The sequence below is a fragment of the Owenweeksia hongkongensis DSM 17368 genome, assembly GCF_000236705.1.
Lineage (GTDB): Bacteria > Bacteroidota > Bacteroidia > Flavobacteriales > Schleiferiaceae > Owenweeksia > Owenweeksia hongkongensis.
In genome coordinates this window covers 1499460-1557130 of sequence record NC_016599.1, presented here as the reverse complement: position 1 = coordinate 1557130, position 57671 = coordinate 1499460, and the positions used below count along the sequence as shown (strand labels likewise).

Here is a 57671-nt window from a genome sequence, read left to right as displayed (position 1 = left end):
CGTGAACTCAGGTTGGGTGGGTGTTCCTGTATTTTGATAATAGTAATAGCTGTGACTTATTGTAGTGTCTTTTATGTGGGCGTAGCTATTGCTAACTATTAAATCCAGATTTCCATCACCATTAAGATCTACAAGTCTGGGCACAGATCTTTCACCCACATCAATCATATTTTCTTGAAGAAAGTCTTTTTGCTGAAAAACGAAGTTTGGGGAATTCGCGCTACCTGTATTTTTATAAAAGTGAAGGCTCTTTTTGTTGTTACTCAAATAGTTTGTTTCCAATGTGGGGCTTACCAGTAAATCGGGAAGTCCGTCAAAGTCTACATCTTCATAAAAAGCCGCGGGAGACGATGGAATATTTATAGGATGGGATGCAGGAAAGTGCACCATTTGTGAAGTCATGTGAGCATTATTTGCTGTACCTCCATTATAGAGGGCTGCCAATGATGGGAAGGCATTATTTCCCAAAATCAAATCCATCACCTGATCGTTATCCAAATCAATGGGCAGTATGGTGGTGCTTCCATCCATTGTTTTTTTCTTGTGTGGAATACATGAATTTAAAGTTACACCAGGTGAGGCTCCACCTTCAACAAAGTGCCCCCAGCAAGTTTCTTCTTCTTCAAAATCTAACTCACAAGGTGTTTGCCCTCTATGGTATTGCATTTCGATGCTATAATTCGCATAAGTAAGAATGTCTAAAGCGCCATCATTGTCAATATCGGCTATACCGGGTAGGTTGGCAGAGTTAACGTAAAGCCTCATTCTACCTTGCCGGTAATCTGATTCTATTCTGTTGCCATTATTTGCTTTAGAAAAACTGAGACTAGTACTGGTAGAGGTGTTTTTCCAAACATACACATCGCTGTTTAACCCAAGAAAAATATCTTTTTTTCCATCGCAATTATAATCTCGAAAAAGTGCCCAATGATTTTGAGGATCAAGAGGTGGCATTTTTAGCTCGTACTCTGGTGCATATTCATAGCGCGCGTTGCTACCGCTCCCCACGGTAATATAGGTGTGAAAATTTTTCCCTTCTTTATCAAATAACACTAGGTCATCAAGGCCATCTAGGTTGAGGTCGATTGTATTTACTTGAGCATTATTAATCCCACCAGTCCAAGCTAGTTTTATGTTTTTAGCATCATGAATTACCGGAATATCGTTTGATTTTTCAAAGCCATATAGATTACGCGGGCTTTGAGCGAAGAGAGAAGAACTGAGTGCAGTTAATAATATTAGAGAAGTTAGTTTTTTCAAACTGAGGAGATTTGAAATTAAAAAAGGGCAGAAAATATTTCCACCCTTTTCAACTTATCGTTTTATCACCTTGGCGGTTCGTAACTCTCCGTCTCCTTGAAGAATAAAGAGGTACATTCCGTCTGGTTGACTTTGCAGGTCAATCTTGGTTTCATCCGCTATTACTTGTTTATTCATGAGTAATTTCCCGCTAAGGGTAAACACACTTAGGTTTGCTTTGCTCATATTAGGTGTACTTATCGTAAAGCTCCCATTGCCCGGATTCGGGAATACATTGAGGTTGGCTACTCCAGTGGGCTTATGTTCTTCTATACCTACATCATATATTTTTCCTTCAAAATAATTGAGACCACCATTTATATTACCCATTATCATGTCTACAAACCCATCACCATTGAGATCTGCAAGGGCAGGGGCGGTGTATACGCCACTCATATAATTTTCGGTATTGGCAAAAGCTGGTGTCAAAATTATTTTAACATTAGGTCTTCTAGTGGTTGACGCAATGTAGGGTTGCGCACACCCGTTGCCTTGAAGTGATGGATCTACATAGTCTCCATACGCATTGGCATTGAAGCCTACATCAGTCATTTCTACTTTTATGTCCAGGCTATTTGGTTGTCCTCTAAAGCAAGTTTCAATTACAATGCTAGAAGCTCCATCCCATAAAAATGGGGTTGTAAAAGTAAAGGTACTCCATCCATTACTTGGTTGTTCTCTTATTTCTAGCACTTCAGTCAGCCCCGTTTGAAAATCATTGAGTACCGTATCAGAAGTGTTCTTCATCCTAATGTGAAAGTTTTCGATAATATTATTGGAGGAAGTAGTAACCTTAAATGCAATTGCATTAATGTAGCCAAATACCAACCCAGCTTGACGGAGCTCTGAACTTTTAACCAGGAATTGATTTCTACCATTTTTTCTTTTAATGCCAAATGGGGTTTCATCTGAGCCACTACTTTCCAAAGTGCCAGCCCCAATATTAGGCTGAAGTAGTGATGGCTTATTCATTACCTGACTTAGGCTATCAAACTGAAAAATACCAGCACTAAATGAACCTACTAAAAGATTATCCAGTCCATTTTTCTTAAACATATAAGGGATGCTATAGCCATAGGTATTGGCACCTTTAGTGGTAATTCCACCAAGTCTATTATCCTCAAGGGTAAAGTTTGGGCTGGATGTAGAGTTATTCGAGTAATAATAAATAGTGCCCACCTCGTTTCCTACAAATAAATCATAAGTTCCATTGCTGTCAAGGTCATATAAAAATGGTGCTGCATTATTCCCAACGTCAATACTTCCTATCCCCGCAGTAGCTAGGGTAAAATTTGGTGATGAAGGTGAGCTGTTGGTAAAATAATGAATCTTACCTGTTCGGTCTCCAACAAGTGCGTCCAAATCTCCATCATTATCCAAGTCGGCAAAAGTTGGGATGGTACCTAAGCCAATTCCATAGCTTGAAATATTCATGAAGTTTGTGTCGGTAAGAGAAAAAGCGGGTTGAGTAGCTGTTCCTACGTTTGTATAGAAATAGTACGTATGCACATTTGCTGTGTCTTTTAGCTTATAGCTAGAGTTACTTACAACCAAGTCCTGCAAGCCGTCTCCAGTTAAGTCAGCAAAGCGTGGCACGGTTCGTTCACCCATATCTATCATTTCATTTTGAATGAAATCTTCCTCTTGGAAAACAAAATTAGGAGTGCCTGTGCTACCTGTATTTTTGTAAAGGTAAAGGCTCTTTTTATTGATGCCGTCACTGGTAACAAGTGCTGGACTTGCCAATAAGTCGGGAATGTTGTCAAAGTCTACATCTTCATAAAACGCTCCTGGAAAGAAAGGAATTTGAACTGGGTTTTGAATAGGGTAAACGGTATCCTGAGAAACCATGTGTGCACTGTCCAGAGTTCCGCCATTGTGCACAGCTGTCATAGTTTGGAAAGTGATGTTTCCAAGAATAAGATCTTTTACCTGATCATTATCAAGATCAATAGGGAGGATCGTGCTACCGTCATGTAAAGTTTTCTTTTTACGAGGTGTACAAGCGTTTAAGTTTACTCCTCGCTTATACCCTGTTTCGGTAAAATGACCCCAGCAAGTTTCGGTATTAATAAAACTAAGCCCACATGGGGTTTGGCCTTGGTGAAACTCTACTTCAATGCCACCATTCACGTAAGTAAGCAAGTCGATGGCTCCATCATCATCTATATCTATTATGCCTGGTATGTTAGCGCTATTTACATATAGATTGCTGGTATGACCATTATAACTTGATTGAATGGCTTTTCCTCCATTTGCAGGTGAAAAGCTCAAGCTGCTGCCAGAAGTATTTTCCCACACATAAAAGTAACTTCCGATGCTGAAGAAAATATCTTTTTTTCCATCACAGTTATAATCCCTAAAAAGTGTCCATGAGGCACTAATATCTACTGGAGGAAGAATACTTTCGTACTGAGGAGCGTACTCGTAATGCGCTGAGGCACCTGAGCCAACGGCTAAGTAGGGAAGTAGATTTTTTCCTTGCCTATCAAAAATCACCAAATCAGAAGTACCATCCATGTCCAAATCAATGGTATTTATTTGTGCACTGTTGATACCTCCGGCCCAAGGATCTTTCAAATTAGAGCCGTTTTGAGTTACCGATATGTTATCAGTTTTAATAAAACCATAAAGATTGGGTGAGTTTTGTCCAAAGGCAAAAACACATAGTGCTGAAAACAAGAGTGTTGAGCTTAGTTTTTTCATAGATTTCGTATATAGCATCAAAAGTACACCATTAAATATTTCTGGCAAATGGCGATAAGTTAACGCACATTGTTATTTATTAGCTGAAATTCTATATTTGCCGACCATTTTTGAACCCAAACATACTTCCTAAGACGAATGCAAAATAAAGGAGTTATTAGATTATTCGCCATCGTATTTGCGCTGGCTTGCCTGTATCAACTTTCATTTACCTACATAGCAGGTAGCGTGGAAAAAGATGCTGAAGAGTACGCCAATGGCGACTATGAGAAGGAACAGCGCTATCTTGATTCTATGGGATCTGAGGAGGCTTATGATGTTCTTTTGGAACAGTTCACCTACCAACAAGTAAAGGAGCGTGAGATCAATTTAGGTCTTGACCTTCGTGGTGGAATGAACGTGATTTTAGAGGTTCAGGTAAGAGATATTCTTATCGAATTGGCAAATAATTCCAAAAATTCTCTCTTTAGACAAGCAATTGATAAGGCAACTGCAGCTGCTGTAAATAGCCAGCAAGATTATTTGTCAAACTTTTTTGATGCATTTGAAGAAGTAAAAGCTGAAACTAAAGCAGCTACTAAGCTTAGCGATCCTCAAGTTTTTGGTACAAAAGAGATGAACGATAAGCTTGGTTTTAACGCTGAAGATGAAGCGGTAAAAGAAGAGCTTAGAAGTGAAGTAAATGCGGCTGTAGAAAATGTTTACACTGTACTAAGAGCACGTATCGACCAATTTGGAGTGGTTCAGCCAAACATTCAGCGCCTTGAAAATGGTGGTAGAATATTGGTAGAGCTCCCAGGTGTGAAAGATCCGGATCGTGTAAAGAAATTGCTTCAGTCTACTGCTGAACTTGAATTCTGGAATCTATACGATACTTACGAAATGGCTCCTTTTATCAATGCCGTTATCGAAAAAGTAGGTACCGTAAAGGTGAAAGGTGCAGATAGCACTGATACTGAAACTGCTTCAAATGATATTCTAGATGAAATTCAATCTATTGACGACAGTAGCAATGTAGTTGCTGAAGGAGATAGCGCAACTGGCGAAGATGGTGTTGTAGAAAATGACAGCGCAATCGCTGGTCAAACGTATAGCCCATTTTTACGTGTATTTGCTCCTAACTTGGATGAGCAAAATCGTTTTCAGCCAGGCCCAATTATCGGGTTTGTTGCTGTAAAGGATACTGCTAAAGTAAATGCTTACTTACGTGACCCTAAGATTAAAAGCTTATTGACAGGTGAGCAACGCTATACTAGATTCTTCTACACGGCTAAGTCTACTGATGGAAACTACCTTTATTTACTTGCAGCAAAAGGTAACCGCGAAGGTACACCTGCTCTTGCAGGCGATGTGGTAACTGATGCCCGTCAAGATTTTGACCAAGGAAACTCTGCTGTGGTAAGTATGAGTATGAATGCGGTTGGAGCTCGTGAATGGGCAAAAATTACCAAGGAAGCTTCTTCTCAAGAACCAAAGAAAAGTGTAGCGGTAGTTTTGGATAACTATGTATACTCTTTCCCAACTGTTCAAGGTGAGATTCCAACAGGAAACACACAAATTACTGGTAACTTTACAGTACAAGAAGCACAGGATTTAGCTAACAAGCTAAAAGCTGGTAAACTTCCTGTTGCTGCAAAAATTATTCAAGCAGATATCGTAGGACCATCATTAGGTCAGGAAGCAATTAGCGCAGGACTTTGGTCTTTCGTGGTAGCTTTGGGTATCGTTATGTTGTACATGATTTTCTATTACAGCGGTGCTGGTATTGCTTCAGACCTTGCACTTATCGTAAACATGTTCTTCATCTTCGGAATATTAGCTTCGCTAGGTGCAGTGCTTACACTTCCTGGTATAGCTGGTATTGTACTTACCATTGGTATGGCGGTAGATGCCAACGTACTTATCTACGAAAGAATTCGTGAAGAGCTTGCTCAGGGTAAAGGTTTGAAGTTGGCTATAAAGGATGGTTACGGTAATGCATACAGCTCTATTATTGATGCAAACGTTACTACTTTCCTAACGGGTGTTATTCTTTACCTTTTCGGAACAGGCCCTATTAGAGGATTTGCTACTACTTTGATTATTGGTATTCTTACTTCCCTTTTCTGTGCAATCTTTATCACTCGTTTGATTTTTGAAGCTCGCTTGGATAAGAAGAAGTCGATTGCATTCTCAACAGGAATGACGGCAAACGCTTTCAAGAAGTTCAAAATTGATTTCTTGTCAAAAAGAAAGATTGCTTACGCATTCAGTGCTATCATCATCATCGCTGGTATTGGTTCTTTGGCTACCAGAGGTCTTAACTACGGTGTTGATTTTGTAGGAGGTCGTTCATACCAGGTTCGTTTTGACCAGCCTGTGAGCTCTGTAGATGTTTCGAGTAAATTGGCTACCGTATTTGTTGATGAAGACGGTACGGCAGTAGCTCCTGAAGTAAAAACTATTGGAGGCGACAATCAAGTGGTGATTACTACCAAGTATAAGATTGACGAAACTGGAACAGAGATTAATGACGAGATTAAAGACAAATTGTATGAAGGCTTAAAAGGTTTTTATGCTGAAACTCCAAATAAAGAGTCTTTCTCTAGTGAAGCTACGGGAAGTGGTGATATAGGGATTGTTTCTGAGCGTCAAGTGGGACCCACCATTGCTGATGATATCAAAACTTCAGCTTTCTGGGCAATCTTGTTCTCTCTAGTAGTAATCTTTATTTACATCCTTATCAGATTTAGTAAGTGGCAGTTTAGCCTTGGTGCTGTTTCCGCAGCTTTCCATGATGTACTTATCGTACTGTCAGTATTCTCTATTCTTTATGGATTCTTGCCTTTCTCACTAGAAATTGATCAGGCATTTATTGCGGCAGTACTTACCGTAATTGGTTACTCGCTGAATGATACCGTGGTAGTATTTGACCGTATTCGTGAATACCTGGCCACGCATAGTAAGAAAAAAGATATGAACCTTGTGGTAAATGACGCTTTGAACAGCACGCTTAGTCGTACTATCAATACCTCGTTAACTACCTTCTTCGTATTGCTTGTAATCTTCCTTTTTGGTGGTGAAGCAATCCGCGGATTTATGTTTGCACTATTGATTGGTGTTGTTGTAGGTACTTATTCTTCGCTATTCATTGCTACTCCATTGATGATGGATACTAGCAAGAAACGTTTAGCAGAAGAAGCTGCCAGCAAAAAACGTCCGGTAGAGCAACCTGCTAGCTAGGTAATACAAGCTTTTATAAAATCTATAAACCCTGCCTTTGTGCAGGGTTTTTTTGTTATACTTTTGACGCAGAATTTCAAAATGTAGAGATGAGCGGAGTATTGTTATTTTTCAATATTGGAGGGGGCGAAATCTTCTTTATTCTACTTGTGGTAGTTATGCTTTTTGGGGCAGATAAGATTCCTGAAATCGCCCGAGGACTTGGTAAAGGTATTCGTGATGTGCGCAATGCGGCCAATGACATAAAGCACGAAATAAATAATAGTGCAGGCGCTGCCGATAGCGATCTCAAGAAATTTAAGGATAAGGTAGAGAAGGAGAAAAAGGAGATCGAGGAAATTACCGGATCTGTTAAAAGAACTTTCAAAGGCTAATCTACTTTATGTCATACCTATATTTATTCGGAGGTATTTTACTTTTACTTTTTGGTGGTGATTGGCTGGTGCGTGGAGCAGTAGATTTAGCGCTGAGGCTTAAAATTTCCATTTTAGTAGTCGGAATGACGGTGGTTTCTTTTGCTACTTCCGCTCCTGAGCTTTTGGTGAGCCTTGATGCTGCTATGGAGGGGTATTCAGATTTATCTTTCGGTAATGTAATTGGTAGCAACATTGCCAATATCGCACTTATTTTGGGTCTTACCTCAATGGTTTTTCCAATGACGGTAAAGCAACGCACCTACCGTGTCGACTATTGGATAATGATGTTCGTTACCCTTATTTTATTTCTTTTCCTGTTTTTTGATAATGTGCTCACTACATGGGAGGCTGCAGTGTTGGTGCTTATACTTATTGTATATAATGTATATCAAATCTGGGCTTCAAGGCGAATAAATAAGCAAGATGAATCCGATAGTGAAACTTCAGAAGAGATTTCTGGGAAGCTTAAAAGTCCATGGTGGATGGTTTTTTATCTGGTTATAGGAGTTGCTGCCCTCAAGTTTGGCTCAGAGTTTTTGATTACCGGAGCTATGGATTTAGCACGCCAATGGGGGGTGAGCGAGCGTATTATTGCCGTAACTATAGTTTCTGTTGGTACTAGTTTACCTGAATTGGCAGCCAGTATGGTGGCTTCTTTCAAAGGAGAGCAAGAGCTTTCACTTGGTAATTTAGTTGGCTCCAATATATTTAACATTCTCGCGGTACTTGGTATTACTGGTCTGGTGATTGATTTGCCCGTTAAAAGTGATGCACTCATAACTTTTGATTTTCCTTATCTATTCGGAATTTCACTATTGCTTTATCCCTTCATTCGCATTATTTCCAAAGGAAAGATAGAGCGATGGGAAGGATTTGTAATGCTCCTCGCTTACTGTTTATATATTTATTTAGTTTTTTAGGTAATTTTCTGTTAGACCCCCTGTTTTTATAGGGGGTGGCTAAAATATTTTCGCTCTTTTTCAAAATTAACCCCCTCATTTTGTAGATTTGCGGCTTTAAAATCATAAAAAAGAGATTAGCTATGCCTTTTATCAGATTTGAAGCCCTTAAGACTACAATGCATCGCCAGCCGATTGAAGTAGATCCACCTTACACACGTATCTCCGATATTTTTGGAGAGCATGTTTTTAATAAAAAAGCTATGCAGGAGTTTATGACCCCTGAAGCTTATAAGAGTGTTATGGACGCCATGATTCATGGTAAAAAGATTGACAGAAACATAGCTGATCAAGTAGCTGTGGGAATGAAGTCATGGGCACTTTCAAAAAACGCTACACACTATACCCACTGGTTTCAGCCACTTACTGGTTCTACTGCCGAAAAGCATGATTCCTTTTTTCAGCCAAATGGCGATGGCGGTGGTATCGAAAAATTTACCGGAAACTTATTAGTACAGCAAGAGCCAGATGCATCTAGTTTTCCAAACGGAGGTATCAGAAATACTTTTGAAGCTAGAGGTTATACCGCTTGGGATCCTACTAGCCCGGCATTTATTATGGGGAAAACTTTGTGTATTCCTACAGTATTTGTGGCTTACACCGGTGAGGCATTAGATAATAAAGCTCCATTATTGCGCGCTCTTCAATCTATTGACCAAATAGCTACTGAGGTGTGCCAATATTTTGATAAAAATGTAAAAAAGGTAAATGCAACCCTTGGTTGGGAGCAAGAATACTTCCTTGTAGACAAAGCATTATATAATGCTCGTCCTGATTTGAAGATGACAGGTCGTACATTGTTGGGACATTCTGCGGCCAAAGGTCAGCAGTTGGATGATCACTATTTTGGAGCTATTCCTGATAGAGTTAGGTTTTTTATGCGTGAGCTTGAATATGAAGCACATAGATTAGGAATACCTGCAACTACTCGTCATAACGAGGTGGCACCAATGCAGTACGAGTTGGCACCAATGTTTGAAGAAGCAAACGTTTCTGTAGATCACAACTCATTGTTGATGGATTTGATGGATCGTGTAGCTGCAAGACACAACTTTAAAGTTCTACTTCACGAAAAGCCGTATGCTGGTGTAAACGGAAGTGGAAAACACAATAACTGGTCATTGAGCACTGATACTGGTGTTAACCTTTTAGCTCCAGGCAAAACGCCAAAGAGCAATATTCAGTTCCTTACCTTCTTTGTAAACACTATCAAGGCGGTTCATGATCATGCTGATCTTCTTCGCGCGGCTATTGCTTCTGCTGGAAATGATCACCGTTTGGGAGCAAATGAGGCGCCTCCTGCAATTATTTCTGTATTTATTGGCGAGCAACTTACCCGTACGCTTGATGCTATTGAGCAGCTTGAAAAAGGTAAGCTAAGCCCTGAGCAAAAAACAGATCTTAAGCTGAATGTAGTTGGAAAGATTCCGGATGTATTGCTTGATAATACTGATAGAAACAGAACATCTCCATTTGCCTTTACAGGTAATAAGTTTGAGTTTAGAGCTGTAGGCTCTGCTTCAAACTGTGCCCAGCCAATGACTATTATGAATAGCATTATGGCTACCCAGCTTCGTAAGTTTAAAGCTACTGTTGATGGTCTTATCAAAGGAGGTATGAAGAAAGATGAGGCTATCTTTAATGTATTGAGAGATTACATTTCAGAAAGTAAGTCAATTCGTTTTGAAGGTGATGGTTATGGTGATGCTTGGGTAAAAGAAGCTGAAAAGCGTGGTCTTAATAATGTTAAAACGACTCCCGAAGCTTTAGATTTTTATGTAACCCCAGAAGCTATCAAGCTTTTTGAAGAAAATGGTGTGATGAATAAAGTGGAGGTAGAAGCCCGCCATGAGATCATGCTTGAAGAGTACCAGAAGAAGATTCAAATTGAGTCAAGAGTATTGGGGGATATTGCGGGTAATCACATTGTGCCAACTGCAATCAACTACCAGAATCGTCTATTGAGCAATGTAAAAGGGCTTAAGCAGGTACTTGATGAGAAATCGTTTAACAAAGTAGCTAAGGAGCAATTACATATGATTGAGGAGATTAGTAGTCGTATTTCTGTGATTATTTCTGAAAAAGAAGCTATGATAGAGACGCGTAAAAAATGCAATGCTCTTGAAGGTGCTCGTGAGCGTGCCGTTGCTTATAGAAATGAAGTGTTCCCATTCTTAAACACCATTCGCTATGAATGTGATAAATTAGAGCTATTGATTGACGATGAACTTTGGCCTATGCCTAAATATAGAGAGCTTATCTTTTCATAATTAGCGTTTTATAAGATTTGTATTACAAGCTGCCTGATTTATCAGGCAGCTTTTTTATTTTTGAAACATACCGTTACACTGCGTTGGTGTTCATTTTTCAATATGTGAAAACAGCCTTTTACGTTTGGAATAAATGTTTACTTTAGCGCATTACTGCATTAAAAAAATTATTACTTCCTATGAGAATACCTTACTTAGGTGTATTACTAGTCGTATTTAGTATAAGTGTATTTCCTGCTTTTGGTCAAGAGAATACAGATGATACCGAGCCAAAAGAAAAACTCCATAAAGATGTAGAAAAAGCATACGATGCATATGATGCGCAAGAATATACGCTTGCCATCGAGTTGCTAAAAACTGCGCTTGGAGAAGTAAGAGGTAGAGATGATAAGTCTACGGTACTATTTAAAATAGCTGAGTCTTACAGAAATATCAACGATTATAAGAATGCTGAAAACTATTACCTGAAGGCCGTAAAGCTTGGGTATAAGGATCCTATTGCTCAGCTGCATTATGCAGATATGCTAAAAGCACAAGGGGAGTATGAAGAGGCAATTGTAGCATACCAAGATTTTAAGCAGGAAAATCCTACTGATAGAAGAGCGGAGATAGGAATTGAGTCTACTAAAAAAGCCATAGAATGGATGGATAGCCCAAGCCGCTATCAGGTAGATTTGATGAAAGACTTGAATAGCACTGGGTATGATTTTTCACCATCTTATGCAGGAAAACGTGCTGATGACAATGAGATAATTTTTACTTCCACACGTGAAGAGTCGGTTGGTAAAAAGGAAGACGGCTGGACGGGCGGTAGCTTCATGGATATTTACGTAAGTAGTGCAGAAAGAAAAGAGAAGGGGAGAAGAGGAAGAGGAGCTTCAACTGATGAAGATGAATTGGTGAGCCCTGCTTCTTTAAAATGGTCTACCCCAAAATTACTGGATGAAGAAATTGTAAACACAAAAAGTCACGAAGGATCTGCTGTATTTGATTCACGTAGAAAAGAACTTTACCTAACACGTTGCTTAGTAGAAAAGGATAAAAAGTTTGGTTGTGGAATTTACATTTCAGAAAAGCTTGGTGTTAACTGGAAAGAGCCAGAGCAAGTTATTATTGGAACTGATACTTCGGCTAATGTTGGTCAGCCAGCACTATCTCCTGACGATAGTAGGTTGTATTTTGTTTCGGATGAATTCAACACCAAGGGAGTCCATGATATATTTATGACCACTTTTGATCGTAGAGCAAAAATCTGGAAAACCCCAACCAACTTAGGTTCAAAAGTAAACACCGATCGTGAGGAGTATTATCCTTTTATTAGTGGAGATGGTCAATATTTATACTGGGCTTCTAACGGATTGCCAGGAATGGGTGGTCTGGATATCTTCAGAATTAAATTAGGCGAAGATGGCATGCCGGCACCGAATGCAGAAGCTGAGAATTTGGAGTACCCAATAAACACCAGTTTTGATGATTTCGGCTTAGTATTTCAGGGAACAAAGGATGAAGTTGGTTTCTTAAGCAGTAATCGTAAAGGTTCTAAGAATGACGACATCTATGGTGTGGTAAAAACTCCATTGGTATTTGAGCTGGAAGGGGTTGTTACTAGTTCTAAAACCGGATTACCAATTCCTCAGGCTACTGTAAAATTGGATGGATCTAACGGTACTAGCGTTGTGGTAAATGCTGATAAAGATGGATACTACATTTTTGATAAAGATAAAATTGATGCTGACGTTCAGTATACATTAACTTTTGAAAAAGCTAAGTTCCTTACGAATACAGGGAACACAACAACTATTGGAGTTGATTTATCTGCTTTTGAGTATATCCCATCGGCAAATCAATTTTTACATAAGCTACAAGTAAATAAAGCCTTGGATCCAATCGAAGAGCCAATTGTTTTACCGAATGTATTCTTTGACTTGGCAAAATGGGATCTTCGTCCAGAAGCTCGCGCTGCATTGGATAGCGTGGTACCAATTATGAAGAACAACCCAACAATTGTTATCGAACTTCGTTCGCACACGGATTATCGTGGTGATAATAAGAGTAATGATGTACTTTCTCAGCATCGTGCAGATACCTGCGTTAGCTACCTAGTATCAAAAGGTATAGCAGCTGATAGAATGGTAGCTCGCGGTATGGGAGAAACGGAGCCATTTAATATTCAAGAAGGTTATAAAGGATATGGAGCTGGTCAGCTGGAAGAAGGAAATAGATTGACGGAAGCTTATATCAAAAGGTTGCCACCGGAGAAGCAGGAAGTTGCTAACCAAGTAAACCGTAGAACTGACTTTAAAGTACTTCGCGATGATTACGTACCAGCAGCTGGCCCTGTTGATCAGGATGCTGTTGATCCAAAGGATATTATTGCTGATAAGAATAGTGGTGTAAATAATGCCCTCCTGGTGATATTTACATCATAAAAGGTCGCGAGAGCTTTGGTGTTGTTGCCAAAAAGAATAAGATTAACATTGTGGAACTTAAGAAGCTAAACGGTGGGTTGAGAGGTGTTCGTCCTTTTGAAGGCCTTCAGCTAAAAGTCACCCCTGATGGGAACTACGAAGCTTGGGATGCTAACCACTATCAAGTGGATAGAGCTAATCAGTCTATTAAGGATATTGCCAAAAAACTGGATTTGGATGACAAAGTTTTGGAAGACTTAAATCCAGAGATTGACAAGAAAAATGTTCCTGCAGGATACTATCTTAAAATTAAGTAGATCAATAATATAAAATTGGCGCCCCGTAGAATGCAATTTCTGCGGGGCGCTTTCTATTTTTGCAAAATGAATTCAGGTAACCGATACAGCGGCAGGGGAGTATCTGCCCAAAAGGAAGATGTGCACAAGGCTATCTCCAAGCTCGATAAAGGATTGTTTCCAAAGGCATTCTGCAAAATCATTCCCGATTACCTTACGGGAAGTGAGGAGCACTGTGTGGTGATGCATGCTGATGGGGCTGGGACTAAGTCTTCGCTAGCGTACATGTACTGGAAGGAAACCGGTGACCTGAGCGTGTGGAAAGGCATTGCCCAAGATGCCCTGGTGATGAACCTGGATGACTTACTTTGTGTGGGTACTACCGAAAGCCCGATTCTTCTTTCATCTACTATTGGGAGAAATAAGAACCTGATCCCAGGTGAAGTTATTTCTGCAATCATTAATGGTACACAGGAGTTAATTGATGAAATGGCCAAGTGGGGCATGGACATCGTGCTTACCGGTGGCGAAACTGCCGATGTTGGTGATTTGGTTAGGACCATTATTGTGGATAGCACCGTGACTGCTCGTATGAAGCGCAGTGATGTAATTGATAACGCCAACATTAAGCCTGGAAACGTAATAGTTGGATTGGCTTCTTTTGGACAAGCCACTTACGAAACTGAGTACAATGGAGGGATGGGAAGCAATGGCTTGACTTCTGCTCGTCATGATGTATTTATGAAGGAGTTGGCAACAAAATACCCTGAATCTTACGATGCTTTGGTACCTGAAGAATTAGTGTATTCAGGAAATAAAAAATTAACTGAAGCTGTGGATGGTGTGCCATTAGATGCTGGTAAACTGGTTCTTTCGCCAACACGAACCTACGCTCCGGTTATTAAGAAAATATTAGAATCTCATCGCAGTAAAATTGACGGATTGGTGCATTGCAGTGGTGGTGCTCAAACCAAAGTTTTACATTTTGTAGATGGCGTTCATGTGGTAAAAGACAACATGTTTGAGGTGCCTCCATTGTTTGACTTGATTCAAAAATCATCTGGTGCAGATTGGAAAGAAATGTATCAGGTATTCAATATGGGACACCGTATGGAAGTGTACTGTGATGAATCAGTAGCTCAGGAAATTATTGCGATTTCAGAAAGCTTCAATATACCTGCGCAGATTGTGGGTAGAGTAGAAGCGCATGATGGTAAGAAACTTACCATTACTAGCGATAAGGGCCAATTTATTTACTAAAAGAAGAAAGAAGATGCAGGATAAGCTGGATGCTATACAGCAGCGCTATCATGAGGTGAATGATTTAATCATTCAGCCAGATGTGATTGCCGACCAGAAGCGCTATGTGACGCTTACACGTGAATACAAGGATTTGAAACCTTTGGTAGAAGCACGTGAAAAGTACATGCAGCTTAAGGATAATATTGCCGAAGCTAAAGAAATTCTTCATTCGGACGATACCGAGATGAAGGAAATGGCTAAGATGGAACTTGAATCTGCTGTTCCTGAATTAGAAGAGCTGGAAGCAGAAATTCGTATAATGCTTATTCCTAAAGATCCTGAAGATGCTAAGAATGCTACCTTGGAAATACGAGGTGGAGCAGGAGGTGATGAAGCGGCTATTTTTGCCGGAGACCTTTATGATATGTACACTCGCTATATACAAAGTAAAGGCTGGAAAGCCGAGGTGCTTGACGTGAGTGAAGGAACCATGGGCGGCTACAAGGAAGTGGTGATTGAGGTTACCGGAGAAGATGTTTATGGAACTTTAAAATTTGAATCAGGAGTGCATCGCGTTCAGCGCGTTCCACAAACTGAAACCCAGGGTCGTGTGCATACTTCGGCAGCAACTGTGGCAGTATTGCCTGAGGCAGAAGATGTGGATGTAGAGCTGAATCCTGCTGATGTTGAAATGCAAACTTCGCGCTCGGGTGGTGCTGGTGGACAAAACGTAAACAAGGTAGAAACAAAGGTGCAGCTTACACACAAGCCTTCAGGAATCGTGGTAGTGTGCCAGATAGAGCGCTCTCAGCTTGCCAACCGTGAGCGAGCCATGCAAATGCTTAGAACCAAGCTTTATGAGCAGGAATTAGCAAAGCACAATGCAGCTATTTCCAGCAAAAGAAAGAGTATGGTTTCAACGGGTGACCGTTCTGCTAAAATTAGAACCTATAACTACCCACAGGGTAGGGTGACGGATCACCGTATCAATTATACCGTTTACAATCTTGATGATGTGATGAACGGAAATATTCAAAACTTTATTGACGAATTGCAATTGGCAGAAAATGCTGAGCGCATGAAGGAAGGTTCAGAATCATAAGAAATGAACAGAAAGCAGCTAGTAGAGCAAATTCGAAAGAAAAAGTCAGTGCTATGCGTAGGACTGGATACTGATATTGAAAAAATTCCTTCTTTCCTTTTGGAAAAGGAAGACCCGGTATTTGAATTCAATAAAGCCATAATTGATGCTACTCACAAATATACAGTAGCTTACAAGCCAAATATTGCTTTTTACGAGGCACTTGGCGTAAAAGGATGGCAAAGTTTGGAGAAAACCATCAATTATTTGAATGAAAATTATCCTGAGGTTTTTACCATTGCTGATGCAAAACGCGGTGATATTGGGAATACTTCGGCTCGCTATGCAAAGGCTTTTTTCGAAGAACTTAGTTTTGACTCTATCACTGTAGCTCCGTATATGGGTAGTGATTCTGTAAAGCCTTTTACAGGTTTTAAAAATAAGTGGGTGATTCTTTTAGCCCTAACTTCTAACCCAGGTGCATTCGATTTTCAAACTCAAAACCGAGGAAATAGCGATGAAATGCTTTTTGAAAAAGTATTGGAAGAAAGCAAAAAGTGGGGCGACAAAGAAGATATGATGTATGTAGTAGGTGCTACTAAAGCAGACTACATGCGTAAGGTGAGGAATGTTGTTCCCGAAAACTTTTTGCTTGTGCCCGGTGTTGGCGCTCAAGGTGGCAGCCTTAGTGAGGTTATGGAAAATGGTTTGGGAAAAGAACCTAATTTATTAATCAATTCATCAAGAGGTGTCATTTATGCCTCCAATGAAGAGGATTTTGCTGAAATAGCGGGAAAAAAGGCAAAAGCTCTTCAGCAGGAAATGGCTCCTTACATTAAGTAATAGTTAAATTCTAACCCCTTGGTAAATAGGGGTTTTACGATAATACGCATAAGCGGAGCTCAAAAGGCTCCGCTTTTTTTGTGCTCATTTTTAACATAGATGATTTTTGAATCGTACAGTTTTTCGTGGAGTCCAAGTATTTGTGAATCAATGCATGCCATACTGATAGTTAGTGGATTAAAGTGCCTTTTTTTCACTCTCTCAATCCATACATCTGTAATTTTTTGGCTTATTGTTTTGAACATCAATCACTTATTCTAGCATATTATTTTCCGACTATCATTGTTAAGCAATTTGAGGATAGGCTTAATATTCTTGAAGAGGCAAGTCGCTTGAAACACGATTTTGAAAATAGGTTAACTTGACATGAAAACAACTCTACACTATTATTACTCACTACTCTGTTAGTTAGCACTTTATAATTCCACCCTTAGGGGTGGAATTTTAGTTTAATAGAGGCGGTATTGTATGGATTTACTCAATGTTCAGGTATAACGTAAACGATTAGAAAACATAAAAATTAGTCATATTAAATTTTACTAACGCAATGAAACAGAAATCTACTCAATTAGTTACATTTCTTCTTTTTACTCTTATTGGGGTTAGTTTTTCTACTAATGCTCAAATTACAACACCAGATAGTGTTTGTGCGGGTACACAAGATAAAGTTTACGGAATCTCTTCTGCAAATGCCAATAGCACCTTTACCTGGTATATTGATGCAGCCGCAGGTGGTACAATTGATAATTCAGTGACCACTAGCAACAATGAAATAGAAATCGACTGGGGTATGACGCCAGGGACATACACCGTATACGCGGTAGAAACAACAGAGTTCGGCTGTATAGGAGATTCGGTTCAGTTAACTGTTATCGTTAATGATTTGCCCTCTGCTACTGTGGTGTCCGATTCAGTATGTGAAGGCTTTGATCCAACGCTAACTTTTGCTGTTACCGGTGAATTTCCGGTGACCATTGACTTTACTGATGGCACAAATAATTACAGTACCGTAGCCACAGCTTCACCTCATGTGTATACCATGACGGGGGCCGGTTATACCACAAGTCAAACCTTAGATATTACATCTGTAGTAGATGATAATACATGTAGCGAAGTTACTCCGGTGACTGGTATCAATGTTATTATTCATCCTGCGGCCAATACCGGTCAGATTTACCACTACTAACAAGTTACTCAACATTGAAAATGTTAGGGTTATCCACCCTGACATTTTCTGCTATTTATTCATTTTAATTTTTTGTCATGAAAAAAAAGTTACTCCTACTTACACTTTTTGCGGTTCCCTTACTCAATACTCTAAAAGCACAGGTTACTCAAAATTTTAATCACAATAGCACTGCTACTGCAAATGCCTCCTGCTGGGATTTGTCTAATGGAGTTGCTATTAGAGGATCGGGTAGTGACGCTATCAATACGGGGGTAGATGAACCTTATCTAAGGACAAATAACCTTAACAATCAGACTTATAGTTTAAAAACTCCATTCGTAAAATTCAACGGAACTGGAATAATTGCATTTAATCATAAGCTTCATAATACCAATATGGGTACAGTTCGTGAGCTTCAAGTCAAAATTTTAGATCAATCTGGAAATACGGTTAATACTCCTTTTACTTATGATTATGTAGCTGCGGCCACACCAACCACTACTCAAGCCGAGGCCGTAACGGTTGCTTGGAGTGGAATTTATCAGGTAGAGTTTGAATGGACCGGATCAGGTGGGGCAGCTCGTGGTGTTATTGATGATATTAGCATTCACGGTAGTTATGCTTCTGATTCTAGCTTGAATAATAATGGCGTGTGTCCGGCAATGAGCATTCCTACAGATACCATTTGTAGCAGCTATGCTGACCAAGAGTATAAAATATATAACCCAGTATCTGGTAGCAACTATTCTTGGTTTATTTCTAACCCAGCTGCCGGAACCATTGATAATAGTATTACCGCAGATAACAGTACTATTCAAATAGATTGGTCAGGAACGAGTGGTCTATATACTCTTAATGTGTACGAAACCAGCAGCACTGGTTGTATCGGTGATACGGTACAAATGGACGTTATTGTTGATACACTTCCTACAGTAGATGTTATAATAAATCCGGTATGTGCTGGCAGTGCTCCAACGGCAACATTCACATTTACAGGAACAGCTCCTTGGGTAGTTAGTTATACTGATGGAACCACTACCTATACGGACACTGTAGCGTCAAGCCCTTTTGTGAAAACCTTACCAGCGTACGTAAGCAGTCAAACGCTTACCGTACTTTCATTAGATCAAAATACAGCTTGTAGTGCTGATCCAGCAAGCTTACCATCAGTACCTATTGTAATAAATCCAAAACCATCTACAGGTTTGATTTTTCATCAATAATTAGTACTTGAAAAACGCTGCTAACATATTACTCACCCTGATGCTTTTGGGCTTTACAGGCCTAAGAGCACAGGTAGTAGTTGACACAATATGTACTACAGCAGGGCCATCCAATCTTGCTGTTCCGTTTCAAGCTGGCGTTATTTATAGTTGGCAAATTACAGGTGGAACTATTCTTTCTAAACCTGATTCAAATGATATTCTTGTTGATTGGAACCCTACTCCGGGGTTCTTTCCTATTTCCGTAACGGCAATTCCGCTCAATGGAGACTGTCACGATACCACATTCGCTCAAATTTATATAATAGCTCCGGTCAAAGCTAGTGTGGCTGGTCCGCAAGAGGTTTGTAGAGGAACGGAGGTTATTTTGAGTACTGCACTTACCTCCGGTGTAATATGGCAGGGTGGTAAAAAGGACAAGGAAATAAGGTTTATTGCACATCAGGATACCACAGTTTATTTGGTGGCCGACAATTATCCTTGTGATCCAGATACTACATTTCATTTTATAAAAGTGGTCGATCCCCCACAGACTTCTATCAGCTCACTTGAAGACACCCTGCAAGTAGGCACCATATTGGATTTATACTATACTGGCGCCTCGGGCGTAGGCGTAGATTGGTATTTGGATGAAAATAAACAGGGCTCAGGCACATACGCGCGTTATCAGTTTGATGAAGAAGGCGATCATGTGGTAACTCAAGTAGTGTCCGATGGTACGTGTACAGATACTCTTTACAGGTATGTTTATGTTAAGAAAATCTTCAAATTATTTATTCCTAATGCATTCACGCCTGATGGAGATGGAATTAACGATGTGTTCCTTTTTAAGGGAGTAGGCATCGCTAGATTCCAAGCTAATGTATACAACCGCTGGGGCGAAATGGTATACAGCTGGGATGAGAGTAGTGGATCAGATGGTTGGGACGGCACTCAAAATGGAAAACCTGTTCCTACGGGAGTGTACACCTATAAGATAGTGGTAGAAGATGTAGGCGGTACTCAAGTTGATGAACAAGGGTCATTTAATCTATTGCGATAGGTATGACGAGTTTGCGACTACATATAGTTTTTTTGATAGTGGCGGCTTGTATAGGCTTCAGCTCTTTTGGGCAGTTTTCCGAAAACTTCAACAGTAATACTGTAACTCAGTTGGAAGCTGATTGCTGGGATTTTGACCAATCCTCGATATCTAATTCATCTCACATCAATACAGGAACTGATGCACCGCACGGGCATGCAGACTCCTATGCATTAGTTATTTTTGGTACTGCACCTGCAATTACAACACCTTTCTATTATTTTGATGGATCCACAGATATTACGTTTACACATGAGCATGATGGATATACTTTCTTTGCATCAGGGAGGATGAGAGTCTATTTGGTAGATCCACTTGGAGGCGAGACACAGATTTACTCTCGTAACGGAGAGTTTGGAACAAGAACAGAGAACTTAACTACTACAGAAGTTGGTTATTACCGGATTCGATGGAGATGGTGGGCATCTGGAGTGGCTGCAAGTTTAGATGCCGAACTTGATGATTTTTCAACTACTGCTACCGTAGCACCAGATGTGGTAGAAACAGGTATTGTATGCGAGGGAGAAACGGCAACTCATACTCCCAGTACAGCAGTTACAGACGGTGCTCCCCACAACTTCGAGTATTCTTGGTCTTGGGTAGGAACAGCTGGAGGCACTATTACTCCAGAACTGGATAATAATAGAAGAGCTTCTGTGGAGTGGACTGTAGGTCCAGGTAATTACAGATTACAAGCTCAAGAAACCTACCTGGGTGGTTGCGTAGGAAGGAAAACATTTATAGACGTCACAGTTCTTGAACAACCAGACTTTGCGGTTAGCTTTGATACTGTTTGCAAAGAACAACAATCTACGATGTCTTTTGATGGGCTGGTGGGTACAGCTCCATTTACAATAACATACAACGATGGTGGAGGCTCACAAATATATACCACTACAGGAGATGCAGGTAGCATATTATTATCTGCAGATGCATTGCAAGTAGATATTACTGATGTAGTTGATGATAATGGTTGCCATGCAGATCCTACACTATTGATTGCATACCCAATCTACTATCACCCTAAGCCTTCCACTGGTCTTATTTATCACCAGTAGAAGTGTAGTTGTCCCGTATTTTATCCAAAATAGTACTTAAAGTCTCAGCTTCTTCTTCTGATATACCATTTAGGTGATTATCTAAATCCTGAGAATTTTCATCTAAACGAGATAAAAGGTCAAGACCATTTTCGGTGATGTTGATATCTACCAAACGCTTGTCAGCTTTGCACGTTCCCTTTTTTACCAATTCCTTTTTTACCAATCGGTCTACTATGCGCGAAGTATCGCTCATTTTATCGAGCATACGCTCTCTAATCTGAAGGGTGCTTAGAGGCTCAGGGTGGCTGCCCCTTAAAATGCGAAGAACATTAAATTGCTGAGGGGTAAGGTCATCATTAGATAAAAAAGCTCGCAACTTTTCTGATAGCCAATTGCTCGTATAAAAAAGATTTATAGCTGCCTTTTGGCGCTCACTTGTAAATTTACTCTGTTTTATTTCTTCAGATATTCCCATGCTCATTCAAATCAGTTGTCCAGAATAGTTAGCAAAAATAGTGTTTAATGCTAAGTTAATTTTTCGTTTACACTGAAGCGCTTATAGATAGAATTTAACTAACACAAAAATTAGTAGCTTGTGTTCTAAAAGTGCAAATTCATATCTGATTTACATTTCCTTTGCACAAAATTTAATAGAGCATTTTTATGGAAGGACACTGGCTTCATACCAATGGACGAACACTGATTGCAATTGGAATTATTATAATCACAACTATTGTGATTGCGGTAGTCTTTAGAAAAATTGGCGACAGGCTCATAAAGAGACTTTCACAACGCGAAGATTTTGATCCAACTAATTTCCGCTTCCTTCAGCATATAATCACGGCAGTTTTGGTGATAGTGGGTATAGCCATGGTTATTTTCATGATCCCAAGTATGAAACATGTTGCTAAAACATTACTTACTGGAGCCGGTATTTTGGCAGTGGTAGTCGGTTTTGCTTCTCAGGCAGCATTATCAAATATAATTTCCGGTGTTTTTATTGTCATTTTCAAACCGTACCGCATCAATGATATTGTAACTATTCGTGATACCATGTCAGGCGTAATTGAGGATATTAGTTTACGTCATACAGTAATTCGTAATTACGAAAACAGGAGAATAGTTATTCCTAATTCGGTAATCAGCAACGAGGTGATTGTGAATGCCAATTATGAAGATGATAAGGTGTGTAAATGGATAGAGTGGGGCATTAGCTACACGGCAGATATCGATCATGCAAGAAGGGTGGTGCAAGAAATAGTGGAAGCACACCCTAACTTTTTGGATCATCGTACTCCTGAGGAAATTGCCAATGGAGAACCCAAGGTGCGTGTGAAGGTGCTGCGATTAGGTCAATATTCAATTGATATGCGGGCCTGGGCATGGGCCGAAACTTCAGCAAAAGGGTTTAATCTCAATGCAGATTGCCTGGAGGAAATTAAAAAGCGCTTTGATCGCGAAGGAATTGAGATTCCTTATCCTTATCAAAATTTGATAATCAAAGATTCGAACTCAAAACAGGAAAAATGAAAGGTGTATTCATAGGTGTCTTACTGCTGTTTGTAGCGTTTGCACAAGCCCAGGATTATGTAATTGTGCTCCACGGAGGTGCTGGAAACGGCATTAAAAAAGAAAATATAAATACCGAGGAACAAGAAGCCTATGAATTGAAAATGAGCGAAGCTCTGTTTGCAGGAGCGAAGGTTTTGGATACTGGCGGTGCGGCTCACCTTGCCGTTGTGGAGGTTATTAAAGTTTTAGAAGATTCTCCATTATTTAATGCGGGCAAAGGCGCTGTATTTACCTATGATGAAAGAAATGAAATGGATGCCTCCATTATGGATGGCAATACATTAAATGCAGGAGCAGTTGCTGGAATCGGAACCGTGAAAAACCCTATTACTGCGGCTTTGGCGGTAATGCAGAATTCACCACATGTAATCCTTAGCGGAAAAGGAGCAGAGGATTTTGCTAAGCTTCAAGGCTGTGAAATAGTAAGTGAGGATTACTTTAAAACAGAAAAAAGGCTGAAGAGCCTGGAGCGCTATAAAAAAGCTCATGGGTCAACTTCTACCAATTGGGAAGACAGTAAAATGGGAACGGTAGGCTGTGCTGTTTTAGATAAAAATGGCAATCTCGCAGCAGGCACTTCCACAGGAGGAATGACAGGTAAGCGATATGGACGCATTGGAGATTCACCAATAATAGGTGCCGGAACGCATGCTGATAATAACACTTGCGCACTGAGCTGCACTGGCCATGGTGAATATTTTATTCGTTATGCCGTGGCGCATGATGTGAGTGCTCGTATGGAATATGGCAATGAAAGTTTTCAAAATGCCGCATCAGCTGTAATTCACAAAGTACTAAAGCCAGCAGGTGGTGATGGCGGACTTATTGGTGTAGATAAGGATGGAAATGTGGTGATGGAATTTAACACCAGTGGAATGTTTAGGGCTTACCTTAAAGAAGGTCAGGAGGCGGTGGTGGAAATGTTTTAGTATCGCTTGGCTAAAAATCGTAAGTTTAATAAAAATCAGTTGTGATGAATGTCAAAGAGAAGATAATGGAGAGGGTCAATGCCATTGATAATCCTGAAATATTAACTGAAATATTAGAGTTGATTTCTGCTGAAACAGAAGCGGAGAGCCCTTACAAACTCAACCCTTACGAACAGAAAAGTATAAATGAGGGCATGGCGGATGTGAATGAAGGTAGAACGTATAGTCAACAAGAAGCGGATAACTTGATTTCAAAATGGCTACTCGAGAAGTCAGGTGGACACTAAGGTCAATTAAGGATAAAATGCTCATTTATGAGTATTGGTTGCAGAGGAATCAATCAGATGCTTATCCTCGCAAGCTTGAACGGTTGTTTAATAAATCAATGTCAATAACGGCAAAATTCCCACTTGCAGGTAAACCAACAGAGCTTGAGAATATTAGGTGTCGATTAGTGAAAGACTACAAAATATTCTATCGAATTAATGACAAAACTATTGAGGTGCTCACTGTTTGGGATTCAAGACAAAACCCAAAGGAGCTACGAATTTAAGTGACAAGGACTAACGCAACATGACCGAAGAATTTCTACACTACCTATGGCGCTTTCGCAAGTTTCAGCAGCTTGCGCTGAATACGGAAAACGGTGAGCCGGTATCTATAATCCAAACGGGAATTCACAATCACGATTCGGGACCTGATTTTAGCGAAGCCAAAATTCAAATTGGTGAACAGCTGTGGGCGGGAAATGTGGAAATTCATGTATCCTCTTCTGACTGGAATAAGCACGGCCACACTGGCGATAATGCTTATGACAATGTAATCCTTCATGTGGTGTATGAAGATGATAAACCTGTGCTTGATAAAAACTGGCAGCCTATTCCCACTTTAGTTTTAAAAGGGCTTTTTGACGAACAACTTTATTGGAATTATGAGCGCTTAGTGCAGGGACAGGAGGTGATTCCATGTGCGGCACAGTTTCCTGCTGTAGATGATATGATAAAGGAAAGTATGCTGGAGCGTGCTTTGGTGGAGCGTTTGGAAATGAAGGCAAATGCTATTCAGGATTTATGGGAGCAGAACAATCGCAACTGGAATGAAACATTTTACCAATGGATGGCCCGTGGTTTTGGGCTTAAAGTAAATGCCGAACCGATGTTGATGCTTGCTCGAGCGCTTCCTCAAAGTATTTTGGCAAAGCATAAAGATCACCTTTTTCAGCTTGAAGCTTTGCTATTTGGAACCGCTGGTATGCTTAATGATTCTGAAGAAGATTACGCCAAGGAGCTGAACAAGGAATTTCAGTTTTTGAAATCAAAATATGGTTTAGAAGAGATGGATGTTTCCATTTGGAAGTTTGCTCGGCTTCGTCCACCATCTTTTCCCACGGTTCGAATTGGCCAGTTTGCCGCGCTCATTCACCGTAGTGAAAACTTGTTTTCAAAAGTATTAGGCATTGGGAGCCTAAAGGTTTTAGAACAACTACTCAGTGATTCACCATCTATTTATTGGCGCGAGCATTATCGCTTTGGTAGCGAACACAATCGTACCAAAGCGGGCATGGGGAAAGCCTTTCAGGAGACTTTAGTTATAAATGTTGTGGTTCCCTTTCTATTTATTTATGGCAAAATGAAAGAGGAGAATTTCTACTGCCAGCGCGCAATGGATTTACTTGACCAAATGGGAGGTGAAGACAATAAGATTACGAGAATCTATAAAAACCTTGGTCTGGAAATGGAAACCGCTTTTCGCTCACAAGCGGCCATTCAACTAAATCAGCACTATTGCAGCTTGAAAAAATGTTTAAATTGCAGCATTGGAATACATTTGATTCGCTGATGATAGATATAAATGAAATAAGGGATTACTGCGAGCGTAGAGGTTTTGAAGTATGTTCACGAATGGGGGAGCGTATGGGAATTGCCCCGGGAGTGGTTCGCATGTATTTTATTTACACTTCATTTTTGGCCTTCGGTTCACCACTTATCATCTATTTAATCTTAGCTTTTTGGATTAAACTGAAGGATTATACCCGTGATTCCCGCCATTCTGTTTTAGACCTTTAGCACCTCAGGTCTATGAGTTTATTCTCAAGATTCACCATATTCAGAAATTTATATTTTGCCTTAGCGGCATTGCTTGGTATACTTACCGTGGGTGTGGTGGGTTATCGGCTTATAGAGGATTATACTCTTCTCGAATCTTTTTACATGACGGTAATTACATTGAGTACCGTTGGATTCAAAGAGGTGAGGCCTTTGTCAGAGGAAGGTCAAGTATTTACAGCACTTTTGATTATTAGCAGTTTTGGTATTTTCGCTTATGCCATCAGCACCGTGACACGTTCTATCTTAAGTGGCGAGCTGGGTAGCTATTTCAAAGTATATAAATTGGAAAAGAAAATAGATAAATTAGAACAGCACGTGGTAGTGTGCGGCTTTGGCCGAAATGGGCGTAGGGCTGCTCGCAAGCTTGAGGCCTATGGTCAGGAGTTTGTGGTGATTGAAAACGATGAGCAAATCATCAATCGGTATCTCGTAAATTCCAAGACAATGTATTTGGTGGGGGATGCTACCCAAGAAGATATTTTGATAAAGGCTGGAATTGGCAAAGCAAAGTCTTTATTAAGCACTTTGAGTAAGGATGCTGACAATCTATATGTGGTAATCACGGCACGAGATTTAAACAGGAACATGTCGATTATAAGTAGAGCAGCAACCGAAAGTGCTGATAAAAAGCTAAAAGCCGTAGGGGCCAACTATGTTATAATGCCCGAAGGTGTGGGAGGTGGACACATGGCTACCTTGGTAATGTCGCCCAATATTGTTGAGTTTCTAGAATACCTTTCTATTGATGGAAGCTCGGCCATTAATTTGGAAGAAGTAGAAGTGAGCCAACTCACTGACCGACTGGATAGCATGCAGATAAAGGATTTGGCACTTCGTCAGCAAACGGGCTGTAATATCATTGGGCTAAAAACACCAGAAGGGGAATACATTATAAACCCGGGGGCAACAACTGAAATCACTCCAAATTCACGATTATTTGTGTTGGGTAAACCCGAAGAAATAAAACACCTTTACAAAATCCTTAACTCATGAATGAAAAGAAAATACTTGGCGTATGTGCTTGGCTAAGCGACCGTTTTGATATTGAAGTGAGCATGCTTCGTATCATTTTTGTAATTGCCACTGTTGTGGGAATTGGCTCGCCTATTTTGATTTACTTAATCCTGGCTTTGGTTAAGCCTGCTAACTATTAAACCACTTTTCACAAACTCGAATTTACCGTCATGAAGATACTTACTACTGGTTCCAATGGTCTGTTGGGACAAAAACTCGTTCACAAGCTTTCCAAAGATTCTGAAGTAGAATTGATAGCCACAGCTCGTGGCGAAAATCGTCTTTCAAACAAAGAAGGTTACAAATACCATTCATTGGATATTACCGATGAAAAGGCTGTAGCCGAAACCATTGTCAAGTACAAACCAGATTCTGTAATTCACACCGCAGCTATGACCAACGTGGATGCCTGCGAAGCTGATAAAGAAGGTTGTGATAAACTGAATGTAGATGCTACACAATACATTGTGGATGCCTGCAAGGCAAATAATGCTCACTTGGTGCACCTTTCCACAGATTTCATTTTTGATGGTAAGGACGGTCCTTACGATGAAGAAGCCAAACCAAACCCAATCAGTTATTACGGAGAGTCAAAGCTTAAGGCTGAAGAGATCGTTTTGGAAAGTGGCCAGAATGCTGCCATACTACGCACTGTGTTGGTTTACGGTATTGCCGAAGATATGAGCCGTTCCAATATTGCACTTTGGGCAAAAGGAGCGTTGCAAAAAGGCCAACAAATAAATGTAGTGGATGATCAATTTCGCTCACCAACCTTAGCTGAAGATTTGGCTGATGGTTGCATTTTAGCCGCTAAGCAAAAAGCCAAAGGCATTTATAATATCTCAGGAAAAGATCAATTGAGTGTTTTAGAAATAGTGCAGCAAGTAGCAGATTTCTGGAAGCTGGATAAAGATCTGATTAACCCAGTAAGTTCTACTACCCTAAGCCAACCGGCAAAGCGTCCACCAAAAACAGGTTTTATTTTGGATAAAGCCATTCGTGAGCTAGGCTACAAGCCGCATTCTTTTATGGAAGGTTTGGCGGTGCTTGATGAGCAGATGAAGTAGCGGTTTGTTATGATCTCAACTAATTCTTTAGTTTTCAAACGGTTTACTTCTGAAGAAGAGGCTAAGGAAGTGGCTTCGCTTTTGAAAAGAAATGATATCGAGATTCAACTGACTTTATCTGCACCAAATGTAGATCTCAGCTTTTCAGGAGATACTATTCAAAATCAGTATGAACTAAGAATATCATCTAATGATTTTGATAGAGCGCGTCTTCTGTTAGAAAAGGAGGCGGATGTGAATTTAGAGGGTATAGACGAGAATCACTACCTGTATGAATTTACAAATATTGAACTTCTAGAGATTTTAGAGAAACCTGATGAATGGAGTGAGTTCGATATGGTTTTGGCCAAAAAACTGCTTGTATCCAGAGGTGAAGAAATTAGTGATGATTATATAATAAACTTGAGAAAGAATCGAATTGAAAATTTGGCTAAGCCGGAAAAGGCTAGTACGGTTTGGATTGTGGTGGGTTACATTTCAGCCTTTCTGGGTGGTTTATTAGGAATGACAATTGGTTATTTTTTATGGAACCAAAAGAAAGTGCTACCTAACGGGGCTAAAGTATATACCTATAAAGAAAGCGATAGTAAACATGGAAAGCAGATGTTTTTGATTGGATGTTCGGTTTTGCTCTTGAGTGTGTTCTACTACATATATCAAATAGCTGCTTAAGATTTCAGTGCAGCACAAGCTTAGGTAGTTGCGCGGATTTTAAATCTGTGCCATCTGGTTATAAACCTTCGTTAACCAGTCTACCAACTTCCCATAGCACCACCACCTCCAAAGTCTCCACCCCCAAATCCGCCAAAACCATCGAAGCCAGAGAAGTCTGCGAAGCTCCCTGAGTCCATCGTTGAAAACAGTCCGATAGATGTGAAAAGATTGGAGTTAAACTGGGTGTTGGAAATTTGTAAGAAGGAAACTTGATGTAGAAGTTCGGAATTGGCTTCAAGCTTTTTTAAGTTGTCTTCTTCTAAGTGTAAAATATGACAAGCTAAACCTTCAATCTTTTTATTTAGGCTCTCGTGATCGTTTAGAATTAGATTATCAATTTGACTATTTAATTCGTCAATTTTGGAATCTATTAACTTCCGGTATTTGATCGCCTTTCCACTAGGAATAAGTTTGAAGTAGCAAAGGCCTTTCTTTTTTAAGTCTTTGTTGACCAACTTGTCAAAGGAGGATTTATCTAATTCATTTTTAACATACCGCCTGATAGCAAAAAATCTCAGCTCTTCTTTGTCTTTAAACAACTTGAGAAAGAAGTTTTCGGCATTGCTCGGGTTTTCGTAGTCACTGAATTTTTCCCCGCGGCCAATAAAAATTCGAGGTCTAGGTTTTCCAAGGCGGAGATCAATAACTATTGATCTCCTGGATATATTGAGAATTTGCCTTAAGCAAAGATCTTGGAGTGTAAGTTTCAGCATCTCAGCTTCACTACCTGCAATTAAATTAGAAAGGTAGTAATGCTCTGCAGGAGAAATGGAATGTATTCCAGTTGAAGGCAATAGAGAGTGTTGAGCTTATTATTTCTTCTTATTCTTATCCTGAAAATCAAGAGAACGTACACCAAGGGCTTTCAAAAACTGCTTAGCTTTTATTTTAATGTTTTCCTTGGTAGAGGTCATTACCTTTTTGCTCAGTTTATCATCCGGGCGCGAAAGGAATTTAGAATCACGGTATTTAAAACCTTCACCAATTTCGGTGTAGAAATAGGTGTAAAAAGATTTTCTGGATTCACCATCCGGGCAATTCACTTTAGTAACCCCATGAGGAGAATTGTCATCTGTATAAAAAATGATGGCTCTGTTTAGTTTTGGAGCAATCTTGTGGTGCATGGTTTTCATTTCCTTATCCCACAGCTCCAGGTGCCCGCCCCATTCTTCCTGCCAGTTTTTGTTTAGGTAAATTAATAGGTTTACTCTACGCCATAGTCCGGCCTCAGGGTTCATGTTTACATCTACATGCACATCCACATAGCTGTTGTTTCCACCTTGGTGCACACCACTACCCAAAGAGTCACGGGTGGTGATGAGTCCTTCAATTCCTGTGAGCTCGCGTAGCCATTTGTAAAAATCTTCGCTACCTACTACTTCGCGTAATTCGCTAAAGGAAGAATCCCAGCGTTCAAAGTGGTAATCTTCAGATTTATCTTCGTTCAGGCTTTTACGCTTTACGTTTAGCGAGTCTAAAGAAGGAAAATTGGCATGGAGTTTCTCCGCAAGGTCTTGTGATAAAAAATTATCGAGAACCAAATGCTTACAAGGAGTTCCATTTTCATATTGCTCCTTTAGCTTGGCTCTTCCATCTTCGGAAGTATATTCAGGGTTGATGTATTTTATGTCCATCGTTTTCATTTCGTTACAAGCCTCAAATCTAAGCTTATTTAGAATTAATACGAATAGAAAGAAGCAAGATTTGGGCCGTGATTAATGTTTTTCAAAATAAAACCCTTCGATACTTTTCATTATTGCTCTGACATAATGAAAAACTCAGGGTGACATTTCGGTGATATAATGTCAGGCTGAGTGGCGCGACCCCCGAAGGCTTTCTGGGGAGCGGTGTATCGAAGCCGGGGTTTTGGATGACATTGGCTTTCAAAATCGTCAATCCCAAATCGTCAATCCCAAATAATCCTTACTTCCTCAACATCTTATAAAGCAAGCCAGGCACGAAAGTGTGCAAAGGCACCGCCAATAATTCCTTATTACCTATATAGCTGTGAAACGAATCCTTTGGTAAAACCTTCAGCAGTTTTTTAGCGAAAACATCTGTTGGCATTCCATTTTCTTGAGCAGGGCTATTCTTCTCCATTTTGCTGCCATCGGGTTTTAGGGAATTTATGGTCACATTAGTTTTTATAAAACCAGGACTCACTACTTGTATTTTTATAGGAGTATTGTGAAGTTCCTCTTTTAAGCTTTCGTAATAAAGGTTTACAGCAGCTTTACTGGCAGAGTAGGCCGCAAGGTTGGCTTGCCCAAATTTTCCGGCAATAGAGCTGATAGTAAGAATTTGCCCTTTGTTGGCTTTAAGCATTTTTGGTAAAATAGCCTTGGTGATAGCCACGTGTCCAAAATAATTAGTCTCAAAAACTTTGCGTTCTACCTCGTCACTGGTTTCTATCACCGAGCCAAATTGACCAATGCCTCCATTATTTATAAGGATATCCACTCCGTCAAAAGCTTTCCATGCAGTATCCACCCATTGTTGGGCTTCTTTATTATTTAATAAGTCTAATGGTAAAATTTGAATGGAATCCGGGTTCGAACACTCGCTTTTTACGCGTTCGAGCTCGCTTGCCCTACGCGCTGATAGTATTAATTGACATCCTTTGCTGGAAAGTGCTTTTGCCGTAGCTTCGCCTATTCCGGAGGAAGCTCCTGTAACCCAAATAGTTTTACCTTTGAAGTAAGACATAAAATATCTGTTTTATAGTGTTGTGAATTTTAAATATACTCTTATATTTGCAGCCCGAAAATAGGAAACGCACAGTAAAGATATATTAAGATGAAAAGGACTTATCAACCATCTAACAGAAAGAGAAGAAACAAACACGGTTTCCGTGAAAGAATGTCATCAGCTAGCGGCCGTAAGGTTTTAGCATTGCGCAGAGCTAAAGGTCGCAAGAGACTAACAGTTTCTGATGTAGGTAATCATAAAGCCTAATTTTGTCTTTTGAAAGTATAATACTTCAAGGTGTTGCCGTTGGTAACACCTTTTTTTTGCCTTGTTAATAAATTTTTACAAATCTTGACATTTAAAAGAATCACGATTTATGCCTAAGGATAATTCAATAAAATCAGTTTTAATAATCGGTAGTGGTCCCATCGTAATCGGACAAGCTTGTGAGTTTGATTATGCGGGTTCTCAGGCTTCGCGCTCACTACGCGATGAGGGTATTGAAGTAACTCTTATCAATTCCAATCCAGCTACTATTATGACCGATAAGGTGGTAGCGGATAACGTTTATTTGCTTCCGCTGGAAGTAGAGTCTATTGAAAAAATATTAGCTGAACATCCACAAATTGATGCGGTACTTCCTACCATGGGTGGGCAAACGGCACTAAACTTATGTATTGAGGCTGACAAGTCAGGAGTTTGGGAAGAGAATAATGTGCGCATCATCGGAGTAGATATTGATGCCATTAATATCACCGAAGATCGCGAGGAGTTTAAAGAATTGATGGGGAAAATTGGTGTGCCAATGGCTCCTCAAAAAACAGCTACTTCTTACCTCAAAGGAAAGGAGATTGCTCAAGAGTTTGGTTTCCCACTTTGTATTCGTCCTTCATTTACCTTGGGTGGTTCGGGTGCAACTTTCGTTTTTACTAAAGAAGAATTTGAAACATCACTTTCTCGCGGACTGGAGGCTTCTCCTATCCATGAGGTGATGATAGATAAAGCCCTTTTGGGTTGGAAAGAATATGAGTTGGAATTGCTTCGCGATGCCAATGACAATGTGATTATCATCTGTTCTATTGAAAACATGGATCCGATGGGAATCCACACCGGAGACTCTATTACTGTGGCTCCAGCCATGACACTTTCGGACACTACCTTCCAAAAAATGCGTGATATGGCCATCCACATGATGCGCTCTATCGGAACATTTGCCGGAGGTTGTAACGTTCAATTCGCGGTAAGCGATGATGAAAAAGAAGACATCGTAGCCATTGAGATTAACCCTCGTGTGTCGCGCTCTTCAGCCTTGGCAAGTAAAGCTACCGGATACCCGATTGCAAAGATTGCTGCCAAATTGGCGATAGGATATCACCTGGATGAATTGATGAACCAGATTACTAAAACCACTACGGCTTACTTTGAGCCAACTTTGGATTATGTAATCGTAAAAATTCCACGCTGGAACTTTGACAAATTTGAAGGTGCTGATCGTAGATTGGGACTACAAATGAAGTCGGTAGGAGAGGTAATGGGAATTGGTCGTTCCTTCCAGGAAGCACTTTCTAAAGCTGCACAATCATTAGAGATTAAGCGTAACGGACTTGGTGCTGATGGTAAAGGATATACCGATCAGGATGATGTTTTGGAAATGCTTGAAAAAGCCAGCTGGAACCGCGTATTCGTAATTTACGATGCCATCCAGTTAGGTATTCCACTTAGAAAGATTCAAGAGATTACCCGCATCGATATGTGGTTCCTTAAGCAAATTGAGGAGCTTGTTCGCTTGCAGGAAGAAATTGAAAAATATACACTTGACGATCTTCCTCGTGAGCTATTGATGGATGCAAAAATTAAAGGTTTTGCTGACCGTCAAATTGCTCACATGACACGCAAGCTGGAAAGCGAAGTGCATGATAAGCGTATTGAAATGGGCATCAATCGTGTGTGGAAAATTGTAGATACATGTGCTGCAGAATTCCCAGCGCAAACGCCATATTACTACTCTACATTCGAGAATGAAACACAGGACGAGAATGGCAAGGTTTATACTGAAAACGAAGCGATAGCTTCTGACAAGCCTAAAATTATTGTGTTAGGTTCAGGGCCAAACCGTATCGGTCAGGGTATTGAGTTTGACTACTGCTGTGTGCATGGTGTGCTTGCTGCCAAAGAGTGCGGTTATGAAACTATCATGATAAACTGTAACCCTGAAACTGTGTCAACAGATTTTGACACGGCTGACAGATTGTACTTTGAGCCAGTTTTCTGGGAACATATTTATGACATCATTTTGAACGAAAAACCAGAAGGTGTTATCGTTCAGTTGGGTGGACAAACAGCCTTGAAGTTGGCTGAAAAACTAGATAGATTTGGTATTCCAATTATCGGAACCGACTATCAATCGCTTGACTTAGCGGAAGATAGAGGTCGTTTTTCAGAATTACTGAAAGCAAATGATATTCCTTACCCACGCTTTGGTGTAATCACCAATGCTGATGAAGCACGTACTCTTGCGGAAGAACTTGGCTTCCCAATTTTGGTAAGACCATCATACGTGCTTGGTGGGCAGGGCATGAAGATTGTTATCAACCACGAAGAACTGGAACACCATGTGGTGAATCTATTTAAGAGTATTCCAGGAAACCGCGTTCTTTTAGACCATTATCTTGACGGAGCCATTGAGGCTGAAGCCGATGCGATTTGCGATGGTGAGAATGTGTACATTATTGGGATAATGGAACACATTGAGCCTTGCGGTGTACACTCGGGTGATAGTAATGCCACATTGCCTCCATTTAATCTTGGTGACTTGGTGATGCAGCAAATTGAAGATCATACTGTGAAAATTGCGAAAGCTTTGAAAACGGTTGGTTTGATCAATATTCAGTTTGCAGTAAAAGATGATAAAGTATTCATCATTGAAGCAAACCCAAGAGCATCCCGTACGGTACCATTTATTGCGAAAGCATACGATGAGCCTTATGTGAACTATGCGACCAAGGTTATGTTAGGAAAAAATAAAGTAACTGACTTTGACTTCAACCCAAAGAGAAAAGGTTGGGCTATAAAGCAACCAGTGTTTTCATTCAATAAGTTCCCTAATGTGAATAAGAACTTGGGGCCTGAAATGAAATCAACTGGGGAAGCCATTTACTTTATAGATAGTTTGAGAGATCCGGTATTTAAAAAGATATACTCTGAGCGTAATTTATATTTAAGTAAGTAGTGGGACTAGTAAGATTTGTAATTTTTGCTCTTTTCTTTTACCTAATTTATTTTTTGGTAAAGTTCATTTTTGTGAAACCCTTTAAGCAAGGGTATGCCAATGGTGGTAATAATGGTAAAAAAGGCAACAGCCCTTTCGGAAGAAATGAAGAAGGGAAAGTGACCATATCATTCAATCCTTATAAAAAGAAGAAGGATGACCACCAAATAGGTGAATATGTGGACTACGAAGAGGTAAAGGATTAAGGCAAAATTTCCTTAATAAATATGAAGCAGCCAAATGCTATAGCTTATTGCTATAGTTGTTGGCTGCTTTTTTATTTTTAAATGTTTGAGGTGATGAACTTGTTCAATCTTTCCGATATTCGTGCACTTACAAAAACTCCCTGATTTTATTTAATGAAAATCGTAACCATAGTTGGCGCGCGCCCTCAGTTTATTAAGGCAGCTGCTTTTAGCCGAAAGCTTTCTGAACTTACAGATTGGGAAGAAATTCTTGTGCATACAGGCCAACACTATGATTCCAACATGAGTGAAGTTTTCTTTGAGGAAATGAAAATTCCAAAACCTTCTTATCATTTCGAAATTCATGGTATGGACAGAGGTGAGATGTTGGAGAAGATGCAAGCTGCTATTGATGGAGTCATTCAGAAGGAGCAACCAGATTGGGTGCTAGTTTATGGAGATACCAACTCAACTTTGGCAGGAGCACGTGCCGCAAAAAAGCATGGAATAAAATTGGCCCATGTGGAAGCTGGTTTACGTAGTTATAACCTTGAAATGCCCGAAGAACACAACCGTGTGGAGACTGATCAGTTGAGTGACGTTTTGTTTGTTCCCTCTCAAAATGCTATTGATAACCTGAAAAAGGAAGGACTTGAAAAAGGGAGAGAAATAGTAAACGTGGGGGACATTATGTTTGATGCAGTGAAATTTTATGCTTCAAATAACGCTTACGAGAATGAAAGCCAACCGTATGCTTTGCTTACGCTCCACCGTGCAGAAAACACGGATAATCAAACTGTTCTTAGAAGGCTCCTGAGCACTGTGAATAAAATTAATGAGCAACTTCCTGTTGTTTGGCCAATGCACCCGCGAACTAAAGCAAAGTTGAGGGAGCTTGAAATTCCTGTTGAGGCGAAGGTTATTGACCCGGTCGGATATTTACAAATGTTGCCTTTGATTCAAAATTCGAAGCTCGTGCTCACGGATTCCGGAGGTCTGCAAAAAGAAGCTTTTTACCTAAATAAATTTTGCATTACACTTCGCAAGGAAACTGAGTGGACAGAACTTGTGGATTTGGGTGTAAACCGAATTTGTGGAAGTGATGAGGATAAAGTGTTGGAGGCATTCCAATATTTTACGGAGACTCCATTTACTATAAAGGCAAACCCTTACGGGGAAGGAGATACAGCGGAGAAAATTATCGATTCCCTCCGCCTATATTCCGTTTAGTTTTTTACAATTTTAACTTGTCGCGAAGCCCCGTTAAGGTTTAGATCTAATAAGTATACGCCCTTAGCAAGTGAGCTCAAATCAAGAGTTACTTGCTCTTTATTTTCGGTTACTCCTCTTTCTACAAGTAACTTGCCATTCAGGTCATAAAGCGAGATGATAGTTCCTGACTTTATTTCTGCTGGTAGTTCTATTTGTAAAAAATCATCAGCAGGATTAGGGAAAACCTTGATGCTTTCAAGTAAGCTTAGTTCGCCAATACTAAAGGGCATCATATTAATCTCTTCACAATATTTATCTTCTTTTCCACAAGTGTCGGTAATAGTTAAACAAACATTATATACCCACGCTCTGGAGTATACTATCAGCGGATTTTTCATGGTACTGAGACTTCCATCACCAAAATCCCAAAAATAGGATTGAGAGTCTGTAGATTTATCATGAAACTGAACGGCTAAGCTTTGCCCTACATGTTGGTATGTGTAATCAGCAATACCTTTTACCGGGCAGATAGTAATGTTCTGACACAGGGTATCAGTATAGCAATCATTACTTACAATAAGGCAAACTGTATAGGTTCCATACTGTAAATAGGTATGGGTAGGGTTAGGGTTTGTGCTCAAGTTGCCATCTCCAAAATCCCAAAGAATGGAGTTTGCATTTTGAGCATTTGAAGTGAGCCATATGGTATTTAAAGTGTCGCTGTAGCTAAATTTGGCAATAGCCGTATCCAGGCAAACTCCAATAGTTTTGCAGGTAGTAGTAGAGGTACAGATATCCATCACCGTTTGGCAAACCGTGTAATAGCCAGGTGCAGCATAGGTATGAGTGGGGTTAGCAGCAGTATCAGTGTTACCATCACCGAAGTCCCAAATAATACTTGTTGCATTCACCGAGGAATCGATAAAACTGACATTGAGAGCAGAAGTGGTTTGACCAAAAGCTGCGGTGAGTGTATCGTTACAAACCGTAATGGTTTGACAGAGTGTGTCAATTCGGCAAGAATCGGTAACATAAAGACACACATTGTAATTACCTGCCACAGTGTAAGTGTGATTGGCAATACTTCCATTGCCCGAGTTACCATCTCCAAAATCCCATTGAAAACTATAGCCATTTGAAATGGAAGTATCATTGAAAGTAACTGCTGTTCCCTGCATACTTGTATAAAAACCAAGTTTGGCGGTGTCGGGGCAGATTTCTATAGAATCGGTAATAAAAGTGGACTTACAGAAATTGTCAAATACTTTTAAGGTAACCTCATATTTCCCGGCCTGCGAATAATGATGCACAGGATTAGTTTGAGTACTGGTCTGACCATCTCCAAAATTCCATTCATAGCTGCTTATGGAGCCGTTCGAAAGATTGCTAAAATGAGCTGTCAAAAAGCTGGTGGAATCTGAATAATCTGGAGAAACTAAAGAGTCAAGTGAGCAAGTAAGTTCACCAATATTGTAAAAGGCATTAACTGGTACATTGCTTAGAGTACAAACATTATTGCTAGGCCAAAATATTTTAAGGGTATCAATCACGGTATCTTGCCCAAGCCCAAAGTGGATTTCGAAAGGTTCTTGAGAACGTCTTCCACTACCTGCACCCATATATCGCATTTGCTTCCCGCTGGCCGTAATGATTTCTATCCTAGATCCAATAGCGGCTCTGTTGCTTGCGCTCCCATGAAGGGCAAGCTTTAAGAAGTTGTTTGAATTTCTGTTGTTGAGAAATATAGAAATGGGTGATGATGATCGATTAGAGTTGATAATGTCTAAGAAACCATCATTGTTCAAGTCGGCTACATTACAGCCTTCAGTGCTATATGTTTCTGCATAAACGGGACCAGACGTTACATCACTAAAGGTTTCATTTCCATTATTCATATAAATAATGTTATTGTTTGCTGAAGATCCAGGTATTGATAAGTACATATCCAGATAGCCATCATTATCTAAATCGGCCCATACGCTACCACCAGTTTTAGCGTTGGATGTTACTAACGGACCGGTAGTTATTTTGGTAAAAGTTCCGTCACCATTGTTCTTATATAAAAGGTTAGTTAGTTGATATCTCCCTACAAAAAGGTCAATCCAACCATCATTGTTGAAATCACCCCAAGAAGCTGTATTGCAAGACCCACCCTCTTTTGTGATAATTGAGCTAGTATCATTTTTAAAGACTCCTCCACCATGGTTTTTTAAAAGAAAATTCTTTCCGTTGGTTTCGTTATTTGCCATAAAAATGTCGGGGTCTCCATCATTATCATAGTCAGCGGATATACTTGACCAAATTGCACCAATGCTAGTTGCAATTTCTCCTGTGTCAATTCTTGTAAAGGATAGGTTACCATCATTTCTATAAAGGTAATTTGTATCACCATTCCAGGAGGGCACAAAGAGGTCTATATCTCCATCTTGGTTGTAATCTAGCCAAGAGGCGGTAACAGAATAGATTATAGAGCTAGTGACAACATTGTTCATCTGTGAAAAGCCCGCAGACCCATTATTGAGAAAGAAGGGATTGGTTGCGGGATAGGCATCGGGCCAAAAGACGTCTAAATCACAGTCATTATCAATATCTGCCCAAAAACTTTGTCCCGACACTGTAGATTGAGTTATTACTGCCAAAGAAGAAGAGTCTAGAAAAGTGGAGTCCCCAGAATTATACAATAGTCCATTAGCATTTAATGAACCTCCACCCATAAAGATGTCCAGAGTGAGGTTATTGTCATAATCTATAAGAGCAGTAGATCTCCAGCTACCCGTTTTACCTGTCACGGTTGGGTCGTTTAGCCTAGAGAAATTTTGCCCCCATATAAATCCACAATCAAGTAATCCAATAAATAGAAGTAAAATAACCTTTTGTTGAAGTGTAAATCTAGTTTTCAATATATGGGGACTTTTTGGGTATTGGCAAAAATACGGTTTACAGTGAGACTTCAAGTGGCAATTGATTGTTAGAAAGGATGAATGGAATTTCTCATATTTGTGGCCATGGCCAATCAAGGTGTAATTTTTCTTACCGGAGTAGGGCGCTCGGGCACTACAATGCTCCAGAGTATGCTCCATTCACATTCGGAAATCAACTTTTCTGTGGAAACGCATTTTATCAAACGATATGTGGTTCCTTTTTTATTGACAAAAGAAATAGTGAAAGGTGGTACACTGGCCAGTGATAAATTTATACAACGATTATCACTTAAAAAGCAAGCGGAGCTTTGTTCCAAAGACTTTGCTTCAATTGAAGATTTATACCAGGCATTCTGTGAAATAATGAAGCCGGAAAATGATTCCACAATAACCTTTCTTGGAGATAAAGACACGGAGTATGTCCGTTATTTTTCCCACATAAAGGAGTTTGTTCCAAAAGCCTATATGATTCATATTGTGCGTGATCCTAGAGATGTAGTAGCAAGTAGGCTCAAAACAGAATGGGGCGCCAAAAGGAGCCCGGAATTTCATATGGCGGAATATCAGTATTATCTGAAAAAAGTAAGAAAAGAAGGGCCAGAACTTTTTGGAGATCGCTTTTATGAGTTGAAATATGAAGACTTACTGGAAAATCCTAAACGGGAATTAACAGGCTTACTCTCCGTTTTAAATTTGACCTATGAGCCGGAAATGCTTAATTTTTATAAAAAAGGCAATGACTTGGTTTCTGACGATGAGCGGAAATGGAAGGATAATGTATCCAAACCTTTGGATAAGTCAAACAGCGGAAAGTGGAGGAGTTCGCTAAGTATCAATGATGCAGCCACTTTACAGCATGGCTTGGAAGACTTTTTTGATGAAATGGATTATGACAAGGTCACGGCCAAAGTATCACTTGTACAGAAAATGAAAGTACAAGCTATCAAGCAGCTTTTTGTGGGAAAAACATTTAAAGAAAGGTTGAAGTAATGGCAAAGGCCGGATTGATATTTACCACCGATTATGAAATCTTTGGGAATGGTAGCGGGTGCGTTGAAAAATGCATGATTGAGCCAACCGAACGAATGGCTTCCATTTTAGAAAAGTACGGAGCAACCCTCACTCTCTTTGTAGATGTGTGTGAATATTGGGCTTTTGAGCAAGAGTTTGCTTCAGGGAAATTAAAGAAGGACTGGGCAGGGCAGATCAAAGCTCAGCTACAGGATTTAGCCAAGCGAGGGCATCATATTCAACTGCATTTTCACCCGCAATGGTTAGACTATTCTTTCGATGGAAAAAATTGGACATTGAACTATGATCTATGGCGAATTGGTAAACTGAAATATGAAGATCTGGAATTTCCTGCCAAGGGCTTGAAGAATTTATTTGCCAAAGGCAAGAAAACCCTTGAAGAAATTATTACTCCCGTAAAGGAATCTTACAAATGTCACATATTTAGAGCTGGAGCCTGGAGTATGCAACCTGAGAAAGATGTATTGAAGGCCATGAAAGAAAATGGTTTTGACATAGACAGCACAGTGGCATCGGGCTTGTCATTTCAAGACGAGTTTACATTTTATGATTTTAAGAATAGCCCAAATGACGCCTATTGGAAAATTGATGAGGATTTGAATTCAATTTCAATGAATGGCAAAATCAAAGAGATTCCAATTTTCACCACAGAAATGCCGCTTTCAAAAAAGGTAAAATTCCTTGGACTAAAGAAAAAGAAGGGGATTGCAATGAAGCCTCAAGGCTGTGTGGGTACATCTTTGGCCACAGCTGGAAAAGGAAGGTTAGCCAAGCTTACAGAGGTTTTAAGTGAAAAGAGAAAGATGTTCACCTTTGGTGATGCCACTTCCTTTGAAGAAATGACTTACTTTGCGAAACGTGCAGTAAAGAGGGCAAAATCGTTTGAGAAAGACATTTTTCCAACTGTTGCGATAAGCCATCCAAAAACATTTGCAAACGAGCGGGAGCTCGACAGTTTTTTGGAATGGGTTTCAAGAAATAATAAAGACATAGAGTTTACTAATTACAATAGAATTTAATGACTAATAGGATTTTAGTTACTGGTGGAGCGGGGTACATAGGTTCCGTGCTTGTTCGTATACTTTTAGAGCAAGGTCATCAGGTAAGAGTTATAGATAATTTGATGTACGGTGGTGAGTCCATCATCGATCTTTTAGAACATCCCAATTTTGAATTTGTAAAAGGAGATATCCGTAATCGGGAGGATGTGGAACTTGCTGTACAAGATGTTTATGCAGTGGCACACCTCGCAGCTATAGTGGGTGACCCTGCTTGCGCAAAAAGTCCTGAACTTACCAATGAAACAAATTTGGTAGGAGCAAAAATGCTTTACGAAGTAGCCAATGCAGCCGGAGTGCAGCGATTTATTTTTGCGAGCACTTGTAGTAATTATGGTAAAATGGATGATCCAAGCCAGTTCGTTACTGAAGAATCTACACTGGCTCCAGTTTCGCTTTACGCAGAAACTAAAGTGGCTTTTGAGAAATTCCTTCTAGGTCAGGATCAAGCCAATTCAGCCAAACCTACTTGTTTGAGGTTTTCTACGGTTTATGGTTTGTCGCCACGAGTTCGCTTTGATCTTACCGTAAATGAGTTTACCAAAGAGGTGGCTCTAGATAGAGAGCTAGTGATTTTTGGAGAGCAGTTTTGGCGTCCTTACTGCCATGTAAGAGACCTTGCTCGTTCGGTAAAGATGTGCATTGAAGTCCCGGCTGAAAAAGTTTCATTCAATGTATTTAACGTTGGAAACACCGAAGAAAACTATCAGAAGCAAATGATAGTAGAAGAAATATTAAAGGTGATTCCAGAAGGAAAGGTGAAGTACGTAGAGAAGAACGAAGACCCTAGAGATTACCGTGTGAATTTTGATAAAATCAAAAAAGAGCTTGGGTTTGAAATAACACTTACCGTACCCCAAGGAATTGAAAATCTGTATAAAGCCATAAAAGAAGGATTCGTGTCCAACCCCGATGAGCAGAAATACAAAAACATTTAAGAAGGTAGTAGACTTCGTAAAGGAGTGGTACGATACCGAAGAGTTTCTTCCATTACATGCACCAAGTTTTAACGGTAACGAAAAGAAATACCTGAACGAGTGTATTGATTCTACATTCGTGTCATCGGTAGGGAAATTTGTAACTGAGGCGGAAGAAAAATTTGCGAAAGCAGTAGGTACAAAATATGCTGTGGCCGTGGTAAATGGAACCAGCGCCTTGCATTTGGCACTGAGAGTAGCCGGTGTGCAAAAGAATGAAGAAGTAATTACCCAACCACTGACCTTTGTGGCTACATGCAATGCTATTAGTTATTTAGATGCTATCCCTGTTTTTGTGGATGTGGATAGAGAAACACTAGGACTCTCAGAGGATGCACTAGAGAAATTTCTTGAGGAGAATGCTGAGATGCGGAATGGTGTATGTTATAACAAGACTTCCGGTCGAAGAATAGGAGCGTGTTTACCTATGCATACTTTTGGTCATCCAGTAAAGCTTGATGAAATCAAAAAAGTATGCGATAAATGTAATATCACTTTGGTGGAAGATGCAGCGGAGTCTGTTGGCACCTTCTACAAAGGCAAACATACAGGTAATGTGGGGCTAGTTTCTGCTTTTAGTTTTAATGGAAATAAAACGATAACCTGTGGTGGTGGTGGTATGATTGTAACCAATGATAAGAAATTGGCGCAGCATGCTAAGCACCTTTCTACGGTGGCAAAAACTCCACACCCTTATGAGTTTTTTCATGATGAAATAGGCTACAATTATCGTATGCCTAATATAAATGCCGCTTTGCTTGTAGCTCAATTAGAGCAGTTAGATTCTGTACTTGAAAACAAAAGGGAAACAGCCGAAGCTTACGAAAACTTCTTTCAGAATATTGAAGGTATTAAGTTTATTAGTGAACCTAAGCATGGTAAATCAAACTATTGGTTGAATACAATAGAATTGACTGATAAAGAAACTCGAGATGAGTTTTTGAAGTATACAAACTCCAAAAGTGTAATGACCAGACCTGCGTGGATATTGATGAATGAACTCCCAGGGTTTAAGGATTGCCAAGTGGGAGATATCACCAACAGCCGATATTTAGCGGATAGATTAGTAAATATTCCAAGCAGCGTAAAAAACTAATATGGGCAAGCCTGACTTTATTCTAATTGGTGAGACCAAATGTGGAACTACCTCTATGTATAATTACTTAATCCAGCACCCAAAAGTGTTGGATACGTTTGGTAATGGTGAGGATTATGACAGTTCATACGCTACTAAAGAAATTAGATTTTTAGATAAGTTTTACGATAGAGGTTGGGACTGGTATTTTTCATGTTTTCCTGAAACAGGCCTCGGTGAGGTGACAGGTGAGGCAACTCCCATGTACATGTATCGTACTCAGGTTGCACAGCGATTAAAGAAACATTTGCCTGACGTAAAGTTATTGGTTCTATTGAGAAACCCTGTAGATCGGTTGATTTCAAACTATTACCACAATTACAAATGGGTACCAGGTTGGAAGGAACAATATCCCGATATAAGAACGTATTTTTACGGCTGCCCGGATAGAGATTATTATCAAATAGATAAGAGCATATATTATTTTGCAATGCAGCGCTGGCTGGAGCATTTTCCGCTTGAGCAATTTTGTATTGTGAAAAGTGAAGATATGTATGAGAGGCCCCAAGAAGCATATCTACAAGTGACACGTTTTTTAGGCCTTGAAGATCATCTTCCAAAAGAATTTCCAGTATTTAGAGCCAATGATTATAAACCTATCGACCCCAAATTCAGGGGTGAGTTGGAGGCATTTTACAAGCCGTATAATGACAAACTGGAAGCATTGATTAATCGCAAAATGAACTGGTACTAATGAATAAAGAGGAAGTAATCAATCAGCTAAGTATAGCCAAGGATGCCAGTATACTGGAAGCTATAAAACGCATGGATGAACTGAAGAAGAAACTGCTCATGGTAACTCATGATGGTCGATTTTTTAGTCTTTTAAGTATTGGTGATATTCAAAGAGCTATTTTGAAGAATGTATCTTTTGAGTTGCCTGTAGAGCAAATACTTCGCGAAAACATTAGAGTGGCTCATGAGCGTGATTCATTTGATGAGATAAAAGCGCGAATGTTAAAATTCCGCATGGAAATGCTACCCGTGCTGAATGATAACAAAGATGTAGTACAAGTTTATTTTTGGAATGAAATTTTTGGAGAAGCCTACAAGCGTTTTGTAGGTGATCTTGATGTTCCGGTAGTAATAATGGCTGGAGGTAAGGGTACAAGGCTAAAGCCTATTACTAACATAATACCAAAAGCCCTAGTGCCCATTGAAGAGAAACCGATTGTAGAAGTTATTATTGATAAGTTTCGATTGATGGGCTCAAAAAAATTCTACCTCTCAGTGAATTATAAAGGGGACATGATCAAGCATTATTTTGATCAGGTGGAAAAAGATTATAGCCTGGATTATGTAACGGAAGACAAACCTCTGGGCACGGCTGGAAGCTTACATTTATTAAAGAATCAACTAAAGGAAACTTTCTTTGTGACCAACTGCGATATTATAATCGAGCAGGATTATGAAGAAATATATAAGTACCATAAGCGCGAGAAAAATGACCTTACCGTAGTGGCCGCACTAAAGCATTATGCCATCCCTTATGGAATTTTGGAAACCAAGGAGAAAGGCTTGCTTACATCACTTTCTGAAAAGCCAGAACTGACTTTTCAGGTAAATTCGGGCATGTATATTCTAGAGCCTGAATTGCTGAATGAAGTCCCCGAAAATGAATTTTTTCACATTACTCACCTGATGGAAAAGGTAATGGAAAGAGGTGGTAAAGTGGGTGTTTTCCCTGTGAGCGAGGGCTCATGGATGGACATTGGCGTATGGAGTGAATACAATCGTACTCGACAAATTTTGAAAGAAAATATTTTTGACAATTAGCATGAAGCAATTCATAAAAAACCTGTTTTTAAGTAAAGCAGAAAAGAGACATCGTCTTGTTGGCAATCCTAAATATTGGAAGGTGAAGCAGGAGTTTCAGATTAACTTTTTGAAGCAGCAAAACTTACAACCGGATAGTAAATTGCTGGATATTGGCTGTGGCACTTTGCGAGGAGGGATTCCACTAATCAAATTTCTGGATAATGGAAATTACTATGGGCTTGAGGTACGCAAAGAAGTATTGGACGAGGGAATTGCTGAAGCAAAAGAACGAGGGGTGATGAATAAAAACCCGAATCTCATTCATTTTTCAGATTTTAAGGACTTGAAACTCAATACCTCTTATGATGTGATGTTTGCCTTTTCGGTATTGATTCACATGACTGATGAAATTGTGGATTCATGTATTCAATATGTAGCCGAAAACCTTGCTGCTGACGGTAAGTTTTATGCAAATGTGAATTTGGACAGCAATAAGAAAGGCCAGTGGCAAGGCTTTCCTGTGATGCACAAAGATTTGGAATTTTATAAAGCACTATCCTCAAAATACAATTTGAAGGTTGATATTATTGGCCGATTGGCGGATTTTGGTCATCATACGGGAGACCCCAATCAGGACAATCAATCGATGCTGGCCTTTTCAAAATAATGTAATGCCGCTTTCGCAATCTTGCTGCTTTAGCTAAGCTTTTGATAGCGCTCAATTATTTTCTTGATGTTTCCACTAAAGTTGAAATTATCGTTTACCGCATGATATCGCTTTAATAGATCTTCTTTTGATGTGGTATTTCCATTAATGATACTCTTCATTCCATTGTATACAGCTTCGCTTTCAAGAGGTATCAAAGGAATGTTGAGGTCAAACTTTTCATTATACATTCTATAGGGGAGGATGTCAGTAACTACAATCTCTTTTTGATAAAATTGAGGCTCTAAAAAGGTGGTGGAAAGCTGCTCATTGGCCGCTATCTGAAGACCTGCGTCCATTTTTTTCCAAATCATTTGCATATCGCCAAAGGAGAGGAAACCGTGTTTTTGTAAAATCACGTATTCGCTCAAGCCTGATTTGTTTATTTGTGTGCTGTATTTTTCCAGTAAATCTTCCTCATTGGTGTTACCCAGCCATAGGTAAACAATAAAGTTAGTTAGCCCATCCTTCACAAGTTTTTCGGCAGCTTCTATCACCAAATCGTGTCGGCTGTTTGGGCTTATACTTTTCGGAAAGAAAAACTTCACCTTGTCTTCTGGTAAAGTGGCAATAAACTGGTTTGTTTCTTCGTCATCAGCTACGGTATGGTTGGTGAAATTCTCTTTTTGAAGTCCCCAATAATACACTTGGATGTTATCGTTCCACCCCGTTTCTCTAAGAACATGAGCCGTGCCGTGCCAGTTACAGTGTATGATGTCAGCATGACTTATCCCGTATTGAAACATTTTTCCTTTTATACCACCTTTTTTTGCTTTGTGAATCAACCACTCATTCCATACGTTAAAGATGAATTTTGACTTCTTATTTCGCAAAAGTGAAAAGATGAAAAGTATCAACGCGCTATGGCCGCCATGATACCAGATGAGGTCATACTCAGCACCAATTACTTTTGAAAGCTTAGCAAGCTTGAATGGAGAAAACGAAAACTTATGATACTCTATGTTATCGGGCTTGGGAAAGTAGGTGCGATCATTTGCATAAATAAATGTGAGCTGGTGTTCCGTAGAAGCGTTGAAATACTCAAGAAATGGAAGAATGTTATGACCACCTGCTCTTCCGTGAAACATTAATACTTTCATAGAGTAAAATAGAATGTTCGGTTTATTTTTAGACTTTCAAATATGCGCTTCAAAGCCGACTTTCGCATAATCTTATATTTGCCAAATATAGCATTTTGCACATGCAAGTAATGCTAACGTTTGCTTTTGGAAAGCACGGTATATAAGCCAGCAATAATGACTAAAACAAAGCCTTGGTGAGAATTCATTTTTTTATTCCTGATAACCCAAACCCTCTGAATTTTAGGTATTATCATGCTATAGTGGTACTGGCCGAAGGCTTGAAAAAGGAAAAGATTGAATACTTCGGAAATACTGATTACTGGTATGATCCTATAAATCAAGAATATTTAATTACTAAAGCGCCAGAAAAATATCGGGCGGATGTAAATATATACTTGGGTAAGTGTTTTGAAGAAGCAAAAATCAGGATTGATAAATCCCGAGTTAATATTCTTCTTGACACTAGTGATGGAATGTTTACCTGTAGTTCAGAAAAGAGGTTTATGCAATTTGACCTCATTTTTAAAGCGCATTATAACTCCAATTACAACTATTCAGAAAAAGTAAAGCCGTGGCCGTTTGCTCTCAGTAATAGAATTATTGACACGATTGATGAAACACGAGTTTCAAAACAAGAGGATAAAGTATTGGTGAATTTTAGAGGAGGACACACTCTGCGCAAGCTGGTGATTGCTAATTTTCATCCTTTGTTGGCAGATAAATATCTCATTGATGATTCTACAGAGGTAAAGCTGAAGACTTCAGATTTTGAAAGGATAGAAAATGTGAAGGATATTCACAAAAGCTATTTGTACCAAACGGCCCAGCGGCATAATCCTAAATATTTTGAGCGGCTAAATGGCGCTTTGTTTACTTCGGTTTTTGGTGGTTTTGTAATGTTAAAGCCTATCCGAAAGTACAAAATGAGACCACCGTTCAGGCAGCTTTTTAAGCACCAGGTTTTACTATCAGGGATTAAGATTAATTCCAAAAACTACTTTATGTACCAGTATGACAGCTGGCGTTTTTGGGAATCGCTATATGCGGATACTGTGCCAATCCATTTAGATTTTGAAGAATGGGGTGCCGTACTTCCGGTAATGCCGGTAAACGGTGTGCACTACATTGGTGTGAAGAATTTTGATTTTGAAGCTTGTGCAGAGTACATTAAAAGTCTAAGCCACGAGCAAATAAAACAGATAGCTGAGAATGGCAAAAAGTGGGTAATAGAAAATTATACTCCAGCGAAGGTGACACAGTATGTGGTTGAAGAAATTAACAAGATGAAAAAGTTAAAGTAGATTTCTTTTCTACTTTATAATTCTCCCAAGTACCTGCTTAAATAGAATATTTACATCTTCAGATGTTTTACTAATAAGCAATAGTGCAGCAAAGGTGATTACAGCAACAGCGCTGTTTGTCAAAATATTTAAAACAGAAAAATCAGTTGTAGGTAATACTTTAACCAGCATATAAACCACTGTAATAAACACGGGTACATAGAGTGTTTTTAATGTAAAGGGGATAATGTGGTACTTCAGCTTTATGATGATAGAATTCACCACATTCAATATCAAAATAATAATCACTTGAGTAATAGCAGCGCCCTCAATTCCAAGTTTGGGGATAAGCAAAATATTGAGGCCTATTGTCGCTATCCCCAAAAAGAGCATTAGGTAAAGATTGGTTTTGTAATAAGGAGAGTTCTGAATAATCTCTCTATTTGATCCAGTTGCCATATCTATTATTTTACTAATGCCAATTATGAGCACTACATATTTTCCCGCGGCATAGGTTTCTCCATTCGGTATAATGTCAAACACATAATCAATATTTACCCAAACGCACAGTAGGGTGATGGATCCAATTATTAATTGGTTTAAAGCAGTTTTCTGGTAAAGTGATTTAATTTTTACGGTATCATTTGTAGCTAATGATTCAGCAATAAAAGGAGCTGTTATTTGACTAACGGCTCTTTTGGGAACTTCAATGAGCATGCCTATAAAGAAGGGGATGGAATAAATACCAGCTGATGATAAACTAGCTAGCGAGGTAATCATTATGCTGTCAATATTTTTGGTTATAACTGTGGTACCGGTGGTTACAGCTGATAACAAGCCATAAATGACTACCGGTCGATTTACTTCACTTTTTAGATTTGGTTTTTTAAATACCGAAAACCGTAGTTTCTTATTCTTTAAGCTATAGCTGAGCATCCAGGCAGCTGTGAAAAAGTAAATGCCTACGTACAGAATAGATAGCCCCGTAACGGAAAAGAAACTGTGAGCATAAATCATTACGATACCAGCCGTGAGTATACGTATTAGTATTTCACTTAGAAAATTAGAGAACACATTCCGTTTTTGGCTTAAAGCATAAAACGCACTCATAGTATACATTACACGCGAAAGTGTAAGGGGGACAATAAGGAAAACTACTTTGCTTAATAGAGGAGCTTTTTGGCTGTAATAGTCACGAATAGGGTCATAAAACAGAGCAAATAACATCATGAAAATGACGCAGCCAATTGCGGAAAGTCCTATTACAACCGAGGGAAAAGATTCGTAACCCCTGGTTTTACGTTCAAAATAAGGAAGGTAACGAACTAGTATACGCTGGCCACCTAGTGGTATGAAAGCAGCAAAAAGGTTGGCGGAATCTAAAAGTACGGTAAGTAAACCTAGCTCATCGGTGGTAAGGTACTTGGGGAAAACTACAAGCCGTAAAAAGAAAGCTAGGCCAATACCTGCTGTAAAAAGAAGGGTAGATTGTATACTCTGTCTGCGTATTGTTCCCAAAGAAGTGTATGATTTAGTAGGCTAAATTAAACGAAGACAAATTGGAAGTAGCATATTTGCAATTAAAATTTTTGAAGCTTGAAGCTTTCTGAACTACCAATATACTGGGATTTATTACGATTGCCATTACCCGTGGCCTTTAAGCGTATTCGCCAAAGGTTGGGCGGAGCTAAGCAAGTAGAAATCTCTTATCATACTCCAACCGATCTTAAATGGGCGAAAGTTTCTCCATATCCAATGGTGGGAAAACTAAATGAGCAAAAATGGAATTTTCTACTTGATCATTATTTAAGGGATGAAACCAATCTTTTAGGCTCGGGATGGACAAGCTTGAGGAATGGCTCACAGCCAAGTGGTTTTATGAGGTATCAGTTTGGTAGTTTTCCTCGTCCCGAATTGGAAGAAAATACAATTGATTGGAATCGTGACCAGCGAACGGGTTTTCAATATGAAATTAATGGAAATGCAGGACGGGAGCTAAAAAAAGCTTTTGATACAGGCGGAATAGATGTAAAGTTTTGCTGGGAATTTGCACGTATGCACCATTTGCTACAGCTTGCTCTTGGATATCACCATTTTCCCGATAGAAAAGTAGAGGTGCTCCAAACTTTTGAGAGGCATCTAACTAGCTTTAATGAACAATGTAAGCCAGGTAAAGGAATTCATTGGACTTCACCCATGGAAGTTGCCGTGCGGCTCACCAATATTTTGGTGGGTTTTAATTTACTGAAAAATGAACTCCCTCACTTGAAAGAGGAAGTTTTGGAAATGGCTTACGGACATTACGCATACGTTTCCACACACCTTGAACATAAGGATGGTTTTGGGACAAACCATTATTTGAGTAACCTGATGGGCTTAGTAGTGGCAGGATGTTTTTTGGAAAGTGCAGAGGTAAAAGAAAAAGCAAAATGGGCATGGACTGAATTGGAGAAAGAATTGCAAAAGCAATTTTTCTCTGATGGTTTCAATTTTGAATACTCCACCTACTATCATCGCTTAAGTGCAGAAATTGCTTTGGTGAGTTTGAAGTATGCCTACAAGCAGGGTTTTGATGTGGATGTTAAAATCCTTAAAACCATTGGTCAAGCCCTGTTAAGCATGGAAGTGTTAATGAAAAACAACCATGAGCTTCCTAAATTTGGAGATATAGATAGTGGGCGTATTCTGGACTTAAACCCTGAGGGTGAATTTGAGGGGGGGGATTTTATTCCGCAAGCGGAGTCGTGTAAGTTTGTTTTAGATTTGAAACGCTCGGGAAGTGTTTATCACAGTTTCTATCAAGATGTAATAAAGCTATTTGGGCAAGCTTCTGTCAATTTGCTTTTGGCGAGGTCGGAAGTGAACCGTACTAAAAGAACATTGTCCCATGCACAAGAATGGAAGATTAAATTTCCTGAAATTAGTACTGAAAAAATAGACCACTATTATTGGCCTAAAGCGGGATTAGTACTTTATAAATCGGATGAGTTTTATCTTGCTATTAATTTGATGGCCAATAAAAATGGGCATCGCTACCGTGGACATTTGCACAATGATAAAGGAAGTTTTGAGCTCCGGGTGCATGATAAAGATTACATTCTTGATCCGGGTGTAATGTCCTACACATCCTCCGTAGAAATCCGAAATCAATACCGTAAAACTTCAGCGCATCCAATTCCTTTTACAGGAGTGGAGCAAAATAGATATTTATCAGGTTTTTTAGGTCTGTTTCACGCCAGATTGGATGTTCGGTCTCGTCCAACAAGAATGAGCGATCATAGTATGGAGTGTGAAGTCTTTTATCAGGGAATAAAAGTGTTAAGGCGTTTTGAGATAAAGTCTGATCGAGTGCTGATTTTAGATTGGTGCAACCGGCCCTTTACAGTAAATAAAAATAACGAAATACCGCTTACTGCGGGATATGGCAAGCTTTTATGAGTCTTAAAAAAGTATTATTGATTACTTATCACTGGCCTCCTATGGGAGGTGGTGGTGTGCAGCGCTGGCTAAAGATGAGCAAGTATTTGCGGAGTTATGGATGGGAGCCCATCATTTTTACCGTCTCTGATGCTGAAATATCCATTTATGATGAAAGTTTAATGAAGGAAATTCCGGAAGGAATTGAAACGATAAAGACACCAATTTGGGAGCCATTTGGCGTTTATAAAAAGATTACTGGTAAGAAGAAAGACGAAAAGGTTCAGCCCGGACTGCTAAATGAAGGGGAAGGAAAAGAATGGATTAATAATCTTGCACTTTGGGTTCGTGGCAATGTCTTTATTCCTGATGCAAAGAGGTTTTGGATAAAACCAGCTTCTAAAGCTTTGATAGCATACCTCGGAGAAAACAAAGTTGATGCAATAGTTTCAACAGGCCCACCCCACACCACCCACATGATTGCGTTTAACGCAAAAAGGAAAATCAATATTCCGTGGTTGGCCGATTTCCGCGACCCATGGACTTTTGTGGATTATTATGATAAATTAAAGCTTAGCCCCTATGCAGATAAAATGCACCATAAGCTTGAAAAGAAGGTGTTGAATACAGCAGATAAAACGGTTACCGTGACCTGGAGCTGGGCTGAAGAGTTTAATTCAAGAAATTTTGACAAAAAAGTAGAGGTGATTACTAATGGCTATGATCCTGCTGATTTTGAAAAGTCAGGCCAAATAAAGTTGGATGAAACTTTTACGCTTACTCATATTGGTAGTATGAATGCTGATCGGAACCCTAAAGTGTTATGGCCGGTATTAAAGCAAATGAGTGATGAAAACCCGGATTTTGCCAGAAGGCTAAAGATAAAACTGATTGGCCCGGTGGATAGCAGTATTTTCAAATCCATCGAGGAAAATGGATTAAGTAAAAACTTAGAACATATTAAAAATCTGCCTCATGATGAGGTGATTCCCCACTTGCAAAGCTCGCCAGTACTTTTGCTTCCGCTAAATGATACACCCAATATTTCGGGGGTGGTGCCAGGTAAACTATTCGAATATATGGGGGCACAACGCCCTATTCTTTGTATTGGCAAAACGGATGGTGATGCTGCACGAATAATACAAGGAGCTAATGCCGGAGATGTGATTGACTTCAACGAAAGTGAAAAGCTGAAGAATGTTGTTGAGACAATGTTTGGCAGTTTTGAAAGTGGTAAGCTTGAAGTGGAATCTACTGATTACAGGAAGTACGGTAGAGATAAATTAGCAGGAGAGATTGCTGAAGCTTTGAATAGTATTACGGCCTAGTAGCCTTGTTTAAAAAGTAAAGTCCCAACGGATTATAATCATCAGTTGGGACTTTTTTATTGAATGAGGAAGGAATTTATATTTAAGCGTCAGCTTTATTTTTTCTAAAATACAAAACTAGAGCAGCAATAAATACCAACCCAAGAATAATGGAGGATATCATTGAAATGGTTTCTCCCGCAAAGTAAGCCTTAGGTTTAAATTCAAATCTAATGGTGTGTTTTCCAGCAGGAATATTCATTCCACGTAACACATAGTTTACACGAATATGATCTACAGGCTCATTGTCAATATAAGCTTGCCAATCTTTTTCTTTTCCCCGGTAATAGATTTCTGAAAAAACGGCAAATTGTGCACCATCGCTACTTGTTTCATACACCATCTCGCGTGGTTTATGGCTCGCTAGGGTAATGGTTCCTTGGCCAGAAAAATTAGTTTTACTTACGTAGTCAGCAAAATCTTTGTTTACCACAGCAGTCTTTGCAGTGTTAATCGTTTTAAGACTCTCGATTACCTCTTTTGCAGAAGTTTTCTTTTCTACAGTTTGCACAAACCAAGCCGCACCATCCACATTTGGATTTTGAATGGCTGGAGCCTGCTCATTGTAAATAAGATATTTTCCATTGAGCATATTAAGCACGGGAGTTTGAGCAAAGGCTTGTTCTATATTTTGCCCTTGAGACTTTTGCAAGTGTTGAATAATTGCGTTCTGCTCATTGAAAAGAACATTTTCATAAAGTTCTTGATAGCGCTGCATTTTCGCTCCATGATATCCTCCAATTGAATGGTGATAGTAGGAAGTCAGTGCATCGTTAAATGGGTTTTGCAAATTGAAAACGCGATAATAACCTTGATCCTTCAAAATAGATTTGTCGGCAGTAGATTCATTGAAAGAAGCATTGTAAGTTCTCTCTGTTACAAAATCGTCACTGTTTAGGTGTTGCTTGTCAAACGACCACAAGTCGGCTACTACAATAAGTGAAATTGCACCCAGAAGCATTACCTGCTTTATTGATCCTCTTATAAAAAGGAAAATAGCACCAAACATTAAGCCTGCAAAAGCAAAAGACCTGAAAGCACTGGAGCGTGCTAAAGCTTTTCTGTCTTCAATAAGTAAATCTACCAATTGTGGGTTTTGGCCAAGACGAGCATCATTAGGCCCACTAAATTCGAATAGAGCAGGCCCAATCAAAGCGATTACTAAAAACAACCCTCCAGAAATATAAAAGCTGGTAAGCAAGCTCTTCTGTATAAAATCTTTTTGATCCTTATAATTTCTGATTACATAATCCAATGCAAACATTCCCATTAGAGGCATCAAAACAAATACGATAGTTAATGTCATCGAAGGCACTCGGAACTTATTATAAAGAGGGAGATATTCGAAAAGAATATCATTGAAAAAGCTCAAATTGCTACCCCATGACATGAAAACGGCAATTACAATTGAAGCCACAATCCATGTTCTGCGTTTGTCGCGAATTAGGAAACATCCCAAAACGAATAGGAAGAAAATAGAAGCTCCTAGATAATAACCTCCATTTACCATGGATTGGTCGCCCCAGTAAAATAAGCTTGCGATTTGTCGGTTTGCTTGATCCTCAGCAGTTTTAGCGGGATAGCCTTGCTGGGCCAGATTAGATTTGATATTTCTAAAAAGTTGATCGTGAGTTTGAGTTCCTTCATAATTTTGGGTAGAACCACCTCCCATAATGTCTGGTACCAAAAGGTTCAAAGTTTCGGTAATTCCGTAACTCCAACTCATCGCATAGTCTTTGTCTAGGCCACCATTATTACCTTCATTTTCAGCTTTTAGGCCAGAACCGCCACCACGTATAGTTTCTTTGCTGTATTCATAGGTTGTCCAAAGTTTAGAGACATTGGGCCCAATAGCCAAGACAGCTGCAATAGCAAGAACTCCAATACTCTTAAGATAATCGTTGATAGTTGAGGTTTTGATAGCACTAATCAACTCAACAATGGCAATGATTACCGCGATAATTACTGAATAATAGGTGATCTGGATATGGCTGGCTGAAACAGCAAGTCCAGCAAATAGTGCTGTAAAAGCGAGGCCTAGCAAATACTTTTTTCTGAAAGTGAGGAGTATCCCCATAAGCATGGGAGCAATATATCCAGCAGCGCGAATTTTAGCATTGTGCCCCGCATCAAAGGATATGATAAAGAATGCGGAGAATGCGAAGGCCACCGCACCAATGACGCTTACCCAAGGGTTTATATTATAGGATGATAGCAGGAAGTAGAATCCGAGCATCAGAAAGAGAATAACTCCAATTTGAGCCGGTTGCCAAAGTTTTATAACAGGTTCAATATGCTCAAAAATGTTTCCATTGTGATGAATGTTTAATAGGAATGTAGGCATCCCACTAAACATACTATTGGTCCAAAGAGGTTCTTCACCGGTGGCGTCACGGTAATCACGTATTTCTTTACTTTTGGCCACACCCAGTTTGATGTCATCCTGCTCCAAGGTTTTCCCTGTAAAGGCAGGGTAAAAGTAGATGGCATTTATTATTATCAAAGCCACAATGGCAATGATGTGAGGAACGAGTTTCTTTTGGATATTCATACGATTCTTTAATTCTGAGAATGGTCGCTAAAATATAACTCTTCAAATAACTTAATAAGGCAAAGGCAAGAAATTATGAAACAGGCACAAACTTCACTTTATCCTAATGTAATAATTGGTGGTGCACCGAAGAGCGGCACGAGTTCCCTGTTTTTTTGGTTAGGAGCACATCCAGAAGTTTGTGCGTCAAAAGTGAAGGAGACTTATTTTTTGGGGGACACCGAGAATAAGCACAATGTTTCGGCTAATATTCATAAAGATGGACTCGAGGCATATCAAAAGTTTTTTAGCCATAGCAAGGGAGAAAAAATACGTTTAGAAGCAACTCCAGTGTACATCTATCACAAGCTTCCGCTTAAAGTGTTGCCAACTCTTGAAAAGGTGCCAAAAATGATATTTATCCTTCGCGAGCCCTCTGATCGATTGTATTCGCATTGGCGTTTTAATCGTTACCGGATGAAGAACACTAAAATGACTTTTGAAGATTATTTGGCTTTTAGGAATGTGCCCAGCGGTTGGGCCGACTATTTAGATCATACACATTATATCCGCCACATTCAGCCTTATATCGATACCTTGGGCAAGGAGAATATTTTAGTCTATCAGTTTGAACAAATCAAAGAAGACAAGGTCGCATTTATGAAGCAAGTGGCTACCGACCTTGGCATTTCGTTTGAGTTTTACAATAGTTTTGATTTCTTTCATCGCAACCAAACGGTAGCTGTAAAAAATGGCAAGTTGCACAGAATAGGCCTTAAGCTCGAACCGTTAGTTCCCCAGTGGCTTCAGGAAAAAATCATTCCATTATACCTGAAAATGAACTCTTCGAAACTACCAAAACCGAGTGACGAAGAGTTAAAACTAAAAGAGCAATCTAAATCTCAATTTGAAGAAAGCAACCAAGAATTGGCCGAGAAATTTGATAATGTGGATTTAGCTCTTTGGAAGTAGGATGGTTTGAATTTTAACATATTAAATTCATCATTTTGTGGGTTAACACTTATTTTTGATATACTCAACAAAACTCTCCCCGTGCGCTACTTGGTTGTTTTAATTATTTCCTCTTTTCCACTCTTTTCGCAACCACCCGGTAGTGGCAATACCCTGGACTTTAATGGTACCAATCAGTACGTTTCTTTAAACTCATCATTTGGAACTCTTTCCTTTCCAATGACCCTTACTACTTGGTTCAAAGCAGGTAACAATCAAAATGGTATCGTTCGTTTTTTTAGTTCGCATGATATGACAGGAGCTTACCGTGGGTTGCTATTTCAGTATATAAACGGAACCATAAATGTGCAGTGCGGAAATGGTACCAGTCGTTCTCCAACTGGGCGGTGGGGTTTTGTCGCCAATTATACATTCACTACAGACCAGTGGTGTCATATTGCGGTGGTAATCAGTTCAGCTACTACCGGTCAAATTTATGTAAACGGAAACCCTCTAAGTACTACTTTAGGAAATGGAGGGGGGGTACAAAACTTGGTGACTGATAATAGCAACGGTAGATTAGGTGCAAATACTGCAGGAAATAATATTACCTACCTCAGTGGCCAAATGGATGAGTTTACCTTTTGGGGCAAAGCCCTCACCCGAGTCGAAGTACAGGACATGATGTGTCACAAACTTAGCGGAAATGAGCCCAATCTTTTGGCCTATTACCGTTTTGATAATGGGGTGGGAACTACCTTAAGTAATCTGGTAACAGGTGGCCCAAGTGGCACTCTTATGAATGGCTTATCTTGGGTGGCTTCTTCTGCACCAGTTGGGGATAGGTCTTTTCACAATGGGCATACTAATGCCGTAAGCGCTACAGGCCTTAGCCTTACAGGAGATAATATAACGGTAAGTCCCGTCAATTCAGGCGTGGCCGGTACACATTTATATATAGTAGACAGTCCACCTTCCAACACAGCAGGCATTACTACTTGGCCATCAGTAAATTACTATTTTGGTGTTTTCAACTCAGATTATATTAAGACCTACGATGTGGATGTTACTCTTGGCGCTACTACTGGGACAGCGCCAACTGGAAGGCTGAAAATTGCCAAGCGCCCGCATAATGCATCACCCACTTGGACTCTGACAGCTGCGGGAAATACACCCAATATTTCTTTGCCTGCCCAAACGCCCATTAGTCAGTTTATAATAGCCCAGGAGCCTTGCCCTGTGGTAGATTGGATGCCGGATGACTCCACAGCCTGTGATTCAATGTTTGTAGATATTGGTGGCGGATATTCTAATATTAGTTGGTCCAATGGAGCAACCACTAACTCGAATGCTTTTTTTGTGTCTGGTCAGGTTTGGGTTTCGGCTGTAGATACAGCTTCTGGTTGCACCCTTACTGATACGATGGATGTTACTATTGTCAGCCCT

Annotated in this window: 49 protein-coding genes (2 of these 49 cut by a window edge); 39 read left to right on the top strand and 10 right to left on the bottom strand. The window is 39.7% G+C overall.

Features of this window, described 5'->3' with window-relative positions:
• Together OWEHO_RS07070 and OWEHO_RS07065 are read right to left on the bottom strand one after the other, a co-directional pair.
• A protein-coding gene (locus tag OWEHO_RS07070; RefSeq protein ID WP_014201787.1) for an FG-GAP-like repeat-containing protein crosses the window boundary here: on the bottom strand, positions 1-1260 show its 5' end (the start). The gene continues 1437 nt to the left of window position 1, outside the view; 1260 of the gene's 2697 nt are visible here — the first part of the coding sequence; the start codon lies at positions 1258-1260; the stop codon falls past the left edge of the window.
• 54 nt (positions 1261-1314) lie between these two features.
• Positions 1315-4005 carry a T9SS type A sorting domain-containing protein gene (locus OWEHO_RS07065; RefSeq protein WP_014201786.1) on the bottom strand — a complete coding sequence of 897 codons (2691 nt, stop codon included), beginning with the start codon at positions 4003-4005 and terminating at the stop codon, positions 1315-1317.
• 138 nt (positions 4006-4143) lie between these two features.
• On the opposite strand from OWEHO_RS07065, the gene secDF reads away from it, so the two are divergent.
• The 13 genes from secDF to OWEHO_RS06995 all read left to right on the top strand — a co-directional run bounded on the left by secDF (position 4144) and on the right by OWEHO_RS06995 (position 21272).
• Positions 4144-7227 carry a protein translocase subunit SecDF gene (gene secDF / locus OWEHO_RS07060; RefSeq protein ID WP_014201785.1) on the top strand — a complete coding sequence of 1028 codons (3084 nt, stop codon included), beginning with the start codon at positions 4144-4146 and terminating at the stop codon, positions 7225-7227.
• An 89-nt stretch (positions 7228-7316) separates the two neighbouring features.
• Complete coding sequence (locus OWEHO_RS07055; protein ID WP_014201784.1) at positions 7317-7601, top strand: Sec-independent protein translocase subunit TatA/TatB; 285 nt, start codon at positions 7317-7319, stop codon at positions 7599-7601.
• A gap of 8 nt (positions 7602-7609) precedes the next feature.
• Complete coding sequence (locus tag OWEHO_RS07050) at positions 7610-8563, top strand: calcium/sodium antiporter (protein WP_014201783.1); 954 nt, start codon at positions 7610-7612, stop codon at positions 8561-8563.
• A 122-nt stretch (positions 8564-8685) separates the two neighbouring features.
• Positions 8686-10872, top strand: a complete 2187-nt coding sequence (locus OWEHO_RS07045) for a glutamine synthetase III family protein (RefSeq protein WP_014201782.1) — start codon at positions 8686-8688, stop codon at positions 10870-10872.
• Between the two features lie 179 nt (positions 10873-11051).
• A complete protein-coding gene (locus OWEHO_RS07040; protein WP_014201781.1) occupies positions 11052-13301 on the top strand; it encodes an OmpA family protein in 2250 nt (749 codons plus the stop codon).
• 50 nt (positions 13302-13351) lie between these two features.
• On the top strand, positions 13352-13597 hold the full coding sequence (locus OWEHO_RS07035; protein WP_014201780.1) for a hypothetical protein: 246 nt from the start codon (positions 13352-13354) through the stop codon (positions 13595-13597).
• A 66-nt stretch (positions 13598-13663) separates the two neighbouring features.
• Entirely contained in the window at positions 13664-14836 is a 1173-nt protein-coding gene (locus OWEHO_RS07030) for an AIR synthase related protein (protein ID WP_041627488.1), read from the top strand.
• A gap of 13 nt (positions 14837-14849) precedes the next feature.
• The gene (gene prfA / locus OWEHO_RS07025; RefSeq protein ID WP_014201778.1) at positions 14850-15920 is read left to right on the top strand and encodes a peptide chain release factor 1; all 1071 of its coding nucleotides are present in this window, start codon (positions 14850-14852) and stop codon (positions 15918-15920) included.
• Between the two features lie 3 nt (positions 15921-15923).
• A complete protein-coding gene (pyrF, locus tag OWEHO_RS07020; protein WP_014201777.1) occupies positions 15924-16742 on the top strand; it encodes an orotidine-5'-phosphate decarboxylase in 819 nt (272 codons plus the stop codon).
• A gap of 547 nt (positions 16743-17289) precedes the next feature.
• Entirely contained in the window at positions 17290-17928 is a 639-nt protein-coding gene (locus tag OWEHO_RS07010) for a hypothetical protein (RefSeq protein WP_014201776.1), read from the top strand.
• Positions 17929-18005: 77 nt separating this feature from the next.
• Entirely contained in the window at positions 18006-19133 is a 1128-nt protein-coding gene (locus OWEHO_RS07005) for a hypothetical protein (protein ID WP_014201775.1), read from the top strand.
• A 7-nt stretch (positions 19134-19140) separates the two neighbouring features.
• Positions 19141-20175 carry a gliding motility-associated C-terminal domain-containing protein gene (locus tag OWEHO_RS17830; protein ID WP_052301098.1) on the top strand — a complete coding sequence of 345 codons (1035 nt, stop codon included), beginning with the start codon at positions 19141-19143 and terminating at the stop codon, positions 20173-20175.
• Between the two features lie 2 nt (positions 20176-20177).
• Positions 20178-21272, top strand: coding sequence for a hypothetical protein (locus OWEHO_RS06995; RefSeq protein ID WP_143764540.1), 1095 nt, complete (start codon positions 20178-20180; stop codon positions 21270-21272).
• Here the strand turns inward: OWEHO_RS06995 and OWEHO_RS06990 are convergent.
• On the bottom strand, positions 21256-21735 hold the full coding sequence (locus OWEHO_RS06990) for a MarR family winged helix-turn-helix transcriptional regulator (RefSeq protein WP_014201773.1): 480 nt from the start codon (positions 21733-21735) through the stop codon (positions 21256-21258). The genes OWEHO_RS06995 and OWEHO_RS06990 overlap by 17 nt on opposite strands.
• 182 nt (positions 21736-21917) lie before the next feature.
• On the opposite strand from OWEHO_RS06990, the gene OWEHO_RS06985 reads away from it, so the two are divergent.
• Genes OWEHO_RS06985 through OWEHO_RS06945 form a run of 10 tightly spaced genes read left to right on the top strand, consistent with a single transcriptional unit; the run spans position 21918 to position 28616 of the window.
• Positions 21918-22784, top strand: coding sequence for a mechanosensitive ion channel family protein (locus OWEHO_RS06985; protein WP_014201772.1), 867 nt, complete (start codon positions 21918-21920; stop codon positions 22782-22784).
• A complete protein-coding gene (locus tag OWEHO_RS06980; protein WP_014201771.1) occupies positions 22781-23755 on the top strand; it encodes an isoaspartyl peptidase/L-asparaginase family protein in 975 nt (324 codons plus the stop codon). Before OWEHO_RS06985 ends, OWEHO_RS06980 begins: the two co-directional genes overlap by 4 nt.
• A 44-nt stretch (positions 23756-23799) precedes the next feature.
• Positions 23800-24042, top strand: a complete 243-nt coding sequence (locus OWEHO_RS06975; protein ID WP_014201770.1) for a hypothetical protein — start codon at positions 23800-23802, stop codon at positions 24040-24042.
• Positions 24012-24308 (top strand): type II toxin-antitoxin system RelE/ParE family toxin, encoded by a 297-nt coding sequence (locus OWEHO_RS18770; protein ID WP_014201769.1) that lies wholly within the window; start codon positions 24012-24014, stop codon positions 24306-24308. The genes OWEHO_RS06975 and OWEHO_RS18770 overlap by 31 nt, the downstream gene beginning before the upstream one ends.
• A gap of 20 nt (positions 24309-24328) precedes the next feature.
• A complete protein-coding gene (locus OWEHO_RS06970) occupies positions 24329-25594 on the top strand; it encodes a DUF2851 family protein (RefSeq protein ID WP_014201768.1) in 1266 nt (421 codons plus the stop codon).
• On the top strand, positions 25594-25821 hold the full coding sequence (locus tag OWEHO_RS06965; protein ID WP_014201767.1) for a PspC domain-containing protein: 228 nt from the start codon (positions 25594-25596) through the stop codon (positions 25819-25821). The genes OWEHO_RS06970 and OWEHO_RS06965 overlap by 1 nt, the downstream gene beginning before the upstream one ends.
• A 12-nt stretch (positions 25822-25833) precedes the next feature.
• Complete coding sequence (locus OWEHO_RS06960) at positions 25834-26856, top strand: potassium channel family protein (RefSeq protein ID WP_014201766.1); 1023 nt, start codon at positions 25834-25836, stop codon at positions 26854-26856.
• The gene (locus OWEHO_RS06955; RefSeq protein ID WP_014201765.1) at positions 26853-27017 is read left to right on the top strand and encodes a PspC domain-containing protein; all 165 of its coding nucleotides are present in this window, start codon (positions 26853-26855) and stop codon (positions 27015-27017) included. The genes OWEHO_RS06960 and OWEHO_RS06955 overlap by 4 nt, the downstream gene beginning before the upstream one ends.
• 30 nt (positions 27018-27047) lie before the next feature.
• The gene (locus OWEHO_RS06950; protein WP_014201764.1) at positions 27048-27944 is read left to right on the top strand and encodes an SDR family oxidoreductase; all 897 of its coding nucleotides are present in this window, start codon (positions 27048-27050) and stop codon (positions 27942-27944) included.
• Between the two features lie 9 nt (positions 27945-27953).
• Positions 27954-28616, top strand: a complete 663-nt coding sequence (locus OWEHO_RS06945) for a hypothetical protein (RefSeq protein WP_014201763.1) — start codon at positions 27954-27956, stop codon at positions 28614-28616.
• Between the two features lie 80 nt (positions 28617-28696).
• On the opposite strand, the gene OWEHO_RS18550 is transcribed toward OWEHO_RS06945, so the two are convergent.
• The 3 genes from OWEHO_RS18550 to OWEHO_RS06930 all read right to left on the bottom strand — a co-directional run bounded on the left by OWEHO_RS18550 (position 28697) and on the right by OWEHO_RS06930 (position 31364).
• Complete coding sequence (locus tag OWEHO_RS18550; RefSeq protein WP_014201762.1) at positions 28697-29452, bottom strand: hypothetical protein; 756 nt, start codon at positions 29450-29452, stop codon at positions 28697-28699.
• A gap of 18 nt (positions 29453-29470) precedes the next feature.
• Positions 29471-30292: a 2OG-Fe(II) oxygenase gene (locus OWEHO_RS06935; RefSeq protein ID WP_014201761.1), complete on the bottom strand. Its 822-nt coding sequence runs from the start codon at positions 30290-30292 to the stop codon at positions 29471-29473.
• A gap of 289 nt (positions 30293-30581) precedes the next feature.
• Positions 30582-31364, bottom strand: coding sequence for an SDR family NAD(P)-dependent oxidoreductase (locus tag OWEHO_RS06930; RefSeq protein WP_014201760.1), 783 nt, complete (start codon positions 31362-31364; stop codon positions 30582-30584).
• A gap of 90 nt (positions 31365-31454) precedes the next feature.
• Here OWEHO_RS06930 and rpmH point away from each other — a divergent pair, with 90 nt between their 5' ends.
• The 4 genes from rpmH to wecB all read left to right on the top strand — a co-directional run bounded on the left by rpmH (position 31455) and on the right by wecB (position 36029).
• Entirely contained in the window at positions 31455-31613 is a 159-nt protein-coding gene (rpmH, locus tag OWEHO_RS18205; RefSeq protein WP_014201759.1) for a 50S ribosomal protein L34, read from the top strand.
• Positions 31614-31722: 109 nt separating this feature from the next.
• Positions 31723-34575 carry a carbamoyl-phosphate synthase large subunit gene (gene carB, locus OWEHO_RS06925; protein WP_014201758.1) on the top strand — a complete coding sequence of 951 codons (2853 nt, stop codon included), beginning with the start codon at positions 31723-31725 and terminating at the stop codon, positions 34573-34575.
• A 71-nt stretch (positions 34576-34646) separates the two neighbouring features.
• Entirely contained in the window at positions 34647-34820 is a 174-nt protein-coding gene (locus OWEHO_RS18480) for a hypothetical protein (protein ID WP_169312766.1), read from the top strand.
• A 153-nt stretch (positions 34821-34973) separates the two neighbouring features.
• Positions 34974-36029 (top strand): non-hydrolyzing UDP-N-acetylglucosamine 2-epimerase, encoded by a 1056-nt coding sequence (gene wecB / locus OWEHO_RS06915; RefSeq protein WP_014201756.1) that lies wholly within the window; start codon positions 34974-34976, stop codon positions 36027-36029.
• Here the strand turns inward: wecB and OWEHO_RS06910 are convergent.
• Positions 36026-38911, bottom strand: a complete 2886-nt coding sequence (locus tag OWEHO_RS06910; RefSeq protein WP_014201755.1) for a PKD domain-containing protein — start codon at positions 38909-38911, stop codon at positions 36026-36028. The genes wecB and OWEHO_RS06910 overlap by 4 nt on opposite strands.
• Before the next feature lie 81 nt (positions 38912-38992).
• On the opposite strand from OWEHO_RS06910, the gene OWEHO_RS06905 reads away from it, so the two are divergent.
• From OWEHO_RS06905 to OWEHO_RS06875, 7 genes are read left to right on the top strand one after another with little or no spacing between them, the layout of a single operon-like run.
• Entirely contained in the window at positions 38993-39922 is a 930-nt protein-coding gene (locus tag OWEHO_RS06905; RefSeq protein WP_014201754.1) for a sulfotransferase family protein, read from the top strand.
• Positions 39922-40983, top strand: coding sequence for a polysaccharide deacetylase family protein (locus tag OWEHO_RS06900; protein WP_014201753.1), 1062 nt, complete (start codon positions 39922-39924; stop codon positions 40981-40983). The genes OWEHO_RS06905 and OWEHO_RS06900 overlap by 1 nt, the downstream gene beginning before the upstream one ends.
• Positions 40983-41960, top strand: a complete 978-nt coding sequence (locus OWEHO_RS06895; RefSeq protein ID WP_014201752.1) for an NAD-dependent epimerase/dehydratase family protein — start codon at positions 40983-40985, stop codon at positions 41958-41960. The genes OWEHO_RS06900 and OWEHO_RS06895 overlap by 1 nt, the downstream gene beginning before the upstream one ends.
• Positions 41935-43095, top strand: coding sequence for a LegC family aminotransferase (locus OWEHO_RS06890; protein WP_014201751.1), 1161 nt, complete (start codon positions 41935-41937; stop codon positions 43093-43095). Before OWEHO_RS06895 ends, OWEHO_RS06890 begins: the two co-directional genes overlap by 26 nt.
• 1 nt (position 43096) lies before the next feature.
• Entirely contained in the window at positions 43097-43828 is a 732-nt protein-coding gene (locus OWEHO_RS06885; RefSeq protein WP_014201750.1) for a sulfotransferase domain-containing protein, read from the top strand.
• Positions 43828-44910: a nucleotidyltransferase family protein gene (locus OWEHO_RS06880; protein WP_014201749.1), complete on the top strand. Its 1083-nt coding sequence runs from the start codon at positions 43828-43830 to the stop codon at positions 44908-44910. The genes OWEHO_RS06885 and OWEHO_RS06880 overlap by 1 nt, the downstream gene beginning before the upstream one ends.
• Position 44911: 1 nt before the next feature.
• Positions 44912-45559: a class I SAM-dependent methyltransferase gene (locus OWEHO_RS06875; protein ID WP_014201748.1), complete on the top strand. Its 648-nt coding sequence runs from the start codon at positions 44912-44914 to the stop codon at positions 45557-45559.
• A gap of 29 nt (positions 45560-45588) precedes the next feature.
• On the opposite strand, the gene OWEHO_RS06870 is transcribed toward OWEHO_RS06875, so the two are convergent.
• Complete coding sequence (locus OWEHO_RS06870) at positions 45589-46698, bottom strand: glycosyltransferase family protein (RefSeq protein ID WP_041627482.1); 1110 nt, start codon at positions 46696-46698, stop codon at positions 45589-45591.
• 176 nt (positions 46699-46874) lie between these two features.
• Here OWEHO_RS06870 and OWEHO_RS06865 point away from each other — a divergent pair, with 176 nt between their 5' ends.
• Positions 46875-47981: a hypothetical protein gene (locus OWEHO_RS06865; protein WP_143764539.1), complete on the top strand. Its 1107-nt coding sequence runs from the start codon at positions 46875-46877 to the stop codon at positions 47979-47981.
• Positions 47982-47990: 9 nt separating this feature from the next.
• On the opposite strand, the gene OWEHO_RS06860 is transcribed toward OWEHO_RS06865, so the two are convergent.
• Positions 47991-49478, bottom strand: a complete 1488-nt coding sequence (locus tag OWEHO_RS06860) for a polysaccharide biosynthesis C-terminal domain-containing protein (protein ID WP_014201745.1) — start codon at positions 49476-49478, stop codon at positions 47991-47993.
• A gap of 78 nt (positions 49479-49556) precedes the next feature.
• On the opposite strand from OWEHO_RS06860, the gene OWEHO_RS06855 reads away from it, so the two are divergent.
• The gene (locus OWEHO_RS06855) at positions 49557-51398 is read left to right on the top strand and encodes a heparinase II/III family protein (protein WP_014201744.1); all 1842 of its coding nucleotides are present in this window, start codon (positions 49557-49559) and stop codon (positions 51396-51398) included.
• Positions 51395-52705 carry a glycosyltransferase family 4 protein gene (locus tag OWEHO_RS06850; protein ID WP_014201743.1) on the top strand — a complete coding sequence of 437 codons (1311 nt, stop codon included), beginning with the start codon at positions 51395-51397 and terminating at the stop codon, positions 52703-52705. The genes OWEHO_RS06855 and OWEHO_RS06850 overlap by 4 nt, the downstream gene beginning before the upstream one ends.
• Before the next feature lie 82 nt (positions 52706-52787).
• On the opposite strand, the gene OWEHO_RS06845 is transcribed toward OWEHO_RS06850, so the two are convergent.
• Positions 52788-55295 carry a hypothetical protein gene (locus OWEHO_RS06845; RefSeq protein ID WP_014201742.1) on the bottom strand — a complete coding sequence of 836 codons (2508 nt, stop codon included), beginning with the start codon at positions 55293-55295 and terminating at the stop codon, positions 52788-52790.
• A 75-nt stretch (positions 55296-55370) separates the two neighbouring features.
• Here OWEHO_RS06845 and OWEHO_RS06840 point away from each other — a divergent pair, with 75 nt between their 5' ends.
• Both OWEHO_RS06840 and OWEHO_RS06835 read left to right on the top strand, forming a co-directional pair.
• Positions 55371-56246, top strand: coding sequence for a sulfotransferase domain-containing protein (locus tag OWEHO_RS06840; RefSeq protein ID WP_014201741.1), 876 nt, complete (start codon positions 55371-55373; stop codon positions 56244-56246).
• Between the two features lie 81 nt (positions 56247-56327).
• A protein-coding gene (locus OWEHO_RS06835) for a LamG-like jellyroll fold domain-containing protein (protein WP_014201740.1) crosses the window boundary here: on the top strand, positions 56328-57671 show its 5' portion. 912 nt of this gene lie beyond the right edge of the window; only the first 1344 of its 2256 coding nucleotides appear in the window; it begins with the start codon at positions 56328-56330; the stop codon falls past the right edge of the window.

Excerpts from the sequence above, each read along its gene's own strand:
- OWEHO_RS07065 (WP_014201786.1), bottom strand. The coding sequence starts at position 4,005 with ATGAAAAAACTAAGCTCAACACTCTTGTTTTCAGCACTATGTGTTTTT.
- secDF (WP_014201785.1), top strand. The coding sequence starts at position 4,144 with ATGCAAAATAAAGGAGTTATTAGATTATTCGCCATCGTATTTGCGCTG.
- OWEHO_RS07055 (WP_014201784.1), top strand. The coding sequence starts at position 7,317 with ATGAGCGGAGTATTGTTATTTTTCAATATTGGAGGGGGCGAAATCTTC.
- OWEHO_RS07050 (WP_014201783.1), top strand. The coding sequence starts at position 7,610 with ATGTCATACCTATATTTATTCGGAGGTATTTTACTTTTACTTTTTGGT.
- OWEHO_RS07045 (WP_014201782.1), top strand. The coding sequence starts at position 8,686 with ATGCCTTTTATCAGATTTGAAGCCCTTAAGACTACAATGCATCGCCAG.
- OWEHO_RS07040 (WP_014201781.1), top strand. The coding sequence starts at position 11,052 with ATGAGAATACCTTACTTAGGTGTATTACTAGTCGTATTTAGTATAAGT.
- OWEHO_RS07030 (WP_041627488.1), top strand. The coding sequence starts at position 13,664 with ATGAATTCAGGTAACCGATACAGCGGCAGGGGAGTATCTGCCCAAAAG.
- prfA (WP_014201778.1), top strand. The coding sequence starts at position 14,850 with ATGCAGGATAAGCTGGATGCTATACAGCAGCGCTATCATGAGGTGAAT.
- pyrF (WP_014201777.1), top strand. The coding sequence starts at position 15,924 with ATGAACAGAAAGCAGCTAGTAGAGCAAATTCGAAAGAAAAAGTCAGTG.
- OWEHO_RS07010 (WP_014201776.1), top strand. The coding sequence starts at position 17,290 with ATGAAACAGAAATCTACTCAATTAGTTACATTTCTTCTTTTTACTCTT.
- OWEHO_RS07005 (WP_014201775.1), top strand. The coding sequence starts at position 18,006 with ATGAAAAAAAAGTTACTCCTACTTACACTTTTTGCGGTTCCCTTACTC.
- OWEHO_RS06995 (WP_143764540.1), top strand. The coding sequence starts at position 20,178 with ATGACGAGTTTGCGACTACATATAGTTTTTTTGATAGTGGCGGCTTGT.
- OWEHO_RS06990 (WP_014201773.1), bottom strand. The coding sequence starts at position 21,735 with ATGAGCATGGGAATATCTGAAGAAATAAAACAGAGTAAATTTACAAGT.
- OWEHO_RS06985 (WP_014201772.1), top strand. The coding sequence starts at position 21,918 with ATGGAAGGACACTGGCTTCATACCAATGGACGAACACTGATTGCAATT.
- OWEHO_RS06980 (WP_014201771.1), top strand. The coding sequence starts at position 22,781 with ATGAAAGGTGTATTCATAGGTGTCTTACTGCTGTTTGTAGCGTTTGCA.
- OWEHO_RS06975 (WP_014201770.1), top strand. The coding sequence starts at position 23,800 with ATGAATGTCAAAGAGAAGATAATGGAGAGGGTCAATGCCATTGATAAT.
- OWEHO_RS18770 (WP_014201769.1), top strand. The coding sequence starts at position 24,012 with ATGGCTACTCGAGAAGTCAGGTGGACACTAAGGTCAATTAAGGATAAA.
- OWEHO_RS06970 (WP_014201768.1), top strand. The coding sequence starts at position 24,329 with ATGACCGAAGAATTTCTACACTACCTATGGCGCTTTCGCAAGTTTCAG.
- OWEHO_RS06965 (WP_014201767.1), top strand. The coding sequence starts at position 25,594 with ATGATAGATATAAATGAAATAAGGGATTACTGCGAGCGTAGAGGTTTT.
- OWEHO_RS06960 (WP_014201766.1), top strand. The coding sequence starts at position 25,834 with ATGAGTTTATTCTCAAGATTCACCATATTCAGAAATTTATATTTTGCC.
- OWEHO_RS06955 (WP_014201765.1), top strand. The coding sequence starts at position 26,853 with ATGAATGAAAAGAAAATACTTGGCGTATGTGCTTGGCTAAGCGACCGT.
- OWEHO_RS06950 (WP_014201764.1), top strand. The coding sequence starts at position 27,048 with ATGAAGATACTTACTACTGGTTCCAATGGTCTGTTGGGACAAAAACTC.
- OWEHO_RS06945 (WP_014201763.1), top strand. The coding sequence starts at position 27,954 with ATGATCTCAACTAATTCTTTAGTTTTCAAACGGTTTACTTCTGAAGAA.
- OWEHO_RS06935 (WP_014201761.1), bottom strand. The coding sequence starts at position 30,292 with ATGGACATAAAATACATCAACCCTGAATATACTTCCGAAGATGGAAGA.
- OWEHO_RS06930 (WP_014201760.1), bottom strand. The coding sequence starts at position 31,364 with ATGTCTTACTTCAAAGGTAAAACTATTTGGGTTACAGGAGCTTCCTCC.
- rpmH (WP_014201759.1), top strand. The coding sequence starts at position 31,455 with ATGAAAAGGACTTATCAACCATCTAACAGAAAGAGAAGAAACAAACAC.
- carB (WP_014201758.1), top strand. The coding sequence starts at position 31,723 with ATGCCTAAGGATAATTCAATAAAATCAGTTTTAATAATCGGTAGTGGT.
- wecB (WP_014201756.1), top strand. The coding sequence starts at position 34,974 with ATGAAAATCGTAACCATAGTTGGCGCGCGCCCTCAGTTTATTAAGGCA.
- OWEHO_RS06905 (WP_014201754.1), top strand. The coding sequence starts at position 38,993 with ATGGAATTTCTCATATTTGTGGCCATGGCCAATCAAGGTGTAATTTTT.
- OWEHO_RS06900 (WP_014201753.1), top strand. The coding sequence starts at position 39,922 with ATGGCAAAGGCCGGATTGATATTTACCACCGATTATGAAATCTTTGGG.
- OWEHO_RS06895 (WP_014201752.1), top strand. The coding sequence starts at position 40,983 with ATGACTAATAGGATTTTAGTTACTGGTGGAGCGGGGTACATAGGTTCC.
- OWEHO_RS06890 (WP_014201751.1), top strand. The coding sequence starts at position 41,935 with ATGAGCAGAAATACAAAAACATTTAAGAAGGTAGTAGACTTCGTAAAG.
- OWEHO_RS06885 (WP_014201750.1), top strand. The coding sequence starts at position 43,097 with ATGGGCAAGCCTGACTTTATTCTAATTGGTGAGACCAAATGTGGAACT.
- OWEHO_RS06880 (WP_014201749.1), top strand. The coding sequence starts at position 43,828 with ATGAATAAAGAGGAAGTAATCAATCAGCTAAGTATAGCCAAGGATGCC.
- OWEHO_RS06875 (WP_014201748.1), top strand. The coding sequence starts at position 44,912 with ATGAAGCAATTCATAAAAAACCTGTTTTTAAGTAAAGCAGAAAAGAGA.
- OWEHO_RS06870 (WP_041627482.1), bottom strand. The coding sequence starts at position 46,698 with ATGAAAGTATTAATGTTTCACGGAAGAGCAGGTGGTCATAACATTCTT.
- OWEHO_RS06850 (WP_014201743.1), top strand. The coding sequence starts at position 51,395 with ATGAGTCTTAAAAAAGTATTATTGATTACTTATCACTGGCCTCCTATG.
- OWEHO_RS06845 (WP_014201742.1), bottom strand. The coding sequence starts at position 55,295 with ATGAATATCCAAAAGAAACTCGTTCCTCACATCATTGCCATTGTGGCT.
- OWEHO_RS06840 (WP_014201741.1), top strand. The coding sequence starts at position 55,371 with ATGAAACAGGCACAAACTTCACTTTATCCTAATGTAATAATTGGTGGT.